The sequence below is a fragment of the Actinophytocola glycyrrhizae genome, assembly GCF_042653545.1.
Lineage (GTDB): Bacteria > Actinomycetota > Actinomycetes > Mycobacteriales > Pseudonocardiaceae > Actinophytocola > Actinophytocola glycyrrhizae.
In genome coordinates this window covers 56,632-109,633 of the sequence record NZ_JBHSIS010000004.1, presented here as the reverse complement: position 1 = coordinate 109,633, position 53,002 = coordinate 56,632, and the positions used below count along the sequence as shown (strand labels likewise).

At 70.4% G+C, this 53,002-nt stretch carries 71 protein-coding genes (2 of these 71 running past the window's edge); 14 read left to right on the top strand and 57 right to left on the bottom strand.

The annotated features are described in order from the left end of the window. Positions 1–2,151 carry the 5' portion of an ATP-dependent helicase gene (locus tag ACFPCV_RS10330; RefSeq protein ID WP_378055904.1) on the bottom strand. Its footprint begins 1,092 nt before the window's first position, so the window shows 2,151 of its 3,243 coding nt (coding positions 1–2,151); it begins with the start codon at positions 2,149–2,151; its stop codon lies beyond the left edge, outside the window. Then, positions 2,151–5,363 (bottom strand): ATP-dependent helicase, encoded by a 3,213-nt coding sequence (locus ACFPCV_RS10325; RefSeq protein WP_378055903.1) that lies wholly within the window; start codon positions 5,361–5,363, stop codon positions 2,151–2,153. Before ACFPCV_RS10325 ends, ACFPCV_RS10330 begins: the two co-directional genes overlap by 1 nt. 81 nt (positions 5,364–5,444) lie before the next feature. On the opposite strand from ACFPCV_RS10325, the gene ACFPCV_RS10320 reads away from it, so the two are divergent. Beyond that, entirely contained in the window at positions 5,445–5,732 is a 288-nt protein-coding gene (locus ACFPCV_RS10320; RefSeq protein WP_378055902.1) for an MGMT family protein, read from the top strand. A gap of 10 nt (positions 5,733–5,742) precedes the next feature. Here the strand turns inward: ACFPCV_RS10320 and ACFPCV_RS10315 are convergent, their stop codons facing one another. After that, positions 5,743–6,390 (bottom strand): class I SAM-dependent methyltransferase, encoded by a 648-nt coding sequence (locus ACFPCV_RS10315; protein ID WP_378055858.1) that lies wholly within the window; start codon positions 6,388–6,390, stop codon positions 5,743–5,745. A 96-nt stretch (positions 6,391–6,486) separates the two neighbouring features. Next, positions 6,487–7,476 (bottom strand): pirin family protein, encoded by a 990-nt coding sequence (locus tag ACFPCV_RS10310; protein ID WP_378055857.1) that lies wholly within the window; start codon positions 7,474–7,476, stop codon positions 6,487–6,489. An 84-nt stretch (positions 7,477–7,560) separates the two neighbouring features. Between ACFPCV_RS10310 and ACFPCV_RS10305 the strand changes: the two genes are divergently transcribed. Further along, on the top strand, positions 7,561–8,088 hold the full coding sequence (locus ACFPCV_RS10305; RefSeq protein WP_378055856.1) for a hypothetical protein: 528 nt from the start codon (positions 7,561–7,563) through the stop codon (positions 8,086–8,088). Here ACFPCV_RS10305 and ACFPCV_RS10300 read toward each other — a convergent pair. From ACFPCV_RS10300 to ACFPCV_RS10285, 4 genes are all read right to left on the bottom strand, one after another. Next, complete coding sequence (locus ACFPCV_RS10300) at positions 8,075–8,872, bottom strand: TIGR02569 family protein (RefSeq protein ID WP_378055855.1); 798 nt, start codon at positions 8,870–8,872, stop codon at positions 8,075–8,077. The genes ACFPCV_RS10305 and ACFPCV_RS10300 overlap by 14 nt on opposite strands. Positions 8,873–8,958: 86 nt before the next feature. Further along, on the bottom strand, positions 8,959–10,137 hold the full coding sequence (moeZ, locus tag ACFPCV_RS10295; RefSeq protein ID WP_378055854.1) for an adenylyltransferase/sulfurtransferase MoeZ: 1,179 nt from the start codon (positions 10,135–10,137) through the stop codon (positions 8,959–8,961). A gap of 125 nt (positions 10,138–10,262) precedes the next feature. Next, positions 10,263–11,258, bottom strand: a complete 996-nt coding sequence (locus tag ACFPCV_RS10290; protein WP_378055853.1) for a DUF3152 domain-containing protein — start codon at positions 11,256–11,258, stop codon at positions 10,263–10,265. An 82-nt stretch (positions 11,259–11,340) separates the two neighbouring features. Continuing rightward, the gene (locus ACFPCV_RS10285; protein WP_378055852.1) at positions 11,341–12,324 is read right to left on the bottom strand and encodes an alpha/beta fold hydrolase; all 984 of its coding nucleotides are present in this window, start codon (positions 12,322–12,324) and stop codon (positions 11,341–11,343) included. Between the two features lie 101 nt (positions 12,325–12,425). On the opposite strand from ACFPCV_RS10285, the gene ACFPCV_RS10280 reads away from it, so the two are divergent. Continuing rightward, the gene (locus tag ACFPCV_RS10280; protein WP_378055851.1) at positions 12,426–13,067 is read left to right on the top strand and encodes a TetR/AcrR family transcriptional regulator; all 642 of its coding nucleotides are present in this window, start codon (positions 12,426–12,428) and stop codon (positions 13,065–13,067) included. Between the two features lie 19 nt (positions 13,068–13,086). Beyond that, positions 13,087–13,803 (top strand): TetR/AcrR family transcriptional regulator, encoded by a 717-nt coding sequence (locus tag ACFPCV_RS10275; protein WP_378055850.1) that lies wholly within the window; start codon positions 13,087–13,089, stop codon positions 13,801–13,803. Positions 13,804–13,856: 53 nt separating this feature from the next. Here the strand turns inward: ACFPCV_RS10275 and ACFPCV_RS10270 are convergent, their stop codons facing one another. Together ACFPCV_RS10270 and ACFPCV_RS10265 are read right to left on the bottom strand one after the other, a co-directional pair. After that, entirely contained in the window at positions 13,857–14,084 is a 228-nt protein-coding gene (locus ACFPCV_RS10270; RefSeq protein WP_378055849.1) for a DUF3107 domain-containing protein, read from the bottom strand. A 36-nt stretch (positions 14,085–14,120) separates the two neighbouring features. Then, positions 14,121–14,780 (bottom strand): ferritin-like fold-containing protein, encoded by a 660-nt coding sequence (locus ACFPCV_RS10265; protein ID WP_378055848.1) that lies wholly within the window; start codon positions 14,778–14,780, stop codon positions 14,121–14,123. A gap of 240 nt (positions 14,781–15,020) precedes the next feature. Between ACFPCV_RS10265 and ACFPCV_RS10260 the strand changes: the two genes are divergently transcribed. From ACFPCV_RS10260 to ACFPCV_RS10245, 4 genes are all read left to right on the top strand, one after another. After that, positions 15,021–16,673 carry a DEAD/DEAH box helicase gene (locus tag ACFPCV_RS10260; protein ID WP_378055901.1) on the top strand — a complete coding sequence of 551 codons (1,653 nt, stop codon included), beginning with the start codon at positions 15,021–15,023 and terminating at the stop codon, positions 16,671–16,673. Positions 16,674–16,679: 6 nt separating this feature from the next. Further along, positions 16,680–18,071, top strand: a complete 1,392-nt coding sequence (locus ACFPCV_RS10255) for an Rv3212 family protein (RefSeq protein ID WP_378055847.1) — start codon at positions 16,680–16,682, stop codon at positions 18,069–18,071. 78 nt (positions 18,072–18,149) lie between these two features. Then, a complete protein-coding gene (locus ACFPCV_RS10250; RefSeq protein WP_378055900.1) occupies positions 18,150–19,028 on the top strand; it encodes an alpha/beta fold hydrolase in 879 nt (292 codons plus the stop codon). An 82-nt stretch (positions 19,029–19,110) separates the two neighbouring features. Beyond that, positions 19,111–19,677 (top strand): dihydrofolate reductase family protein, encoded by a 567-nt coding sequence (locus tag ACFPCV_RS10245; protein WP_378055846.1) that lies wholly within the window; start codon positions 19,111–19,113, stop codon positions 19,675–19,677. 53 nt (positions 19,678–19,730) lie between these two features. On the opposite strand, the gene ACFPCV_RS10240 is transcribed toward ACFPCV_RS10245, so the two are convergent. From ACFPCV_RS10240 to ACFPCV_RS10215, 6 genes are read right to left on the bottom strand one after another with little or no spacing between them, the layout of a single operon-like run. Continuing rightward, positions 19,731–20,069: a hypothetical protein gene (locus ACFPCV_RS10240; RefSeq protein WP_378055845.1), complete on the bottom strand. Its 339-nt coding sequence runs from the start codon at positions 20,067–20,069 to the stop codon at positions 19,731–19,733. A 30-nt stretch (positions 20,070–20,099) separates the two neighbouring features. Further along, complete coding sequence (locus tag ACFPCV_RS10235; RefSeq protein ID WP_378055899.1) at positions 20,100–20,906, bottom strand: RecB family exonuclease; 807 nt, start codon at positions 20,904–20,906, stop codon at positions 20,100–20,102. 52 nt (positions 20,907–20,958) lie between these two features. Further along, positions 20,959–21,603, bottom strand: coding sequence for a MarC family protein (locus tag ACFPCV_RS10230; RefSeq protein WP_378055844.1), 645 nt, complete (start codon positions 21,601–21,603; stop codon positions 20,959–20,961). 53 nt (positions 21,604–21,656) lie between these two features. Beyond that, positions 21,657–22,517, bottom strand: coding sequence for a PHP domain-containing protein (locus tag ACFPCV_RS10225; protein WP_378055843.1), 861 nt, complete (start codon positions 22,515–22,517; stop codon positions 21,657–21,659). A 16-nt stretch (positions 22,518–22,533) separates the two neighbouring features. Beyond that, complete coding sequence (locus tag ACFPCV_RS10220; protein ID WP_378055842.1) at positions 22,534–23,094, bottom strand: PH domain-containing protein; 561 nt, start codon at positions 23,092–23,094, stop codon at positions 22,534–22,536. Positions 23,095–23,112: 18 nt separating this feature from the next. Next, positions 23,113–23,277, bottom strand: coding sequence for a hypothetical protein (locus ACFPCV_RS10215; protein ID WP_378055841.1), 165 nt, complete (start codon positions 23,275–23,277; stop codon positions 23,113–23,115). Positions 23,278–23,425: 148 nt separating this feature from the next. Between ACFPCV_RS10215 and ACFPCV_RS10210 the strand changes: the two genes are divergently transcribed. Next, positions 23,426–23,851: an NUDIX hydrolase gene (locus tag ACFPCV_RS10210; protein ID WP_378055840.1), complete on the top strand. Its 426-nt coding sequence runs from the start codon at positions 23,426–23,428 to the stop codon at positions 23,849–23,851. 4 nt (positions 23,852–23,855) lie between these two features. Here ACFPCV_RS10210 and ACFPCV_RS10205 read toward each other — a convergent pair whose 3' ends face one another. Then, positions 23,856–24,938, bottom strand: a complete 1,083-nt coding sequence (locus ACFPCV_RS10205; protein ID WP_378055839.1) for a DUF2332 domain-containing protein — start codon at positions 24,936–24,938, stop codon at positions 23,856–23,858. 5 nt (positions 24,939–24,943) lie between these two features. Then, positions 24,944–25,450: a MaoC family dehydratase gene (locus ACFPCV_RS10200; RefSeq protein ID WP_378055838.1), complete on the bottom strand. Its 507-nt coding sequence runs from the start codon at positions 25,448–25,450 to the stop codon at positions 24,944–24,946. A gap of 271 nt (positions 25,451–25,721) precedes the next feature. Between ACFPCV_RS10200 and corA the strand changes: the two genes are divergently transcribed. Both corA and ACFPCV_RS10190 read left to right on the top strand, forming a co-directional pair. Further along, the gene (corA, locus tag ACFPCV_RS10195) at positions 25,722–26,798 is read left to right on the top strand and encodes a magnesium/cobalt transporter CorA (RefSeq protein ID WP_378055837.1); all 1,077 of its coding nucleotides are present in this window, start codon (positions 25,722–25,724) and stop codon (positions 26,796–26,798) included. A 60-nt stretch (positions 26,799–26,858) separates the two neighbouring features. Then, complete coding sequence (locus tag ACFPCV_RS10190; protein WP_378055836.1) at positions 26,859–26,984, top strand: hypothetical protein; 126 nt, start codon at positions 26,859–26,861, stop codon at positions 26,982–26,984. Positions 26,985–27,024: 40 nt separating this feature from the next. On the opposite strand, the gene ACFPCV_RS10185 is transcribed toward ACFPCV_RS10190, so the two are convergent. The 3 genes from ACFPCV_RS10185 to eccB form a co-directional block, all read right to left on the bottom strand. Next, complete coding sequence (locus tag ACFPCV_RS10185) at positions 27,025–28,077, bottom strand: WXG100 family type VII secretion target (RefSeq protein ID WP_378055835.1); 1,053 nt, start codon at positions 28,075–28,077, stop codon at positions 27,025–27,027. Further along, positions 28,074–28,385, bottom strand: a complete 312-nt coding sequence (locus ACFPCV_RS10180) for a hypothetical protein (protein WP_378055834.1) — start codon at positions 28,383–28,385, stop codon at positions 28,074–28,076. The genes ACFPCV_RS10185 and ACFPCV_RS10180 overlap by 4 nt, the downstream gene beginning before the upstream one ends. Before the next feature lie 105 nt (positions 28,386–28,490). After that, on the bottom strand, positions 28,491–30,113 hold the full coding sequence (gene eccB, locus ACFPCV_RS10175) for a type VII secretion protein EccB (protein ID WP_378055833.1): 1,623 nt from the start codon (positions 30,111–30,113) through the stop codon (positions 28,491–28,493). A 247-nt stretch (positions 30,114–30,360) separates the two neighbouring features. Here eccB and ACFPCV_RS10170 point away from each other — a divergent pair, with 247 nt between their 5' ends. From ACFPCV_RS10170 to ACFPCV_RS10160, 3 genes are read left to right on the top strand one after another with little or no spacing between them, the layout of a single operon-like run. Next, positions 30,361–30,762 (top strand): hypothetical protein, encoded by a 402-nt coding sequence (locus tag ACFPCV_RS10170; protein WP_378055832.1) that lies wholly within the window; start codon positions 30,361–30,363, stop codon positions 30,760–30,762. Beyond that, positions 30,759–32,030: a type VII secretion protein EccE gene (gene eccE, locus ACFPCV_RS10165; protein WP_378055831.1), complete on the top strand. Its 1,272-nt coding sequence runs from the start codon at positions 30,759–30,761 to the stop codon at positions 32,028–32,030. The genes ACFPCV_RS10170 and eccE overlap by 4 nt, the downstream gene beginning before the upstream one ends. A gap of 59 nt (positions 32,031–32,089) precedes the next feature. Beyond that, positions 32,090–32,755: a hypothetical protein gene (locus tag ACFPCV_RS10160; protein WP_378055898.1), complete on the top strand. Its 666-nt coding sequence runs from the start codon at positions 32,090–32,092 to the stop codon at positions 32,753–32,755. Positions 32,756–32,796: 41 nt separating this feature from the next. On the opposite strand, the gene ACFPCV_RS10155 is transcribed toward ACFPCV_RS10160, so the two are convergent. From ACFPCV_RS10155 to tuf, 36 genes are all read right to left on the bottom strand, one after another. Further along, entirely contained in the window at positions 32,797–33,552 is a 756-nt protein-coding gene (locus ACFPCV_RS10155; RefSeq protein WP_378055830.1) for a hypothetical protein, read from the bottom strand. 54 nt (positions 33,553–33,606) lie between these two features. Further along, positions 33,607–34,437, bottom strand: a complete 831-nt coding sequence (truA, locus tag ACFPCV_RS10150; RefSeq protein WP_378055897.1) for a tRNA pseudouridine(38-40) synthase TruA — start codon at positions 34,435–34,437, stop codon at positions 33,607–33,609. After that, positions 34,434–35,156 (bottom strand): 50S ribosomal protein L17, sunset domain variant, encoded by a 723-nt coding sequence (gene rplQ, locus ACFPCV_RS10145; protein ID WP_465251557.1) that lies wholly within the window; start codon positions 35,154–35,156, stop codon positions 34,434–34,436. The genes truA and rplQ overlap by 4 nt, the downstream gene beginning before the upstream one ends. Then, a complete protein-coding gene (locus ACFPCV_RS10140; RefSeq protein WP_378055829.1) occupies positions 35,156–36,214 on the bottom strand; it encodes a DNA-directed RNA polymerase subunit alpha in 1,059 nt (352 codons plus the stop codon). The genes rplQ and ACFPCV_RS10140 overlap by 1 nt, the downstream gene beginning before the upstream one ends. Positions 36,215–36,310: 96 nt before the next feature. Continuing rightward, positions 36,311–36,916, bottom strand: coding sequence for a 30S ribosomal protein S4 (rpsD, locus tag ACFPCV_RS10135; protein ID WP_378055828.1), 606 nt, complete (start codon positions 36,914–36,916; stop codon positions 36,311–36,313). Between the two features lie 22 nt (positions 36,917–36,938). Then, positions 36,939–37,346 (bottom strand): 30S ribosomal protein S11, encoded by a 408-nt coding sequence (rpsK, locus tag ACFPCV_RS10130; RefSeq protein ID WP_378055827.1) that lies wholly within the window; start codon positions 37,344–37,346, stop codon positions 36,939–36,941. An 18-nt stretch (positions 37,347–37,364) separates the two neighbouring features. Further along, positions 37,365–37,502: a hypothetical protein gene (locus tag ACFPCV_RS10125; RefSeq protein WP_378055826.1), complete on the bottom strand. Its 138-nt coding sequence runs from the start codon at positions 37,500–37,502 to the stop codon at positions 37,365–37,367. Positions 37,503–37,549: 47 nt separating this feature from the next. Beyond that, positions 37,550–37,930, bottom strand: a complete 381-nt coding sequence (gene rpsM, locus ACFPCV_RS10120) for a 30S ribosomal protein S13 (protein ID WP_378055825.1) — start codon at positions 37,928–37,930, stop codon at positions 37,550–37,552. A 140-nt stretch (positions 37,931–38,070) separates the two neighbouring features. Further along, the gene (rpmJ, locus tag ACFPCV_RS10115; RefSeq protein ID WP_010148647.1) at positions 38,071–38,184 is read right to left on the bottom strand and encodes a 50S ribosomal protein L36; all 114 of its coding nucleotides are present in this window, start codon (positions 38,182–38,184) and stop codon (positions 38,071–38,073) included. A 27-nt stretch (positions 38,185–38,211) separates the two neighbouring features. After that, complete coding sequence (gene infA / locus ACFPCV_RS10110; protein ID WP_005166804.1) at positions 38,212–38,433, bottom strand: translation initiation factor IF-1; 222 nt, start codon at positions 38,431–38,433, stop codon at positions 38,212–38,214. Positions 38,434–38,721: 288 nt separating this feature from the next. Continuing rightward, positions 38,722–39,489, bottom strand: coding sequence for a type I methionyl aminopeptidase (gene map, locus ACFPCV_RS10105; protein WP_378055824.1), 768 nt, complete (start codon positions 39,487–39,489; stop codon positions 38,722–38,724). Between the two features lie 41 nt (positions 39,490–39,530). After that, positions 39,531–40,085, bottom strand: coding sequence for an adenylate kinase (locus tag ACFPCV_RS10100; RefSeq protein ID WP_378055823.1), 555 nt, complete (start codon positions 40,083–40,085; stop codon positions 39,531–39,533). Then, on the bottom strand, positions 40,082–41,383 hold the full coding sequence (gene secY, locus ACFPCV_RS10095; RefSeq protein WP_378055822.1) for a preprotein translocase subunit SecY: 1,302 nt from the start codon (positions 41,381–41,383) through the stop codon (positions 40,082–40,084). Before secY ends, ACFPCV_RS10100 begins: the two co-directional genes overlap by 4 nt. Before the next feature lie 340 nt (positions 41,384–41,723). Then, positions 41,724–42,683: a hypothetical protein gene (locus ACFPCV_RS10090; RefSeq protein WP_378055821.1), complete on the bottom strand. Its 960-nt coding sequence runs from the start codon at positions 42,681–42,683 to the stop codon at positions 41,724–41,726. A 174-nt stretch (positions 42,684–42,857) separates the two neighbouring features. Further along, the gene (gene rplO / locus ACFPCV_RS10085) at positions 42,858–43,304 is read right to left on the bottom strand and encodes a 50S ribosomal protein L15 (RefSeq protein ID WP_378055896.1); all 447 of its coding nucleotides are present in this window, start codon (positions 43,302–43,304) and stop codon (positions 42,858–42,860) included. After that, positions 43,301–43,486 carry a 50S ribosomal protein L30 gene (gene rpmD / locus ACFPCV_RS10080; RefSeq protein ID WP_378055820.1) on the bottom strand — a complete coding sequence of 62 codons (186 nt, stop codon included), beginning with the start codon at positions 43,484–43,486 and terminating at the stop codon, positions 43,301–43,303. Before rpmD ends, rplO begins: the two co-directional genes overlap by 4 nt. A 1-nt stretch (position 43,487) precedes the next feature. Then, a complete protein-coding gene (rpsE, locus tag ACFPCV_RS10075) occupies positions 43,488–44,141 on the bottom strand; it encodes a 30S ribosomal protein S5 (RefSeq protein WP_184815368.1) in 654 nt (217 codons plus the stop codon). Positions 44,142–44,172: 31 nt separating this feature from the next. Continuing rightward, positions 44,173–44,577 (bottom strand): 50S ribosomal protein L18, encoded by a 405-nt coding sequence (gene rplR, locus ACFPCV_RS10070; protein ID WP_378055819.1) that lies wholly within the window; start codon positions 44,575–44,577, stop codon positions 44,173–44,175. Positions 44,578–44,579: 2 nt separating this feature from the next. Beyond that, complete coding sequence (rplF, locus tag ACFPCV_RS10065) at positions 44,580–45,119, bottom strand: 50S ribosomal protein L6 (protein WP_378055818.1); 540 nt, start codon at positions 45,117–45,119, stop codon at positions 44,580–44,582. 18 nt (positions 45,120–45,137) lie between these two features. Further along, positions 45,138–45,536: a 30S ribosomal protein S8 gene (gene rpsH / locus ACFPCV_RS10060; protein WP_378055817.1), complete on the bottom strand. Its 399-nt coding sequence runs from the start codon at positions 45,534–45,536 to the stop codon at positions 45,138–45,140. Positions 45,537–45,606: 70 nt separating this feature from the next. Then, entirely contained in the window at positions 45,607–45,792 is a 186-nt protein-coding gene (locus tag ACFPCV_RS10055; RefSeq protein WP_378055816.1) for a type Z 30S ribosomal protein S14, read from the bottom strand. A 2-nt stretch (positions 45,793–45,794) separates the two neighbouring features. Further along, positions 45,795–46,367 (bottom strand): 50S ribosomal protein L5, encoded by a 573-nt coding sequence (gene rplE, locus ACFPCV_RS10050; RefSeq protein ID WP_378055815.1) that lies wholly within the window; start codon positions 46,365–46,367, stop codon positions 45,795–45,797. Beyond that, positions 46,367–46,681 (bottom strand): 50S ribosomal protein L24, encoded by a 315-nt coding sequence (rplX, locus tag ACFPCV_RS10045; RefSeq protein ID WP_378055814.1) that lies wholly within the window; start codon positions 46,679–46,681, stop codon positions 46,367–46,369. The genes rplE and rplX overlap by 1 nt, the downstream gene beginning before the upstream one ends. Position 46,682: 1 nt before the next feature. Further along, a complete protein-coding gene (gene rplN / locus ACFPCV_RS10040) occupies positions 46,683–47,051 on the bottom strand; it encodes a 50S ribosomal protein L14 (RefSeq protein ID WP_184815363.1) in 369 nt (122 codons plus the stop codon). After that, complete coding sequence (rpsQ, locus tag ACFPCV_RS10035; protein WP_378055813.1) at positions 47,048–47,329, bottom strand: 30S ribosomal protein S17; 282 nt, start codon at positions 47,327–47,329, stop codon at positions 47,048–47,050. Before rpsQ ends, rplN begins: the two co-directional genes overlap by 4 nt. Next, the gene (gene rpmC / locus ACFPCV_RS10030) at positions 47,326–47,574 is read right to left on the bottom strand and encodes a 50S ribosomal protein L29 (RefSeq protein WP_378055812.1); all 249 of its coding nucleotides are present in this window, start codon (positions 47,572–47,574) and stop codon (positions 47,326–47,328) included. Before rpmC ends, rpsQ begins: the two co-directional genes overlap by 4 nt. After that, positions 47,574–47,993 (bottom strand): 50S ribosomal protein L16, encoded by a 420-nt coding sequence (rplP, locus tag ACFPCV_RS10025; RefSeq protein WP_378055811.1) that lies wholly within the window; start codon positions 47,991–47,993, stop codon positions 47,574–47,576. Before rplP ends, rpmC begins: the two co-directional genes overlap by 1 nt. 3 nt (positions 47,994–47,996) lie before the next feature. After that, positions 47,997–48,854, bottom strand: a complete 858-nt coding sequence (gene rpsC, locus ACFPCV_RS10020; RefSeq protein ID WP_378055810.1) for a 30S ribosomal protein S3 — start codon at positions 48,852–48,854, stop codon at positions 47,997–47,999. Then, the gene (rplV, locus tag ACFPCV_RS10015) at positions 48,854–49,288 is read right to left on the bottom strand and encodes a 50S ribosomal protein L22 (RefSeq protein WP_378055809.1); all 435 of its coding nucleotides are present in this window, start codon (positions 49,286–49,288) and stop codon (positions 48,854–48,856) included. The genes rpsC and rplV overlap by 1 nt, the downstream gene beginning before the upstream one ends. 19 nt (positions 49,289–49,307) lie before the next feature. Then, positions 49,308–49,589, bottom strand: coding sequence for a 30S ribosomal protein S19 (gene rpsS / locus ACFPCV_RS10010; protein WP_184815358.1), 282 nt, complete (start codon positions 49,587–49,589; stop codon positions 49,308–49,310). Positions 49,590–49,608: 19 nt separating this feature from the next. After that, positions 49,609–50,445, bottom strand: a complete 837-nt coding sequence (rplB, locus tag ACFPCV_RS10005; RefSeq protein WP_378055808.1) for a 50S ribosomal protein L2 — start codon at positions 50,443–50,445, stop codon at positions 49,609–49,611. A 33-nt stretch (positions 50,446–50,478) separates the two neighbouring features. Beyond that, positions 50,479–50,775 carry a 50S ribosomal protein L23 gene (gene rplW, locus ACFPCV_RS10000; RefSeq protein ID WP_378055807.1) on the bottom strand — a complete coding sequence of 99 codons (297 nt, stop codon included), beginning with the start codon at positions 50,773–50,775 and terminating at the stop codon, positions 50,479–50,481. Beyond that, the gene (gene rplD / locus ACFPCV_RS09995; protein ID WP_465251556.1) at positions 50,772–51,653 is read right to left on the bottom strand and encodes a 50S ribosomal protein L4, sunset domain variant; all 882 of its coding nucleotides are present in this window, start codon (positions 51,651–51,653) and stop codon (positions 50,772–50,774) included. Before rplD ends, rplW begins: the two co-directional genes overlap by 4 nt. After that, on the bottom strand, positions 51,650–52,303 hold the full coding sequence (gene rplC / locus ACFPCV_RS09990) for a 50S ribosomal protein L3 (RefSeq protein WP_378055806.1): 654 nt from the start codon (positions 52,301–52,303) through the stop codon (positions 51,650–51,652). The genes rplD and rplC overlap by 4 nt, the downstream gene beginning before the upstream one ends. Positions 52,304–52,316: 13 nt before the next feature. After that, positions 52,317–52,622, bottom strand: coding sequence for a 30S ribosomal protein S10 (rpsJ, locus tag ACFPCV_RS09985; RefSeq protein ID WP_003938093.1), 306 nt, complete (start codon positions 52,620–52,622; stop codon positions 52,317–52,319). A gap of 269 nt (positions 52,623–52,891) precedes the next feature. After that, a protein-coding gene (gene tuf, locus ACFPCV_RS09980) for an elongation factor Tu (RefSeq protein ID WP_378055805.1) crosses the window boundary here: on the bottom strand, positions 52,892–53,002 show its 3' portion. 1,083 nt of this gene lie beyond the right edge of the window; 111 of the gene's 1,194 nt are visible here — the last part of the coding sequence; the start codon falls outside the window, past its right edge — the gene reads right to left on this strand; the stop codon is at positions 52,892–52,894.

The following is a 53,002-nucleotide window of genomic DNA, read 5'->3' as shown; positions in this document are numbered from 1 at the left end:
CGCGTTCGACAGGTCCAGCACGGGCAGGTCGGGCGAGTCGCCACGCAGCGCGGCAGGCAGCTCGGTCACGGCACGCAGCCAGCACGACGTCCGCTTCCTGCTGGGGAACACGTCGTTGACCAGGTGCGGCACCGCGACGATCTCCCATTCGAGACCTTTCGCGCTGTGCACGGTCAGGATCTGCACGCGGTCCTCGGCGACCTCCACCTCACCCGGTTCGAGCCCGTCCTCCGCGCTCTCCGCCGCCGCGAGGTAGTCCAGCAGCGCGCCGAGGCTGGCCGACGGACTGGCCTGTGCGTAGTCGGACACCACGTCGGCGAACTTGTTCAGGTGGGCCCGCCGGGCGCCGCCGACCCGCGCGGTCGCCTCGACGTCCAGCAGCATCGCGCGTTCGACGTCCGCGACCAGCTCGGGCAGCGGCTGGTCGAGCCGCCGCCGCAGCATCCGCAGCTCGCCGCCGAGCGACCGGATCCGCCGGTACCCCTCCCTGGAGTACCGCTGCGCGTCACCAGGGTCGTCGATCGCGTCGACCAGCCCGGCCTGCTCGGCGCTCTCCCCCGGCACCACGTCGACAAGTCCGCCGTCGCCGTCGGGCCGGTAGTCCCGGCCCAGTTCCGCTGCCCGCTTCCACAGCGCGGCGAGGTCGGCCGCGCCGAGCCGCCACCGCGCGCCGGTCAGCAACCGGGCCGCCGCCGCGCCCGCGAGCGGGTCGATGAGCACACGCAGCGCCGACACCAGGTCCCGCACCTCGGGTTCGTCGAGCAGACCGCCGATGCCGACGACCTCGACCGGCAACCCCCTGGCGCGCAGGGCGGCCGCGATGTCGGTCATGTCGGCGCGCCGCCGCACGAGCACCGCGGCGGTCGGCGGCCGGTCCCGTTCGTCGCTGATGAACCGCCACCGCTGGGCGATCTCGTCGGCGAGCCACCCGACCTCCGCGTTCGCGTCCGGCAGCAACGCGACACGGACGTCGGCGGAGCCCCGTCCCTGGGGGGCCCGCAGCTCGTCGACGTCGAGGCCCGCGCGGCGCAGCGGGCCGGAGATCGCGTTGGCGAGCGCGAGCACCTCGGGCGGGTTGCGGAAGCTCGTCAGCAGGCCGTAGCGGGTGGCAGGCACGAGCTCGTCGTTGTCCAGCTTGGGAAAGTCGGTGGCGAAGCGGGGCAGGTTCGCGGCACTCGCGCCACGCCAGCCGTAGATCGCCTGCACCGGGTCGCCCACGGCGGTGACCGGCATCGGGTCCCTGCCGCCGAACAGCGACCGCAGCAGGATCCGTTGCGAGTGGCCGGTGTCCTGGTACTCGTCGAGCAGCGCGGTGCCGTACCGTGCCCGCTCCCCGGCCGCCACCTCGGGTTGCGTGCTCGCGAGTTGCGCGGCCAGTGCCATCTGCTCGGCGAAGTCCAGCGCGCCCTCCTTGCGCTTCGCGTCGCCGTAGGCCTTGACCAGCGGCAGCAGCGCGAGTCGGAACCGTTGCGTGGCAACGACTTCTCTCAGGTCCTGGGACAGCTCGGCACGTTGGCGCGGGCCGCGCGGCGCGTTCTCGACGGTCGCCGCGAGGTCCTCGCTGTACTCGCGCAGCCGGTCGGTGTCGACGAGGTGCTCGGCCAGCTCACCGGCGAGCTCCAGGAGGTACCTGGTCACCGTGACCGGCACCCGCTCGGTCTCCAGGTCCTGGGTCCACGTCGACACGACGCGGTGCGCGAGCTGCCAGCACGCGGTCTCGGTCAGCAGCCGCGCGCCGGGTTCGACCGGCAGCCGCAGCCCGTGCTCGGCGACGAGCCTGCCCGCGTAGGCGTGGTAGGTCAGCACGGTCGGCTCACCCGCGTACAGGTCGGCGAGCAGTTGCCCGCCCGGGTCGAGCCGGTAGGGCACCCGCGACCCGGCGAGCCTGCGCAGCCGCGAGCGGACCCGGTCGGCGAGCTGGCGCGCGGCCTTGCGGGTGAAGGTCAGGCCCAGCACGCGGTCCGGGGCGACGATGCCGTTGGCGACGAGCCACACCACCCGTGCGGCCATGGTCTCGGTCTTGCCCGCACCCGCACCCGCGACGACCAGCGCCGGGTCGGTGGGTGCGGCGATCACCTCGGCCTGCTCGGCGGTCGGAGCGGGCAGGCCGAGTTCCTTCGCGAGTTCCCGGGGGGAGATCACCGCGGAGATCACTCGGTGACCTGCCGCCCGCTGGTGTGCATGGGGCAGCTCACGCGCACCGGGCAGCGCGGGCAGTCCGGGTTCTGCTTCGCCAGGTAGCCGGGGCCGGTGCCGGCGGCGGCCGCGTCGGCGACGACACCGGTCCAGTGCTTCACGCCGTCCTCGCCGACCGGGGCCTGGTTGCGTTCGGTCGCGGCCTTCTTGCGGTTGGCCTTCGCGACGTACAACAGCCGCGCGCCACCGGGTTCGGTGTCCAGGCCCAGCTCGACGAACGCGCCGTAGGCCGCCGCGAGCTGGTACACGGCGAGCTGCGGGTGCTCGCGGGCGTCGGCCTCGGTGACCGCGTTCCTGCCGGTCTTCACGTCGACCACGACGGGGTGGCCCTCGTTGTCGGCCTCCAGCCGGTCGACTCGGCCCCGGACCCGCACCGGCGGTTCGGTCTCCGGGAGGTCGACGGTGAAGTCGTGCTCGACCGCGACCTGCGTCAGCTCACCCCGGGTCGCCGCGACCCAGGCGAGGAACGTGTCCAGCATGGCGTGCACCCGTTGCCGCTCCCTGCGGGAGAACCACGGCGCACCCGCGTCCACGGCGTCCCACGCGCGGTCCAGCTCGGCCCGCAGGTGTACCTCGTCGGCGCCGGTCGCGGCGGCCTGCGCGAGCGCGTGCACGAGCACACCGGTGATCGACGCCAGCTCGGCGGGGTCGGTGCCGCCGTGCCGCTCGACCACCCAGCGCAGCGGGCACTTGGCCAGCATCTCGACGTTCGACGGTGAGACGGTGACGAGGTCTTCCTTGGCGCGCAGGGGATCGGCGGTGGACAGGCCGGCCAGCCCGTACCAGGTCTCGGGGCTCGCGCCGGGCACGCCGGCGTCGGCGAGGCGGGCGAGCTGGCGCGCGGCGGCGCGTCTGCGTTCCTCGGTCCCGCCGGGGTCGCAGACCGCGCGGCGCAGGTCGCCGACGAGGTCCGCGAGCACGAGCGCGCGCCGGGTGCCGCCGAGCGAGGTGGGCCTGCCCGCGTCCGCCAGTTCCTCGATGTCCACCCCGGACAGCTCGGCGAGGAACCGGGACGGCTGCTCGTCCTCGCCCCGGATGGCCGAAACCAGCAGCTTGCGGCGGGCGCGGCTCGCGGCGACGAGCAGGAGCCTGCGTTCCTCGGCGAGCAGCGGCGCGGTCGCCGACATCTGCGCCCCCGCGGTGTCGTCGAGGCCGGACAGCCGGTCGACGAGCCGTTCGACACCGAGCAGCGAGCCACGCAGCCGCAGGTCCGGCCAGGTGCCCTCCTGGACACCGAGCACCGCCACGACTGTCCATTCGCGACCGACGGCGCCGTGCGCGGTGAGCACGGACACGACGTTGTCGCGCTGCGCGGACGGGGCGAGCGTGTCCCCCACGATCCGTTGCGCGGCAAGGAAGTCGGCGAAGCCGGTGACCCCGGCACCGGGCAGCCGGTCGGCGTAGCGGGCAGCGGCGTGGAACAGGCCGACGACCGCGTCGAGGTCGCGGTCCGCCTGCGCGCCAAGGGTGCCGCCGCGCTGCGACTGCGCGACCCAGCGCTGCTCGAGCCCGCTCTGCTGCCACACCAGCCAGAGCACCTGCTCGATGCCGACGTTCTCGGCGATGGCCTTGCGTGCGGTGGCGAGCAGCCCGGCGACGCGGCGGACGCTGGTGGCCTCGACGTCGTCGAGCGCGGCGAGCAGGTCGCCGGACCTGAGCACCTCGACGATCAGCTCGTCGGACGGCCGGTCCTGCCCGGCGGCGAGGTCGAGCCTGCGCAGCCCGCGGCGCAGCCTGCGCACCGCGAGCGGGTCGGCGCCGCCGAACTGGCTCGTCAGCAGCATCTCCGCGCGTTCGGGGTCGAGCAGGCGCGGGTGGGTGGCCACGCGCAGCAGCTCCAGCAACGGCCGCACCGCTGGCTGTCTGGCCAGCGGCAGCTCGTCGGCGTCGGTGGCGACCGGCACGCCCGCGGTGGTCAGCGCGCGGTACAGCACCGGCGCGGACCGGGTGACGGACCGGCACAACACCGCCATCTCCGACCACGGCACCCCGTCGATGAGGTGCGCGCGCCGGAACTGGTCGGCGATCCACGCCGCCTCCGCGGCCTCCGTCGTGTGGAGGTGGACCTCGACGCTCCCGTTCGCGTGGGAGTTCTCGGCCTCCTCGCCCGCCACCGGCCGCTGCGGCGCGGCCCCCGGCAGCCGCGCGGCGAGCCTGCCGACGGCCGCGCGGACCGCGGGCGCCATGCGGTGCGACTCCCGCAGGACGACGGTGCCGCCCTGGGGTTCGGTGTCGGCGAGCAGCCGGGGATCGGCGCCGCGGAAGGAGAACACGGCCTGGTCGGGGTCCCCGGTGAGCACGAACTCCTTGGCGGCGAGCCCGAGCCTGGCCAGCAGCCGGTACTGGAGCGGGTCGAGGTGCTGGGCGTCGTCGACGAGCAGGTACCGCACCCGGTCCCGCTCGGAAGCGAGCAGCGCGGCGTCGGTCTCGAACGCGAGCACCGCGCCGGCGACCAGCTCGGCGGCGTCGAGCGCGGGTGCCGACTCCTGCGCGACGGCGCTGTCCGCGGCCCCGGCGAGCAGCGTGACCTGCTCGTACTGCAACGCGAACCGCCCGGCGGCGACCCATTCCGGTTGTCTGGTCTCCCGCCCGAGCCTGATCAGGTCCTCCGGCCCGAGGCCGCGCTCGGCGGCCCGGAGCATGAGGTCCCGGAGTTCCTCGGCGAACCCGGGCACGGTGAGCGCGGCCCGGAGCCGGTCGGGCCAGTAGGGCGCGTCGTCCTCGACGTCCCCGGCGAGCAGCTCACGGACGACGGCGTCCTGCTCTGGCCCGGACAGCAGCCGCGGCCCCGGCACGTCCCGCAGCTGCGCGTGCAGCCGGAGCACGGAGAACGCGTAGGAGTGGACGGTGCGCACGAGCGGTTCACGGACCGTGCGTGGCACGTCGCCGGTGTCGTCGTGCTCGGTGATCAGCCGCGCGACCGCGGCCCGCACCTCGATCGCGGCCCGCCTGCTGGCGGTGATGACGAGCAGTTGCTCTGGGTCGACCCCACCACGCAGGATGCGGTCGGCCGCGATCTCGGTGAGCAGGGTCGTCTTGCCGGTGCCGGGCCCGCCGAGCACGCGGACGAACCCGTCGGCGCCGTCGAGCACGCGCCGCACGGCCGGTTCCCACCGGGTCTCGACGCGGGGTGCAACCGGCCGGCGAACGAGCCGGGGAGCCGGCATGCTCGTGACGACCACGCCGACGATGGAACCACGCCGGGCCCGCGGGGTCGCGAGCGGCACGCCGTCATACTGACTCCCGTGGTGTCCGAGGAGCTGCACGAGCGGGTACGAGAGATCATCAGGTCGATTCCACGTGGCCGGGTCGCGTCGTACGGTGACATCGCGGCGCTGGCTTCGGCGCCGACACCGCGCCTGGTGGGCCGCATCCTGTCCGAGGACGGCCACGACCTGCCATGGCACCGGGTGCTGCGTGCGAACGGCACCCCGGCGGCGGGCCTGGCCAGGAGGCAGCTGGAACTGCTGCGCGCGGAAGGCGTTCTGGCCGACGGCGAGAAGGTCAGCATGCGCGAGTACCGCTGGCAGCCGTAGACCGCACCGGTCAGGAAAGGCGCCGCGCACGGATCACGGCGTCGACCCCGGTCCCCGCCACCGCCCGCGGCCGGTCCTCGGCGACCGCGAACTCCCAGTGCGCGGGGTCGAGCGCGGCGACCGCGGCGGCAACGGAAACCTGCACCTGCCCGGCCGCCGCGGTCTCGGCCCCGGTGGCCGGATCGACGGGCCGGTGACCGACGAGGAACAACGTGCCGCCGGGCGCGACCCCGGAAGCCATCCGCCGGACCATCTCCGTGACCGGCCCGGCCACGTGCACGTACAGCGAGACCACGAGGTCGTAGTGCGCGGGCGGCGGGGTCCAGACCGCGAGGTCCCCCTCGACCCACCCGATGCGCCCGGCGAGGTCCGCCCCCACGGCCGCCGCCGTCGTCCGCGCGTGCGCCAACGCGGCCGGGGAGAAGTCGACCGCGGTCACCCGCCACCCACGGGCGGCGAGCCAGAGCGACTCGGCCCCGTGCCCGCACCCCGCGTCGAGGGCGACCCCGGGCCGCAGGTCGGCGGCCGCGGCGGTCAGGTGCGCGTTGGGCGGGCGCCGCGCGACCTGGTCCGCGTGCTCACGCAGCACCTGCGACCAACGCTGCTCCCAGAACCCCCGGCCGAACCCCGGCGCGACGTCTCCCGCTCCGGCTGCCATTCGTCGATCACCTCCGGCCACATCGTGCGCGCCCCACGACGAAATGGCACAACCCCGTTGCCGTTCCGGCAACACGCGCGCCCGAGGACCGGCCCCTCACCGCGACAGCGGGTCGTCCGCGGTCGAACGGTGCGCCAGGTGTTCCGCGGGGATCTGACCGAGGCGGCCAGCCTGGAAGTCCTCGAAGGCCTGCACGATCTCCTCGCGGGTGTTCATCACGAACGGGCCGTACCTCGCCACCGGCTCGTTGATCGGCGCACCGCCCAGCACGAGGATCTCCCACCCCGTCGGCGAGTTCGACGGCTGGGTGTCCACCGCCCGCATCGACAGCGCGTCGCCGGGGCCGAGGACGGCCAGCTGACCTTCGGCCAGCGGGCGACCGGCGGCGCCGACCGTGCCGCGGCCGGACAGCACGTACACCAGCGCGTTGTAGTCGGCGGGCCACGGCATCGCCAGCCGTGCGCCGGGGCTGACCGTCGCGTGCAGGTACGTGATCGGCGAGTGCGTGACGCCGGGACCGTCGTGCCCGGCGAGCGAACCCGCGATGACGCGGACGAGCGCGCCGCCGTCGTCGCTGGACAGCAATGCCGCGTCGGTCGCGCGGATGTCCTGGTAGCGGGGCGTGGTCATCTTCAGCGCACGCGGCAGGTTCACCCACAGCTGCACGCCGTGGAACAGGCCACCCCGGGCGACCATCTCCTGCGGGGGCACCTCGTTGTGCAGGATCCCGGCGCCCGCGGTCATCCACTGCGTCGCGCCGTCGGTGATGAGGCCGCCGCCACCGATCGAGTCGGTGTGCTGGAACGCGCCGTCGATCATGTAGGTCACGGTCTCGAAGCCGCGGTGCGGGTGCCACGGCGCGCCTTTGGCCTCACCGGGGCCGTACTCGACGGCACCCATGTGGTCCAGCAGCAGGAACGGGTCCGCGAGCGCCAGGTCGGTGCCGGGGAACGGACGGCGCACCTGGAACCCCTCGCCCTCGATGAACTTCTGCGCCGTCACCACCTTGTACGGCTCGCGCCACGCCGGGTCGGCAGGCACGGAGAGTCTTGGCAGGGTCAGTGTGTCCGCGGTGATCGCAGGCATGTCGCGCCTCCTGGGAGGGAACGGTACGCCAGCCACAAGGTAGTTGCGGGTTCAATTATTCCCGGCGCCGGTACAGTGCGTCCCATGTGGCGGCAGCTCGGGCTGACCTGGCTGGCGGGCTCCGCGGTCACGGGCACCCTCGCGATCCTGTTCACCACCGGCACCGGCGGGCTGCCGTTCATCCCGCTCTGGTTGCTGTCGGCCACGTCGGTGTTCACGCTCGCCGTGCTGCTGTTCGCACTGGGCGTCGCCACCCTCGCGATCGGCTGGCGCACCCAGCACGCGAGCTGGCTCCCGAACGGCGGGCGCGGCGTGCTGCTCTGGACCGTCCTCGTCGCGGGCGGCGGGCTCGCGGGCTGGGGGTACGCGGCCGCGGTCACCTTTCACGCCGAGTTCGCGCACACCGCGCAACTGGTCCTCGCCTACACCTGCGGCGGGCTGCCGTTCGCGCTCGTCGCGGGTCTGCTGGCGAAACCGAAGCGGATGAACCTGGCCGCCGCCGGACTCGCCGCCATCGCGTTGCCGTCCGGGTACGTGCTGCTCGACGGACGGCTCTCGCTGCTGGTCATGTACCTGCAGATGATGTTCGGTCCGGCCGCTACAACGTGGTGATGTGCCGCGCGGCCCGCTCGAGGCCACGCATCGAACGGTCGGTCGAGTGCGGGTGCAGCGCGTGCACCGCGAGCCGGAACAGCAACGCGTGCAACAGCGCCTGCGACCACTCCGCCAGGTGCGACCACCGTTTCGGCAGTCCCTCGTCCGCGCCGCCCCACGCCAGCGCGTCCACGACCACGACCGCGGCGGCCCACTCGGCGGGGCGGTGGAACGCGGTGAAGTCGACGATGCCCGGTGCGGCGTTCCCGGCGAAGAGCACGTTGCCGAACAGGTCCCCGTGCACCACCTGGGCGCGCAGGTTCATCGGCTTGCGGGCACCGGAGATCACGTCGAACAACCGCCCGCCCAGCGACGGGTTCAGCGGCGCCTCCTCCTCACCGGCGGCGGCGCGGTCGGCCATCGCGAACACGTCGGCCCGCAACGCGAGGAACCGCGGCGGGGGCAGGTCCGCGGTCGCCTTGTGCAGCCGCAGCGACGCGGCGACGACCTCGTCGTAGCGCGGCTCCGGGCGGCCCTCGATGTGCCGGAACGCGATCCAGCCACCGACGACGTACCGCCCGTCGCTCGACCGCACCGGGCGGCCGATGCGCAGGTCCGGCACCTGCAGCTCGGTCAGCGTCTGCGCTACCCAGGACGCCTCGGCGGGGTTGGTCACCGGCCGCAGCGCGATGACGTCACAACGCCACAGCGGGCCGTTGCCGACCAGTTCCGGCACGCTGTCCTTCGCGCCGAAGGCAGCACGTACGTGCTGAGGCGGCGGGGCAGGTGGGGACGCAGTCACGTCCAGGCACGCTACCCCGCCGCACCGTTTCACGTCGTGCAGGTCACGCCGCAGAGCACATCGCTGACCCGAATGGACCAGCTGCGTCAGTAGGTCGGCAGGCTCGGGTCGATGTCCCGCGCCCAGCCGAGCACCCCGCCACCGACGTGCACGGCGTCGGCGAACCCCGCCTTGTGCAGAGCGGCGAGCGCCTCCGCGGACCGGGCACCGGACTTGCAGTGCAGGACGATCGGCTTGTCCTGGGGCAGCGTCGCGAGCGCGGTGCCGGAGAGGATCTCGTCCTTCGGGACCAGCACCGAGCCGGGGATCTTCACGATCTCGTACTCGTGCGGCTCGCGGACGTCGATCAGCGCGAACTCCTCGCCCCGGTCGAACTTGTCCTTGAGCTCACGCGGCGTGATCGTGCTGCCCGCGGCGGCCTGCTGGGCGTCGTCGGAGACGACACCGCAGAACGCGTCGTAGTCGATGAGGCCCTCGATCGGCTTGGACTCGGGGTCCTTGCGGATCCTGATGGTCCGGTAGCTCATCTCCAGCGCGTCGTACACCATCAGCCGTCCGAGCAGCGGTTCACCTATTCCGGTGATCAGCTTGATCGCCTCGGTGACCATGACCGAGCCGATCGACGCGCACAGCACGCCGAGCACGCCACCCTCGGCGCACGACGGCACCATGCCGGGCGGCGGCGGCTCGGGGTAGAGGTCGCGGTAGTTCAGGCCCTGGCCGCCCGGCGCGTCCTCCCAGAACACGCTGACCTGGCCCTCGAACCGGAAGATCGAGCCCCAGACGTACGGCTTGCCGAGCAGCACCGCGGCGTCGTTCACGAGGTAGCGGGTGGCGAAGTTGTCCGTGCCGTCCAGGATCAGGTCGTAGCCGCGGAACACGTCCAGCGCGTTGTCGCTGGTCAGCTGCTCCTGGTGCAGGACGACGTCGATCAGCGGGTTGATCTCCGCGATCGACTCCTTGGCCGACTGTGCCTTCGGCTTCCCGATGTCCGAGACGCCGTGGATGACCTGACGCTGCAGGTTCGACTCGTCCACCACGTCGAAGTCGATCACGCCGAGCGTGCCGACACCGGCCGCGGCCAGGTACAGCAGCGCTGGGCTGCCCAGTCCGCCCGCACCGACGACGAGGACTTTCGCGTTCTTCAGCCGTTTCTGCCCGTCGACCCCGACGTCCGGGATGATCAGGTGACGGCTGTAGCGGGCGACCTCGTCCTTGGTGAGCTCGGCGGCCGGCTCCACCAGCGGTGGCAAACCGCTTGCCATGGGTTCCTCCTCGACGCGTGACTGGATGACTCCAAGTCTCTCCACGTACAACGCGATCGTCCCACGCGCTCTTCCGCGTGTCCCACATCGCGGGAAGCATGCCATGGAAGATGCGCTCTGGGAGTTCAGCCCGGTGGCTGGGCCTGCGGGTTGGGCCACTGGTTGACGCGGCACGTCTTGCCGTCGGGCTGCACCGGGTCCGCGTTGCCGACCTGGTCGTTCAGGCGGGCCACGAAGTCGTTGTTCACGCCGAAGGTCTGCTGCATCATCACCGGCGCGAGACCGCCCTCCTCCGCGCAGCCGACGTGGCCGTTGCCGAAGGCGTGCCCGATCTCGTGGTTGATGGCGTACTCGCGGTAGGAGCCGATGTCGCCGCTGAACGCGAGCGCGCCGCGCACCCAGCGGGCCAGGTTGATCATCACCCGCTTCTCGCTGCGCCGCCAGCACGACGACTCGTACTTGATCGAGTAGCCGCAGAAGTCCGGCCGGTGGACGGTTTCCGGAGTGCTCAGGCTGACCCGGATGTCCGGGTCGGCGTCGCCGTCGACGCGCTGCACCGACACCTGGCCGGTCGACACCCAGCCGCGCGGGTCGGCGAGCGTGGTGTCCACGAGCTTGCCGAACGAGTCGATGCCGCCGTAGGGGGCCAGGTCGATGCCCTTCTCGATCTCGATCGTGTATGTGTACAGCTCGCCCGCGCTGCCCACCCTGGGCGTGGTGCCGGGGACGACCGTCCACTCGCCCTGCCCCGCCTGCGGGAACGCGGCGCCGGGCGGCAGGTCGGCGGTCGGGATCTTGAGGTCCTGCGGCTTCACGGGCTTCTCGCTGACCCCGGGGCCCTCCTGCACGTCGCCGGAGTCCTGGGGGTCCGGGAGCTGCGTGGTGCCGTCCTGCGCGGACTGCCCGGAGCTGTCCTCGTCCGCGGTCTGGACCAGCACGAGCGCGGTGATCGCCACCAGCACCGGCACCGCGTACACGCGCCAGCCGTAGGTCGCGAGCACGCCCTTCTTCCTGGGCGTCTTCTTCCCCGGCGGCGTCTCGGGTCGCCACGACGCCGCGAGAGGCTCCGCAGACGTGCGGCGCTCACCTGCGCGGTAACGGTCGTGGACCCGCTTGGTCACGGTCCCAGGGTGCCACACACGGGCCACGGCGCTGATTCACACGGCACGTCCGAGTGACGTTTCCCACCGACGTGAACCATGGTCACCAGTTTCCCGTCTCGACCTGCTCCCACATGCCGAGCACGGCGCGGGCGACCGTGCCGGGCCGTTCCATCTGCGCGACGTGCCCGGTCCTCGGCAGCACCAGCAGCCGCGCCCTCGGGATGAGCCTGGCGGTCCTCGGCGCCTTGCGGACGGTCACCAGCTTGTCGTCGGTGCCCCACACGACCAGCGTCGGCGCCTTGATCTTCGGCGCCAGCGTCCACATCGACCTCGACCGGGGCACCAGCCACGACCGGAACAACCCGATCGTGCTGCGGGCCAGCGCCGGGTTGGCCCACACCATCCGCGCGCGCTCCTCGAACTCCGCGGCCGCCTCCTCCTTGCGGGACCGCGGCACCCGCTCCACGTCCGCGAACACCAGCTTCAGCAGCTGCACCACCCGCTGCTCCACGGGCATCGTCGCGAGCCTGCGGCGCACGGACGCGCCGACCAGCGGCAGGTAGGCGATGGCGAGGCGCGGGTCGGACATCCGCGAGACGAGCGGCCGCAGGTCGGGCACGGCGGGTGACACCAGCGTCAGCGTGCGGACCAGGTCGGGGTGGTCGGCGGCGATGTTCATCGAGATCGCGCCGCCCATCGAGTTCCCGAACAGGTGCACCGGGCCGACGCCGAGACCGCGGATGAACCGCGCGGCCGCGTCGGCGTGCGCCGGGATCGAGTAGTCGAAGTCCTTCTCCGGTTCCGACCGGCCGAACCCCGGCAGGTCCACCGAGATGCCGGGCACCCTGGTGGACAGCTGGGCCGCGAGGTCGGTCCAGTTCGTCGCCGAGCCGCCGAGTCCGTGCACGTAGACGGCGGTGGGGGCGTCCTCGGGACCCGGCGTGACGCGGACGTGCATGCGGACCCCGCCCGCGGTCCGGTCCTCGCCCGGCCACGGCGGGATCGACATGTCGACGGCGGGCAGGACCGCGTCGGACAGCGGGACGTACGTGATCGGAGGGCGGGATTCGGTACCGGTGCTCACCCGTCCAGTGTCCATGACTCTCCCGGACTCGCATTACCGGCGAGTAAGGTCAGGGGCCACGGGTCGGCAAGCCCGACCCGGGATGGACGTGGAGGGCGCGCATGTCGGAGACGATTCAGCACGGACTGGCCGGCCAGGCGAACCGGGCCGCGCGGCTGCCGCGCACCGCTCGGCGCGCCCAGCTGCTGGCCGCCGCACAGGACGTCTTCGCGGCGAACGGCTACCACGCGGCCGCCATGGACGAGATCGCCGAGCGCGCCGGTGTCTCCAAGCCGGTGCTCTACCAGCACTTCCCCGGCAAGCTGGAGCTCTACCTCGCGCTGCTCGAGATCCACGTCGACGAGCTGATCACGCGGGTGACCGACGCGATGGAGTCGACCACGGACAACAAGGTCCGGGTGCAGAACGCGGTGAGCGCGTACTTCGACTTCGTCGACGGCGAGAGCCAGGCCTACCGGCTGGTCTTCGAGTCCGACCTGCGCGGCGAGCCGGTGGTGCAGGCGGCCATCGACCGCGGCACCGACGCGTGCGTGCAGGCCATCACCAGGACCATCACCGCCGACGCCGGCCTGGCCGAGGAGCCCGCGCGGCTGCTCGCGGTCGGGCTCGTCGGGATCAGCCAGGTCGCGGCCCGTTCGTGGCTCGCGGACGGCCGCTCGATGGCCAAGGACGAGGCCGTCGGGCTGATCAGCACACTCGCGTGGAAAGGCATCGGCGGCGGTTACCCGCTGCACCAGTCGTAGTAGGAGTAGATTCGGCCAAATGCCAGAAACTACCGGCAGTTCGACCGGTGACGCGAGACGCGACCGCTGGCGCTCCCACCGGGCGGCACGGCGGACGGAGTTCGTCGAGGCGGCGATGCGTGCGCTCGCCGAACACGGCCCGGACGTGGGCATGGACCACATCGCGGCCGAGGCGGGCGTCACGAAACCCGTCCTGTACCGGCACTTCGCCGACAAGGCCGACCTGTTCGTCGCACTGGGGCACCGCGGCACCGAGATCCTGTTCGACCGGCTCATCCCCGCGCTCAACAACGAGGAAGCGCCGATCCCGCGCATCCGCAAGAGCCTCGACGCGTTCTTCACCACCGTCGAGGAGTACCCGCACCTGTACCGCCTGCTGGTCCGCCGCTCGCTCGCGAACCGGCCGGTCGAGCAGGACATCGTCGCGGAGGACAAGGAGCTGATCGCGCAGGCCCTCTCCGCCCTGCTCGGCGACTACCTGCGGGCGATGAACCTGGACTCCGGCGCCGCGGAGCCGTGGGCGCACGGCATCGTCGGGATGGTCCAGAACGTCAGCGAGTGGTGGCTGGAACGCCGCACCATGAGCCGCGACGCGGTGGTCGAGTACCTGACCCAGATCATCTGGGCCGCCATCGACGGCTTCACCCGAGCGAACGGCGTCACGCTCGACCCGCACAAGCCGCTGGAGCTGAACCGGGTCGTGAAGCTGTCGGAAGCGCACCCGAGCGCGGGCTGAACAACCGAAAGGGCAGGACCCTCTCGGGATCCTGCCCTTTCGCCCAAGCTCACTCAGGTGGTGACGAAACCCACCTTCCTGGAGTCGGCCGAGCCGATCTCCACGTACGCCACGCGAGCGGACGGCACCAGGAAACGGCGCCCCTTGTTGTCGACGAGCGACAAGGTCCCCGAGGAGTCCTTCAACGCGTCGGTCACCAACGACTCCACCTCTTCCGGAGTCTGCGAGCTGTCGATCAGCAGCTCTCGCGCGGTGTCCGCGACTCCGACCTTGACCTCCATCTGACCTCCAAAACCGCGATGTACGACGTGGCAAGGCTAGCCGAGACCGAGCGCGGACATCCGCTTGCCATGCTGCTGCTGCAACCGCCGGAACAGCGCGGCGATTCCGGCGAGGTCGCCGGTGCCGGTCACGATCAGCTCCGCCAGGCCGTCCCGCTCCGCCACCACGTACTGGGCCTGCGTGAGTGCCTCGCCGAGCAGCCGCCGTCCCCACAGCGTGAGCCGGTCGCGCACCGTGCGGTCGCGTTCGATGGCCGCCTTCACTTCGCGCTGGGCGAACGCGGAGTGACCCGTGTCACCCAGGACCTCCGTCACCAGCGCGGCGGTCTCCGCGTCCAGCCACGACGCGATCTCGCGGTACAGGTCGGCGGCGAGCCCGTCGCCGACGTACGCCTTGACCAGCGACTCCAGCCACGACCTCGGCGCCGTGGACGCGTGCCAGGTGTCGAAGTGCCCGATGAACGGGCGCATCGCGTCCTGCACGTCGATGTGGTGTGCCGCGAGGTACTGCTCGATCCGGCCGTAGTGGCCCATCTCGGCCGCCGCCATGGCCGACAACGCGGCCCTGCCCGCGATGGACGGCGCCGTCCGCGCGTCCTCGGCGAGCCGGTCGAAGGCCGACAACTCCCCGTAGGCGAGCACTCCGAGCAGGTCGACGACCCCGGGACCGATGGCACTGTCGTGCGAATCACTCACCGCCGCTCCCCGCAAGCTCGAAGCGGCCGTTGTCCCGGTATCCATGGTTCGCTCCGCAGGCTCCGCGCACGCCCAAAGCCTATCCGCCGACCCTCGCGGGTAGACTGGAGAGGACGCAGGCTTGTCAAATGAGCTGCGTACAGAGGGTGTGCGCGCCTCGCCGGCCCTCCCGCACCTACCGAAACGGTGCGGTCGAGCGGCCCGTCCAGGGCGGAGCGCGCTGGACAAGGGAGAGATCACATCACTGAACAGAACACACAGGACCTGGATCCGGTCACGCTGGAGCACAGCGAGGCAGGGGTCCCGGACACCGACACGTCGCATCCGCTGAAGGCCGACGCGCCCGTCCGCAACGACTCCCCCACGTTCGCCGAGTTCGGCGTGAAGGCGGAGATCGTCAAGGCCCTCTCCGAGGCCGGCATCGAGCGGACGTTCGCGATCCAGGAGCTGACGCTGCCGCTGGCGCTCGCCGGCGAGGACGTCATCGGCCAGGCACGCACCGGCACCGGCAAGACGCTGGGCTTCGGCGTTCCGCTGCTCAACCGGATCGAGCTGCCCGGCGACGGCACCCCGCAGGTGCTGATCGTGGTGCCGACCCGTGAGCTGTGCCTTCAGGTCAACCACGACCTGTCCGACGCGGGCAAGCACCTCGGCATCCGCGTCGAGGCCATCTACGGCGGCCGCCCGTACGAGCCGCAGATCGCGGCGCTGCGCAAGGGCGTCGACGTCGTCGTCGGCACCCCCGGCCGCCTGCTGGACCTCGCGGAGCAGCGCCACCTGGTGCTCGGCAAGGTCCGGGCGCTGGTGCTCGACGAGGCCGACCGCATGCTCGACCTGGGCTTCCTGCCCGACATCGAGCGGATCCTGCGCATGGTGCCCGACGAGCGGCAGACCATGCTGTTCTCCGCGACCATGCCGGGCCCGATCATCACGCTGGCCCGCACGTTCCTCACCCGGCCGACGCACATCCGCGCCGAGGAGAACGACGCCGGCGCGATCCACGAGCGCACCCGCCAGTTCGTCTACCGCGCGCACTCGCTCGACAAGATCGAGATCGTCGCGCGGGCGCTGCAGGCGGAGGGCCGCGGCCTGACGATGATCTTCAGCCGCACCAAGCGCACCGCGCAGAAGGTCGCCGACGACCTGGAGGAGCGCGGTTTCGCGGTCGCGGCCGTGCACGGTGACCTCGGCCAGGGCGCGCGTGAGCAGGCGCTGCGCGCGTTCCGCGCAGGCAAGGTCGACGTCCTGATCTCCACGGACGTCGCGGCCCGCGGCATCGACATCGACGACGTCACGCACGTCATCAACTTCCAGTGCCCCGAGGACGACGGCACCTACGTGCACCGCATCGGCCGCACCGGCCGCGCGGGTCGCGAAGGGGTGGCGGTCACGCTCGTCGACTGGGACGAGGAACCGCGCTGGAAGCTGATCAGCGACACGCTGGGCCTGGACATGCCGGAGCCGGTCGAGACGTACTCGACCTCCGACCACCTGTTCTCCGACCTGGGCATCCCGGCGGGTTCGACCGGCAGGCTGCCGCTGGCCAAGCGGACCCGCGCGGGCCTCTCGGCCGAGCCGGAGGAGGACCTGGGCGGCGCGAAGAAGGGCCGCAACCGCAAGCGTGCGCGCAGGACGGCGGGCCCGGCCGCCGACGCGCCCCGCACCACCACCGAGCCCGGCGAGGGCAGTGGTGAGCCGAGGCAGCGCCGTCGTCGCCGCCGCGGCGGCAGCGGCGGTGGCGGCGGTGAGGGTGAGCAGCCCGCGGAGACGCAGGAGGCCACCAGTTCGCCCAAGTCGGAGCGCCCGGCCCGCACGCGGCGCCGCCGCAGCCGGGGCGGGGTGCCCATGAGCGAGACGCCGAACACCGGCGAAACAAACAACTCGGCAGACTAGGTCACCATGATCGGTGACGAGGACGTGCTCGACGGGACGGACGAGCCCGTCGAGCGCTGGGAGCGAACCAGGTTTCATCGCAAGCGCGACGTCCTCGTCGTGGCGGTCATCGGCGTGGCCGCCCTGGTCGGCGGGCTGCTGCTGTGGCAGTCCAGCGACCTGCGCGCGACCACGTCGCAGACCGCGAGCAGCCCGCTCGAGTCACCCGCGCGGCCCGCCGTGTTCCCGCCCTCGCTCGCCGAGGTGTGGCGGGCGGACTCGTCCGCGACGCCGGAGCCGGTGACGGTCGGCCCTGCGCTGGTGACCGGCAACAACACCGAGGCGGGCGGCGAGGTCGCGGGCCGGGACCCGCTGACCGGCGAGGTCCGCTGGCGCTACGCCCGTGACCTGCCGCTGTGCACGGTGTCGTCGGCGTGGCAGCTGGCGCTCGCCGTGTACGCGAGGACGGACAACCTGCTGCGCGCGGACGACCCCCGCAAGGCGGGCGGCTGCAGCGAGGTCACCGCGCTGTGGCCGGAAACCGGCCAGCGCGGCCGCCCGGCGCGGCCCGACGAGCAGCGCGACAACCCCTACCTCGGCACCCGCAACTCCGACGCGGAGCTGGGCACCCGGCTGCTGTCCGACGGCACGTACGTCACCGCCACCGGCGACAGCCTGCTCACCACGTGGCGCTCCGACCTGGTGCAGACCATGGAGTACGGCCGGATCGGCGCGCTCCAGAACCCGGGCAAGCAGCCGAGGAACGGCTGCGAGTACGGCACGGTCGCCGTGGTCACCGGCAAGATCGCGGTCGTCGAGCGCTGCCCGACCGACCCCGGCGACCGGCTCACCGTCTACAAGGCGACCGGCGAGGACGACTCCGAGAAGCCGGTGGAGGTGGCCAGTGTCGTGGTCGGCAACGACGCCAAGGTCGTCGCGATGAGCGAGCAGTGCAGGCTCGACCCGGAGGCGCCCGACGACGTGCAGCAGTGCACGGCGGTCGCGCTGCCCAACCCGAACCGCCTGGTCCTGCTGGACGAGCAGGGCGAACAGGTCCGGACCTACCCGCTGGAGCTGGCGCCCGACGACCTGCGCGGCGAACCGGAGGGCCACACGATGTCGGTGAACCGCGTGACCGGCGCCGTCTACTGGTACACCGGCTCCCGCACGATCGCGCTGTCGCTCGACGACCTGCGCCCGCTGTGGACCGTCGAGAACGCGATGGGCCCGGGCACCGCGTTCGCGGGCAAGATCCTCGTCCCGGTCACCGGCGGCATCGCGGTGCTGGACCCGGCCACCGGCGAGGTCGTGGCGAACACCCCGATCGACCGGGGCGGCCACGACGGCGAGATCACCATGTCGGCGCTCGGCCCGATGGTGTTCGAGCAGCGCGGTGACACGCTGGTCGCGCTGCGCTGAGGTTTCGCGGTGTGAGCGAACTCCGGGTCCGGCTCCACACGTTCACGAGGGCCGTTGAGGCACACTCGGAGAGTGAACATTCCGTCGCAGCTGTCCCCGCACGGGGCGGACCGGGTGGACCTGCATAGCCGGTACGGCCATCTCGCCGCGCTGGTCAGGCGCGCGGTCGACGCGAAGGAACCCAGGCCGACCGCCCTGCTGCTGCCCGGCTACACCGGGTCCAAGGAGGACTTCGCGCCGCTGCTCGACCCGATCGCGGCCGCGGGCTTCGACGCGATCGCCGTCGACCTGCCCGGCCAGTACGAGTCCGGCGGCCCGGACGACGAGGCGGCCTACCAGCCCGCCGCGCTCGGCGGGGTCATCGCCGAGCTGGTCGGCAAGCTCGCTGCCGACGGCGGGCAGGTCATGCTGCTCGGCCACTCGTTCGGCGGGCTGGTCGCGCGGGGCGCCGTGCTGGCGGGTGCCCCGGTCACCGGCCTGACGCTGATGGACTCCGGTCCTTCGGAGCTGCCGGAGGGCGTGCGCCGCCAGATACTGGACTTCGGTGAGCCCGCCATGCGCGAGCACGGCATCGAGGCCGCGTACAAGCTGCGCGAACAGCTCGACGCGATGACGCCGCCGCAGCCGGGGCGATCCCCGGAGCTGGTGGCGTTCTTCCGCGACCGGTTCCTGCGGTCGCGCCCGGCGGCACTGCTCGGCAAGGCACGCGCGCTGCGGACCGAGCCGGACCTGGTCAGCTCGCTCGCCCGCGTGCTCCACACGTCGGGCACACCGTGCCTGGTGTGCTGCGGCGAGCTCGACGACGCGTGGCCGGTGTCGGCACAGCGCGACATGGCCGACCGCCTCGACGCGGACTTCGCCGTGATCCCCGCGGCCCGCCACTCGCCGAACACCGAGAACCCGGAGGAGCTGCTCGCCGCGCTCGTGCCGACGTGGCGGTCCTGGCTTTCCTCCTGAGCGCTGTCGATCCGCCGCGACGCCGTTCGTGTAGAGGACGAGACACCGGCGACCGGCCGGTGCCCGACCCGGGGAGGACACGATGGCGGAGCTGGCGGTCACCGAGAGCGTGACGCTCGACGGTGTGATGCAGGCGCCGGGCAGGCCCGACGAGGACACCCGCGACGGCTTCACGGCGGGCGGCTGGGCCGCGCCGTACATGGACCAGGTCGCGATGGAGCAGGCGGGCAAGGGCATGGCCACGACGTCGGCGCTGCTGTTCGGCAGACGGACCTACCTGGACTTCCACGGCTTCTGGCCGAAGCAGACCGACGGCAACCCGTTCACGGCGATGCTGGACGAGACACCCAAGTACGTGCTGTCCAGGACGCTGACCGGCCTGCCGTGGCGGAACTCGACGCTGCTGACCTCGGTCGACGAGGTGGCCGCGCTGAAGGAGCGGCTGAGCGGCAGCATCGCGGTGCTGGGCAGCGGTGCGCTGGTGGCCTCGCTCGGCGCGCTCGTCGACAGCTACACGCTGCTGATCCACCCGCTCGCGCTCGGCACCGGCCGCCGCCTCACGCTGCCCGCCGGGGCGTTCGAGCTGGTCTCGTCGGTCCCGACCGGCACCGGCGTGCTCATCGCGACCTACGTTCGCACCACGCCTTGAGCGACGCCGCCTCGCGGTGCACGAGTTCGCCGACCTGCTGTGGCCCGCCTGACTCAGGCCCACCAGAACAGCCAGAGCGCGGCCCCGGACACGGCGACCACACCCAGCACGGACAACACGGCCATCCACCCGGCGTGCCGGTCGGCGTACCGCTGCACGAACACGGCGAGCACGGCGGCCGCGATGTGGCCCAGCACGGTCAGCGCACCGGGCCCGGGCATGTCCCGGGCGAACGCGAGCACCTGGAACACGACGACGACCACGGCGAGCACGGACATGCCCACCGCGAGCGCGCCGGACAGCTCACGCCACGGCCCACCACGGTGCCGGGACGCCGGGCCGGGTCGTGGGGCCACCGGCAGTTCCGCCGTGACCGCGTTCGAGTAGTCCACACGACCTCCACAAGTCGGGGGCACTGTAACTCACGGCACGAGCATCGCCCAGGGCTCCGCGGCGGGTCCGGCGGCCTGGCCTTCCTGGCAGCTGCGGCGGAAGTCACACCACGAGCACTGGCGGCCGACCTGTGCGGGGAACAGCACGTCGGGGTCACCGCCCGCCTTGAGGGTGTCGGTGGCGAGGTGGTACTCCTCGGCCGCCTCCTCGGCGCGCGTGCGGTGCCGCGCAAGGGACTCCTCGGTGTGCTCCCACGCCGCGACGGTCCCGGTCGGCAGGTGGTGCAGCTCGACCCTGGTGCACGGCCGCCGCAGGGTGCGCCGCGCGGCCAGCACGTACAGCGCCAGCGCCTGGGAGCCACGCGCGTCGTCGGTGGTCAACGCGGACCGCCCGGTCTTGTAGTCGATGACGACGACCTCGCCGTCCCGCTCGTCGATCCGGTCGACCCGCCCCTCGGCGACGATGGTCCCGACGGGCGCGGAAACCCACCGCTCCAGGCCGACGGGCTCGATCGAGACGTCGATCTCGGCGACGTAGTCGGACACCCACCCGGCGGCACGGTTGCGGTACTCGGCGGCCTGCGCCGGCCCGGCGAACCCCTCGTCGCTCCAGTGCTGCCCGACCAGAGCGGCCGCGGCCTCCGGCGTGCGCCGGGCAAGGGGCAGGTCGAAGAACGCGCGCAAAGCGTTGTGCACCACCGCGCCCAGCGTGCTGTGCGCCCACGCCCCACCCCGCGGCGGTGTCGGCCGGTCGAGGTAGGCCATGCGAAACCGGCGCGGACAGTCCACCCAGGTCGCGAGCCGGGACGGGGTGACCTTGATGAGCCTGCGCGGCATGGCGTCGAACCCGAGTTGCACGGTGCCACGGTAGAGGACAGCACCGACAGGACTACGCCCCGCTCACGAACCCCTGCACCGAGTCCGCGATCAACTGCACCGCGATCGCCGCGAGCAGCAGACCGGCGATCTTCGCGAGCAACGTGATGCCACTGTCCTTGAACACGCGGATCAGCAGCCCGGAGAAGCGCAGGCACAGCCACAGGATGAAGTGGACGGCGACGATGGCGAGCGCCAACGCGATGTACGACCCGGCCTGTCCTTCCGCGTGCCGCACGAAGACGATCGTCGCCGCGATCGCACCGGGCCCGGCGAGCAGCGGGGTACCGAGCGGCACAAGCGCGACGTTGACGTCGTCGACCTCCTGGGGCTGGGTGGTGTCCCGCCCGGTGAGCAGGTCGAGCGCGATCAGCAGGAGCAGCAACCCGCCCGCGCCCTGCACGGCGGGGATCCCGATGCCGAGGTAGGAGAGAATCGCCTCTCCGCCGACGGCGAACATGCTGATCACCGCGAGCGCGACGAGCACGGCCTGCCGCGCGGCACGCACCCGCGCCGCCCGCGTCCTCCGCCCGACCAGACTGAGGAAGACAGGCACGGTCCCGGGCGGGTCCATGATCACGACGAGGGTGATCGTCGCCTCGGCGAACAGACGGGCATCGAACGGCACCGCGCCAGCCTGCCATGCCACAGAGGACATTCGCGCACCAGCCATCAGGCGCCGCCGCGCCAGGGGCGCCGCGAAAGGCGCGTTCAGCCGTCGACGACAGGCACGCCGGTGCCCCGGCGCGTGATCTCCTCCAGCATCTCCGGTGCGGTGGTCTCCTGCCCGAGCCGGATCGTCTTGTTGGTCCCGTGGTAGTCGCTGGACCCGGTCACGATCAGCCCCATCTCGTCGGCGAGCACGCGCAAACGCTTGCGTGCCGCCGGGTCGTGGTCGGGGTGATCGACCTCCACGCCACCGAGCCCGACCCCGGCCAGCTCCTTGATCACCTCGCCGGTCACCGTCGGCCCCCGGTGCGTGGCGAAGGCGTGCGCGAGCACGGTCACCCCGCCTGCCCGCTCGATCATCTCGATCGACTCGAAGATCGGCGTCCGGGAGCTGGGCAGGTAGTACCGCCCCCGGTCGTTCAGGAACCGGGCGAACGCCTCGTCGACCGACGACACGACCCCGGCGCGCATCAACGCCATCGCCAGGTGCGGCCGTCCCGCGGTCGCCGTCTCCGGCACCGACGCCAGCAACGACCCGGCGGAGATGGGGAACCCGTCCGCCGCCATCAGGTCGGCGATCCTGGCGAGACGTTCGCGCCGCTCGGCCCGCGCCCGCGCGTACTCCTCGACCACCGCGGGCGCGTTCGGGTCGAACAGGTACGCGAGCAGGTGGACGGTGCAGTGACCACCGCGCCCGTCCGGGCTCACGCACGACAGCTCCGCCCCCCGGACGAGCCGGAGGCCGGGCGGGAGCGCGCTCCGCGCCTCGTCCCACCCGGCCGTCGTGTCGTGGTCGGTGATCGCCAGTGCGGTCAACCCGGTCGCGGCGGCGTTCGCGATCAGCTGTGCCGGGGTGTCGGTGCCGTCCGACGCGGTCGAGTGGGTGTGCAGATCAATCCTCACACCCCTATTGAACGCTCTAGCCCACCATCGGCTTGCGCCTGGCCAGCCGCTGCGCCTTGATCATCGAGAAGCGGGTCTTCTGCGCTTCCTTGTCGCCGAAGACCAGCTCCGAGATCGCGTCGTAGACCTGCTCGGCCTTGGGCAGGTACTCGAGGCGGTTCAGCGCCTGGATCTGACCGGCCGACTCGACGATCATCGTGCCGTAGCCCAGTACGCGGCCCAGGAGCGGTCGTTCGTAGGTGAGGTCGGTGACCTTGCCGATCGGCATCATCAGCACCTTCGTGGTGATGATGCCGGTCGTCATCATCATGCGTTTGTCGGTCACCACGATCCGCTCCACCCACCAGGACACGACCTGGTAGGCGAAGCGGAGCAGTACGAACAGCGCCGCGTACCACAGGACGTTCTGGACGAGCCACATCGACGGCGGTAGCAGGTAGGACACCATCACCGCGACCGCGAGCAGCGCGATCGTCTCGAAGATGTCCCAGGCGAGGCATGCCCAGTGCAGGCGCACCCGGATGACCCGGCGTTCAGAGTCAAGCAGGTACTCGTCTGAATCCCGTGGGGCGAACATGGTTCGACGTTACTCGGCTCAGGTCTGGAAGACCGAGCGTACGAACGTGATGACCGCTTCTGCCGCGTCCTTCAGGGTGTTCAGGATGGACGTCACGAGTGCTGCGGACTGCACGGGTTGGGTGACCAGGAAGAACACCAACAACGCCGCGCCAGAGATTATGAGGACCTTCTTGGCTTTCACCGGGTGTTACTCCGTGTCCATGGGTGGGTTGCTGACCTTTGCGTTCTTGAAAACCGTTGTACAGCACGGTGCGGCCAAACGGGAGACTAGTACTGCTCTTGGGGCAAGGGTCGGGTAACTCGCCTCCCAGCCGCTACTCTGCGTGTCCATGAACGACTCCGACGGTCCGATGATCCGGTGTGTCGGCGCGGTCGTGCACGACGCGGAGGGGCGGTTGCTGCTGGTCCAGCGAGCCAACGACCCCGGCCGTGGGCAGTGGTCCCTGCCAGGTGGCCGCGTGGAGCCCGGGGAGAGCGACGCGTGCGCCGTCGCCCGCGAACTCCGCGAGGAGACCGGCCTCGAGGTGCTGGCCGGATCCTTGGTCGGGAGCGTATCGCGACCCGCTCCGAAGGGTGTCTTCATGATCTTCGACTACGCCGCACAGGTCGTCGGCGGCCGGCTTTCCGCAGGTGACGACGCCTCCGCTGTCGCGTGGGTGGACCTCGTCACATTCACCGACCTCGACCGGCGCGGTCTGCTGGTCGACCGGCTGGCGGCGACACTGACCGGCTGGCGGGTGCTCCCCCGCCATTAGCGGCTCACACCAGCCAGTGCATGCGTTCGCCGTGCCACGAGGTCTGCGCGAGCACGGTCGTCTCCTCCGCGCCGTCGACCCACCGGGTGCTCGCGAGCACCGCCTGTCCGGTGTCCAGGTCGGGCCGGTCCGGGCACAGGCCGGTCGCGTACGCCTCCAGGCTCACCCAGTGGGCCGGTCGTCCGGCGGCCAACTCAGCGACCGCCGACCGGAAGGCCGTCACCCGTTCGGCCGAAAGTGATCGCAATGCGTTGCTGGTGAGCAGGATCACGGGCAGTTCGAGGGGGATCCGGGCCGCCGCGGCGGCGAGGTCCCCGACGGGGTCGCCCTTGATCAGCGTCGGTGCCTTCTTCCTGCGTGCCGTCGCCGCGGCGCCCAGCTGCCGCAGCCGGTCCGGCTGGTCCGGCCAGACGCAGGCCTCCAGCCACGCGTACTCGTCCTCGTCGTCGAGGTCCACCGGATCGGGGTCGAGCCCGATCTTCGCCGACACCAGGAGCCGCTTCGGGATCGTCGGGCCCTTCCGCCCCGGTTCGAGCCGCAGCGCGCAGTGCAGCCCCAGCGCGGCCCGCCCCGGCCCGGCGACGATCTGGCCGGACTGCTCCGACTGGTACCGGTACGAGTACAGGTCCATGCCCAGCAGCAGACCGGCGCACGCACCGACCTCGAGCAGCCCCACCGGTCCGCCGCCCGCCTGCCGCGCCGCGTATGCGACGGCCGGGTAGAACAGGGCGGCCCTGCCGACCTCGTTGCCGCGCGGCACCCGGCTCGCGACCAGCGCCCGCACCCGGTCGGCCCGGTCCAGCACGAACGTGCGGAACATCGGCCACAGGCCCGGGTCCGGCCCGTAGGAGCCGCCCAGTGCCGGGTAGTAGTTCGTCAGCTCGTGGAACGGTTCCGCCTGCAGCACGCGCTGGACCGCGGCGAGCAACAGTGCCGGATCGGGCGTGGTCGCATCGCTCAGCAGACCCGCCACCTCGTCGTCATCCGCCGCGTGCGCGGCGAGATGGCTGTACAGGGGCGAAACTTCCGCTGCTTCGTCGGCGAACCGCCGCAACCGATCCCGAACCTCATCCAGCGCGGCGCTCATGCCCCCTAGTTTGCCGCAGGCTCGGGCCGGCCGGGCTGTTCGCCTCCCCGGGCCTGTCCGTAAGAGCGCTTCGGGACCATCACCTTGCGCCGGAAGACGCAGACCACGGTGCCGTCCTGCTTGTAGCCGCGGGTCTCGACGTACACCACACCGCGGTCGTCCTTCGACTTCGACGGCGTCTTGTCGAGGACCTCGGTCTCGCCGTAGACGGTGTCGCCGTGGAAGGTCGGCCTGACGTGCCGCAGCGACTCGATCTCCAGGTTCGCGATCGCCTTGCCGGAGACGTCGGGCACGGACATGCCGAGCAGCAGCGAGTAGATGTAGTTGCCGACCACCACGTTCCTGCCGAAGTCGGTGGTGTTCTCCGCGTAGTTCGCGTCCAGGTGCAGCGGGTGGTGGTTCATCGTGAGCAGGCAGAACAGGTGGTCGTCGTACTCGGTCACGGTCTTGCCGGGCCAGTGCTTGTAGACAGCCCCGACCTCGAACTCCTCGTAGTAGCGACCGAACTGCACGGCGAACCTCCCTGTCATGACCGGACGCGAGCAGTCTGTCAGGTGGAGTACCCTCGACAACTGGTGTGTGAGTGAGCCCGCACCAACACGACCCGAGGAGGTGAGGACGCGTGAGCGACCCGCATAACCATGCCGGCGTGACAAGTCGCAGTAGCACCCGCGTCCTCGCTGGAAGGGTCACCCGCTAAGGCAGCAGGTCCCCGCTGGTTCCGGCCGGACGCTCCGGCGCCTTTCTGGCGCGTGCCGTCCTGTCTCCCAGCTGGAGGTCACCATGCCCGCCATCCCCTCGCTCGGCAACCTGCGGGGCCGGAACAACCGGCGCCACCAGCATCCCGTGCCCGCGACGGCGCAGGCACACGTCGTCGACTGCGGCGTGTACGTCGACGGTGAGCGCCTTCCCGGCCAGTGGTCGCCGGTGGACGCGATCACCGAGGTCCGGCGCAGGCGCGAGGGGTTCGTGTGGATCGGGCTGTACGAGCCGGGTGAGGAGCAGCTGCAGGGCATCGCCGAGGTGTTCGGGCTGCACGAGCTCGCCGTGGAGGACGCGGTCACCGCGCACCAGCGGCCCAAGCTCGACCGGTACGAAGAGACGCTGTTCATGGTGCTCAAGACCGTCCGGTACATCGAGCACGAGTCGCCCACCACCGCCAACGAGATCGTCGAGACCGGCGAGATCATGGCGTTCCTCGGCAGGCAGTTCATCGTGACCGTGCGCCACGGCAAGCACTCCGGCCTGCAGCAGCTGCGGGAGGAGCTGGAGGCCGCACCCGACCGCCTGACCATCGGGCCCGCCGCGGTGCTGCACGGGATCGCGGACCGGATCGTCGACTCCTACCTCGCCGTGAGCGAGTCGTTCGAGAACGACATCGACGTGATCGAGACCAGCGTGTTCGCGCCCCGCAGCACGATCGGCGCCGAGCAGATGTACCTGATGAAGCGGGAGATCCTGGAGCTGCGCCGCGCGGTCATGCCGCTCGCGGTGCCGCTGCGGCGGCTCGCGGAGGGCTACACACCGCTGGTGCCCGAGCAGGTCCGGTCGTACTTCCGGGACGTCGACGACCATCTCACCACGGTCTCCGACCGGGTGGCGAGCTTCGACGAGCTGCTGAACACACTGGTCGACGCGACGCTCGCGAAGATCTCGCTGCAGCAGAACACCGACATGCGCAAGATCACCGCGTGGGCGGCGATCATCGCCGTGCCGACGATGGTGGTCGGCGTGTACGGCATGAACTTCGACTACATGCCGGAGACGCACTGGCGGTTCGGCTACCCCCTCGTGATGCTCGTGATCCTGGGGGCCTGTCTGATCCTCTACCGCATCTTCCGCCGGAACCGATGGCTGTAGCTGGGTCGCACCCAGCAGTCCGGTTGATCACCCGTCCATGTGTGTCGAGGGAGGTTCCCCATGTCGAAGCTGCTCACCAACCCGCGTTTCTGGGTGCTGACGTTCGTCGTCACCTGGCTTGTCGTCGTCACGGTGCTGATCGCCATGGGGCCGGACATCGCCCCGGACACCGCGGGCGGCCGCTGACGACCCGGCCGCGCGGACAGCGCCCCGGACACGGCCCGGCTCAGTCGTCGTCGGCGCCGATCACCGGGGTGCTGGCCTTCTCCGGTTTGCCGAAGATGTCCAGCGGGTTGCCGACGACGCGGCTGTGGGACTTGTGGTCGGCGTCGCCGCCCTTGCCACCCGCACCCATCATCGGGGCCATCGGCATCATGCCCATGCCGCCCATGCGGCCGCCGCTCCTCGGTTCGTTCGCCGCTGCCGCCGCGACCGGGGCCGGGGCCTCCGGCCTGGGGACCTGTTCCCCCGCCACCGTGTAGTTGCCGGGGGCCAACGGCGGGGCCGACGGGCCACCGCCGACACCACCACCGCCCCCACCGAAGCCGCCGCCGCCACCGCCGACAGCACCCGCCTTGTCCGTGCTCGTGTCCAGCGCCTCGGCGGGCGGCGGCGCCGACGGCGCGGCGGGCGGCTCGGGCATCGACCAGTTGTCCTGCGGGAACGTGTGCGCCATCGTGACGCCCTGGAAGGCGGCCGAGCCGTCGACACCCTCGCAGAGCTGCACGAAACCCTCGAGGATCTGCCGCACCGCCTCGAAAAGCTCCTTGGTGGGCCTGCGCATGAGGTCGAGGTACTCGCGCGTCCGGTCGTCCCCCTGGACCGGGATCGCCATGGCCTCCGACGCGGTCTCCGCGGTCTCCGCCATGACGCTCGCCAGCTGCACGACGATCTCGCGGATGCCGTCCGCGGTCTTGTCGAGCACGTCGGCCATCGCGATCATCGCGTCGGACAGGTCGTTGCCCGCCAGGCCCACCTTCTGCATGTACGCGATGAACGACTGCGCCGCCTCGCCGTCCCACGCGGCGTCCAGCTTGCCCAGCGGTGTGGTCAGCGCCGCGGTCACCTGCTCGGTGCCCTCGCCGACGAGCCGCCAGCGGCCCGCCTCGGCGTGCAGGTCGCTCCACCGGCCCACGACCGGGGCGAAGTACTCCTCCACCGGGTCGTCGACGCCCAGGTGGCGCGCGAGCCTGGACAGGTAACCGAGCTGGACCGCGACCTGGTTCTCGACGTCCCTGCCATCCGGCGCGGCCGTGACGTCGGCGACCTCGTGGCTCACCGCTCCTCCCGGCGGATCGTCACGCCACCCTCGTCGTCGGTGTCGACGTACCCGGCGGTGACCTTCGCCAGCCCGTCGGACGCGGCCCCGAGCGCCTCGACGGCACGCGCCAGCTGCTCACGCAACAGCTGTGCGGCCTTGCCGTAGGCCTGGGTGGTGTGGACGGTCCGCCCCAGCTGACCGAACGACTCCTGGTCGAGCGGCTCGATGGCCATCGTCCTGACGCCCTCGGCAAGCGCCTCCGCGCTGTTGCCCGCGAGCTGCGCGTACCCGCCGACCCACGTCGCGTCGAACTTGATCCCCGTCACAAGTCCACCCTTCGTCAGGCCTCCGACGATAGGTGACCACGCGTGGTTCCCACCGGTGCTTGTGCAACGAGGTACCCACGCGGGGACAGGACTTTGCGAACAGAATCAGCCGCCACCCTGCGCTTCCGCGTCCTCCGACGGGTACTGCCCCGGCCCGAACGGGATCGAGTCGTAGCTCTGTTCCACGTCCTTCACGCTCAGCGAGGCCCCGTCGGGCAACAGCTGGATGATGCTTCTGGGCGCCGGTTTCTGGTCGCCGAGCCCGAGCCCGGCCGCGGTCCGCGCGTCGGGCACGCCGTACTTCACGCCGCGGTCGGAGACCAGCGTGATCTGCCCGCGGGTGAAGTCCTCCGGCGACGTCGCCTGCCGCACCACGGCACCCCGGCCGGGCGGCATGTAGAAGTGGTCGATCCGGATCCCGTCCGCGTTGGGGCTGGAGATCGCGACCGTCTGCGGCTCGTTGTTCTGGTTCGTCTTGATGCCCGGCAGCTTCTTGCCGACGTGCACCGCCGTGAACTCCTCCGCGTTGTCGCCCTCGCCGGAGTAGCTCCAGCCGAGGCAGGCGACGGGGAAGTTCTTCGGGTCGAGCACCTCGGTGTCCCGCTCGGGGAACGTCGAGTCGTCGATCTCGCGGCGCTGCTCGACGTTCGCGATCAGCGCCGGGCTGACCGCGGCGATCCGCTCCCCGCCGAGGTTGCGGTAGTACCGGATGAGGTTGGCGGTCGACCGCTTGATCTCCTCGATGCCGTCCTTGAGCAACACGTAGGTCCTGGTCACGTCGCCTGCCCGCTCGACCTCGAACACCGAACCGACCTTCCGCAGCTCCGGGTTGTCGAGGTCGACGTCGGAGTCGGTGTCGCGGCCCGCGATGCCCGGCGACTTCAGCGGCGCCTTCTCCGGGATGGCGTTGAGCATGCCGGTGGTGATCGTGCGCGGCTCGACGCCGTTGAGCTCCAGCGCGGTCCGCACCCGGTCGTCCTCGAGGTCGACCTCCGCGCGCACCGCGCTGGTGTTGGGCAGGTTCGCCGTGCCGGGGGTGCGGTAGACGAGGTAGGTCTTCCCGTTCGGGGCCCGCACCAGCAGCGACTCGTTCTGCTTCAGCTCGGGACCGAGCTCCTTGACCCCGGCGATCACCGTGGTCTCGACCTTGTTCTCCTTCGCCGGGTCCGGCAGGCCGTCGTCGAGGATGTACTGGTCGCACACGGTCCACAGCGACTCGATGCGCTGGTCCGCGCTCGGCAGCAGGTCCGGCCCGTCGGCGATGCCCGCCTTGCGGCCCTTCGGGATGTCCCGGAGCTCGTTGTCGTCGACCACGGTCGGCGCGACGACCTGCGGCACGGCCCCACCCTGCTGGTCGGCCTGCGCGTCACCGCCGTCCGAGGAATTCTGCTGCTGCGCCATGAGCAGCAGCCGCGCCGACGCCATGTTGAACACGGGCACCAGCTTCTTGTCCGGCTTGGCGATGAGCACGTAGACCTGGCCAGACGGCTTGCCGATGACGATGCCGTCCTCGTCGGGCGCCTTGGGCTTGGGCGACAGGATCCCCCAGATGAGGAAGCCCAGCAGGCCGATCGCGGCGATGCACACCCCGACGACGGTCGCGCGGCTGTGCGTCCGCATCGGGTCGTGCAGCATCACCGCGTCCTTGCGGACGAGGGCCGACTGCATCCTGCGCAGCACGAACCGATACGCCTGAACCTGTGACTTGGTAGTCGGTGTAGATGGCATTTCCGCCTCTGCAGCTCCCCGATCGCGGTACGGTTCCGCAGGATAGCCCCATCGGCGTCGGTTGCACGGCGGTTCCGGGCAGGCGGCAGAATCGGGAGCCTGCGGGGCACACAGGTGACGAGGGGAAAGATCGAGCGGATGTCGGTGAGCACTCCTCCACGGCGCGGGAACGGCGGCACGCCCCCTCCGGCCCAGCCGCCGAGACCGCCGGGGTCCGGGGCCCCCGTCGGTCGGCACGGAGGACAAGGTGCCCCCGCACACCCGGCAGGCCCCGGCGGCCCCGCCGGACCGGGCGCGACACCGGGGCGGGCGACACCGCCGGGTGGCGTGCCGGGCATGCCCGCCGCTCCCGTTCGGCCCGCCCCCGGCGGACCGGGCGGGCCCGGTGGTCCCGGACCTGGTGGCCGCGGCGGTCCTGGTGGCCCCGGCAGGCCTGGTGCCGCCGGTCCTGGTGGTCCCGCCGGTCCTGGTGGTCCCGGTGGGCCTGGTGGGCCCGGTGGGCCTGGTGGGCCTGGTGGTCCGGGCGGCTCGGGTCCTGGCGGACCCGGTGGGTCCGGTCCCGGTGGGCCAGGTGGACCTGGTGGTCCCGGCGGCAACGGTGGATCGTCCGGTGCACGACCGCCGGCAGGCCCGCCCCCGCCCCCGATGACCGCGCGGCGGCGCACCAGGGGTGCCAGCCTCGGCGCGCTGCCCGTCACGAACCTGGTGGTCCTCGAGATCGCCGTCGCGATCGGGTTGGTCCTGCTCGCGATCGACATCGACCTGGTGTACGTCGCGATCGGCATCGCCGTCGCCGGTCTGCTGATCGCCGCCATCCGCTGGCGCGGCCGCTGGTTCACGCAGTGGATCGGGCTCACCGCCCGCTACGCGATGCGCTCACACTCCCGCCTTTCCAAGCCGACCAAACCGGTCAGCATCGAGGGCATCGCCGACTCCGACGTCACCCCGGTCACCGGTCCCGACGACCCGCGCGTCAGCCTGCTGCGCCTGGCCGTGCCCGACCTGGTCGTCGCGCACGGCCAGGACCACGAGCGCAGGCCGCTCGGCCTCGCCTGGCACGACGGCACGTGGACCGCGGTCCTGCTCGTCGACCCCGCCCCCGGCCTGGTCACGCAGCTCGGCGGCGCACCGAACCTGCCGCTCGGCGCGCTCGCGCCGTGCCTGGAGGACCGCGGTGTGGTGCTCGACGCCATCCAGGTCATCTGGCACTGCTACCCGGGCAGCGCCGCGCTGCCCCCGAACTCCCCCGCCCTTGCCTCATACATGGAGCTGCTCGGCCCGCTGCCCGCGGCCGCGCGCCGCACCACGTGGGTCGCCGTCCGGCTCGACCCGCGCCGCTGCCCGGCCGCGGTCCGCGAACGGGGCGGCGGCGTGCTCGGTGCGCACCGCGCGCTGATCGGTGCGCTGTCCCGCGTCCGCAACGCACTCGAGTCGCGTGGTGTGCCGACCCGTCCGCTCGACCCGGACGAGCTGCTCAAGGCCGGTATCTCGGCCGCGGAGCTGACCGGCGCGCTGCACGTGCCCGCGCCGGGCCCCGGCCAGCCGCAGCAGCTGCCGCAGACCCCGAGGGCCCGGCTCACCGAGCGGTGGACCGGGGTGACGGTCGCGGGCATCGGCCACGCCAGCTACGCGATCACCGGCTGGTCCAAGGGCAAGCCCGCGACCAGCCTCAACGCGCTGACCGGGGTGCGCGCGCTGTCGTCGACGGTCGCGGTGTCCATCTCGCCGGGCGCCGAGGACGACCAGGTCGGCATGCGCGGGCTCGTGCGGGTCAGTGCCCGCACCCCCGGCGAGCTGGAGTACGCCGACGAGCGGCTGACCACGATCTCCGACCGGCTCGGCATCACCCTGACCCCGCTGCGCGGGCTGCAGGTGGCCGGGCTCGCCGCGACGCTGCCGCTGGGAGGCCGAGCGTGAGTGAGTCGTCGAGGCTGCTCGAAGTACAGACCGGCAACGGGCTGACACAGGAGTTCCTGATGTCGCCCTCGATGCTCGACGCGGTCAGCCCGACCGGCGACCGGGGCGGCATGATGCTCGGCTCGTCGATGCAGGGCGAGCCGATGACGATCTCCGCGCTGCGGCCCGCCCCGACCCGTCTCGTGCTGGTCGGCGGGCTGTACCTGGCGCGGCAGGTCGCGCTGCGCGCCATGGCGGTCGGCGCGTGGGTGGTCGTCGCGACCGGGCGGCCCGCGGCGTGGCAGGTGCTGCAGAAGGCCGCGGGCACCGGACCGGACGGGCGGCCCGCGCCGCTCGTGCAGATCCGGCGCCTGAGCCCGGTCGAGCTGCCCCGCCCCTCCGAGGACGGCCCGCTGCTCGTCGTGCACGACGGTGGCCCGACGCCGCAGGAGCTGTTCCCGCCCCGCTCGCCGTGGCAGACGACGGTGTACGTGCTGCCGTACATGCACCCGCAGGCCGGGGCGACCGCGAACGCGGCGGACCTGGTGCTGCTGCAGCGGCTGCCGGTCGGTCAGGCCCAGCTCGCGGCGCGGGTGTGGCGGCTGCCGCCGCCGATGGTGCACGAGCTGACCACGCTCGCCGACGACGAGGTCGTCGCGCTCGGGCACATGCTGTGGAAGCGGATGAAGCTGATCACCAACACCAAGGAACAGCAGATCCTGGGCCCGGTGCGGCGCGGCGACTGAGAACGGCGGGCCGGGACGCGGCACCCGGGGCGACTCCGGCGTCAGTGATGACCGGAAGCGCGTAGATGCGGTGTCTGCCCGGCGAGCATGTCGAGCTGGGCGCGCACCCGTACGAAGTCCGACTCGTCGCGCAGCTCCAGAGCGATGGCCGCGGCGCGTTCGGTGGTCTCGGCGAACGACCTCTCCGCCGCGTGCAGCCGGTCGAGCACCCGCAGAGCGGTCCCGGCCGGCCTGCCGTCCCCCAGCTCCAGGTTCTCCCCGAGCCGCGCCAGCCGAAGGGACTCGGCCAGTTCGTCGTCCAGCGTCTGGCCGATCCCGGCGAGCCAGTCACGGCCCGCGCCGTCCGGCAATGTGGTGACGACGTGGTGGTACGCGGCGACCGAACGTGCGCACGTCTCGTAGGAGCGTGCCCAGCGCCCCGAAGCACGCAGGCCGTGCGCCGGAATCTGCGTCACCGCGGCCATCTCGGCCGCACGTGCGACCCGCCGTTCGGCCTCGGTCGGGTTGCGCAGCCACGTCCGTGCGGCGGTCTGGGCGGCCAGTCCGAGCAGCGCCCCGATCGCCGCGCCGATCGGCACCATCACGATCATGCCACCCACGAAGTTGGCGGCCACGCTGTTGTCCGCGCCCCGCTCGCCCGGACTCGCCGCGTACAACACCGCGACACCGACCATCGCCAGGGCGCCCAGTATCGCGCACACGAGCCACCCCGCACGCGCGATCGCATGCGAGAGCGGCCCGCCACGCAGAGCCATCCGCGCGCGCCAGTCGTCGCGCCTTTCCGTGCCGCGTCCCACCGCTCACCTCCGACGCCACTGTATGTCCTCTGTGACCTCGGCGTCAGGAGCATGTCAGAGACGTTCGCGCACGTTGCGGGTCTGTTCTGCGCGGGCGGTCAGTTGGTCCGGGGGCGGGTAGTCCACTCCGACCAGGGTCAGGCCGTGCGCGGGGGCGACCGTGATCGTGCTCGGGCGGGTTCGTGCCGTCAGCAGCGAACCCGGCCACTCGACCGGTTTGCGGCCCTCGCCCACCGCGAGCAGTGCGCCGACCAGGCTGCGGACCATCGAGTGGCAGAACGCGTCCGCCGACACCGCCGCGGTCACCACGTCCCCGTCGCGGGCCCACGTGAGCCGTTGCAGGTCGCGGATCGTCGTCGCGCCTTCGCGGCGGCGGCAGAACGCGACGAAGTCGTTCAGGCCCACCAGAAGCCGGGACGCCTCGTTCATCGCCGACACGTCCAGGCGGCGGGGCCACGTCACGGTGTCGTTTCGGCGCAACGGGTCCGCGGCCCACTGGCGGTCGCACAGCCGGTAGCGGTAGTGCCTGCGCACAGCGGAGAAACGGGCGTCGAAACCCGGCGGGGCCACCGAGACCGAGTGCACACGCACGTCCGGGGGCAGCGCGCGGGCCAGGCGGTTCAGGTCCGGCGCCGTCGGCAGGTCCGTGTGCGCCACCTGACCGGACGCGTGCACGCCCGCGTCGGTGCGGCCCGCGACGGTCAGCCGGACGTCGTGGCGCAGGACCATCGACAGGGTGTCCTCGATGACCGCGCACACCGTGCGGCGGCCCGGCTGGCGGGCCCAGCCGGAGAACTCCGTGCCGTCGTAGGCGATGCCGAGCTGGAACCGGACGAGCCCGCCACCCCTGGGGGCGGCGGGCTCGTCGGATGCGAAACCGGTCAGGACTCGTCGTCCTGCTGCGACGGCGGCTTGCTGAAGCCGGCCTGCTCCGCGTCCTCGGCGGTGGTGAACCACACCTCGGCGACGGTCCGGTCGTAGTGCGACGTGCCCGGCTCGTGGTACAGCATCGAGTCGGCGTTGCCCTTGATCGGGAAGCCCTCGGGCTCCGAGCCGTCCTCCAGCGCGACATGGCTGCCCGCGCCGTAGGGGTGCTCGTCGTCCGACGTGCTCTCCTCGACCTCGACGTCCGCCGCGGGGGTCTCGACGGCCGTGTCCTCTGCCGGGGTCTCCTCGGCGGGGGTGGCGGCCTTCTCGTCCTTGGCGAACTTCGTCTTGCGTGCGGCCTCGGCCTCCGCGGTGACGGTCTTCTCGGCCACCAGCTCGATGATCGCCATGGGGGCGTTGTCGCCCTTGCGCGGGATCGTCTTCAGGATGCGGGTGTAGCCGCCGTTGCGGTCCGCGAAGAACGGGCCGATCTCCGTGACGAGACGGTGCACGACCTCCTGGTCCCTGATCACCTTCATGATCAGGCGCCGGTTGTGGAGGTCACCCCGCTTCGCCTTGGTGATCAGGCGCTCCGCGTACGGCCGCAGCTTCTTGGCCTTGGCCTGGGTGGTGGTGATCCGGCCGTGCTGGAACAGCGATGTGGCGAGGTTTGCCAGCATCAGCCGCTCGTGGGCCGGCGAGCCGCCCAGGCGGGCGCCCTTGGTTGGCGTGGGCATTACAGCTGCTCCGTCTCCGCGTAGTCCTGGCCATCGTCACTGCCGGCGTCCGCGCCAACGCCACTGTCCGACCAGCCCTCGCTCGAGTAGTCCGAGGCGGCGGTGGTCGGGTCGAACCCGGGCGGGCTGTCCTTCAGCGCGAGGCCGAGCCCGACGAGCTTCATCTTGACCTCGTCGATCGACTTCGCACCGAAGTTGCGGATGTCCAGCAGGTCGGCCTCGCTGCGCGAGACAAGCTCACCCACGGTGTGGATGCCCTCGCGCTTGAGGCAGTTGTACGAACGCACGGTGAGGTCGAGGTCCTCGATCGGCATCGCGTAGGCGGCGATGGTGTCCGCCTCCTGCGGCGACGGACCGATCTCGATCCCCTCGGCGTCCACGTTGAGCTCGCGGGCGAGACCGAACAGCTCGACCAGCGTCTTGCCGGCCGACGCGACGGCGTCCCGCGGGGTGATCGACGGCTTCGTCTCGACGTCGAGGATCAGCCGGTCGAAGTCGGTGCGCTGCTCGACACGCGTCGCCTCGACCTTGTAGGTGACCCGCAGCACCGGCGAGTAGATCGAGTCGACCGGGATCCGGCCGATCTCAGCGCCCGCCTGCTTGTTCTGCACCGCGGGCACGTAGCCGCGGCCGCGCTCGACGACGAGCTCGATCTCCAGCTTGCCCTTGCCGTTCAGCGTGGCGATGTGGAGATCGGGGTTGTGCACGGTGACGCCGGCCGGCGGCACGATGTCCCCCGCGCTGACCTCACCGGGTCCCTGCTTGCGCAGGTACATGGTGACCGGCTCGTCCTCCTCGGAGCTGACGACGAGCTCCTTGAGGTTGAGGATGATGTCGGTGACGTCTTCCTTCACACCCGGCACCGTGGTGAACTCGTGCAGCACACCGTCGATGCGGATGCTCGTGACGGACGCGCCAGGGATCGACGACAGCAGGGTCCGCCGCAGCGAGTTGCCCAGCGTGTAGCCGAAACCCGGCTCCAGCGGCTCGATGGTGAACCGGGAACGCGTCTCGTTGACCGGCTCCTCGCCGAGCGAGGGCCGCTGAGAAATCAGCACTTTCTTGTTTCCTTTACCTCAGGGGCGACCGCTATTTGACGCCCACCGGAGATGAACCCGGCGGCGGCCCGCAGGACGGGCCACCGCCGGGATGGATCACTTCGAGTAGAACTCGACGATCAGCTGCTCCTGCACGGGCACGTCGATCTGCGCGCGCTCGGGCAGCTGGTGCACGAGGATCCGCAGGTTGGACTGCACGACCTGCAGCCAGCCCGGGATCGGCCGGTCGCCGAAGGACTCCTTGGCGGCCACGAACGGCAGGGTGTTGACCGACTTCGGCTTCACGTCGATGATGTCGAACTTCGACACCTGGAAGCTCGGGACGTTGACCTTCTTGCCGTTCACGATGAAGTGGCCGTGCGACACGAGCTGACGGGCCTGGCGGCGCGTGCGGGCGAGACCCGCGCGGTACACCACGTTGTCCAGTCGCGACTCGAGCAGCTGCAGCAGCGCCTCACCGGTCTTGCCCTTGGTGCGCGCGGCCTGCTCGTAGTAGCGGCGGAACTGCCGCTCCAGCACGCCGTAGGTGTAGCGAGCCTTCTGCTTCTCCTGCAGCTGCAGGAGGTACTCGCTCTCCTTGATGCGGCCGCGGCCGTGCTGGCCGGGCGGGTACGGGCGACGCTCGAACGAGCGGTCGCCGCCGACCAGGTCGACCTTGAAACGACGTGACTTGCGAGTCACGGGTCCGGTGTAACGAGCCATTTCTCTCTAGTCCCCCGTTCCCTTAGACCCGGCGCCGCTTGGGCGGGCGGCACCCGTTGTGCGGCTGCGGCGTGACGTCCTGGATGGTGCCGACCTCGAGGCCCGCCGCCTGCAGCGAACGGATCGCGGTCTCCCGGCCGGAGCCGGGGCCCTTCACGAAGACGTCGACCTTGCGCATGCCGTGCTCGGCCGCCTTGCGGGCCGCGTTCTCGGCGGCCATCTGCGCGGCGAACGGCGTCGACTTGCGCGAGCCCTTGAAGCCGACGTGGCCGCTGGACGCCCAGCTGATCACGTTGCCGGTCGGGTCGGTGATGGACACGATCGTGTTGTTGAACGTGCTCTTGATGTGCGCGTGGCCGTGAGCGACGTTCTTCTTTTCCTTGCGCCGGACCTTCTTGACGCCGGCGCCCTGACGGGACTTGGGTGGCATGTCTTTCTGGAGCTCCTGTTAACGCGAAGTCTGGGTGGTGTCGGACTCGGACTCGTTGCTCGAGTCGCGGTCCGCGTGGCGGATGACCGTGCCGTAGTCCCGGTACAGGTCGCGAAGTGCCTGCGGGCGGGCCTTGGGAGCCACCTGCAGAGCCACGAACTGGCGGTTGCGTCGTCGCTGTGGGACGACCGATACGACCGAGCTCACTTCTTCCCAGCCTTCTTCTTGCCGGCGACCGTCTTCTTCGGGCCCTTACGGGTACGGGCGTTCGTCTTGGTGCGCTGGCCCCGGACGGGCAGGCCGCGACGCCAGCGAAGGCCCTCGTAACAGCCGATCTCGATCTTCCGGCGGATGTCCGCGTTCACCTCGCGGCGGAGGTCACCCTCGACCTTGTAGTTGGTCTCGATGTGCTCACGGAGCTTCGCCACGTCCTCGTCGGACAGGTCCTTGGCGCGCAGGTCCGGGCTGATGCCGGTCGCGACCAGCAACTCCTTGGAACGGGTACGGCCGACGCCGTAGATGTAGGTCAGCGCGATCTCCATCCGCTTTTCGCGGGGGAGGTCGACGCCAGCAACGCGTGCCATATCTCCTCTTGAAGGGTTCTTCCAGGTCTGCTCCCCGACCGCCCCGTGCTGGCGGGCCCCGGCCTGGTCCGGGGGTGAACCGAGCCCGTGTGGCTCGGCAGGTCTGGGGAGGGCCTCTTCTGTCTGCTGTCGTGCTGTGATCAGCCCTGGCGCTGTTTGTGGCGCAGGTTCTCGCAGATCACCATGACCCGGCCGTGACGGCGGATCACCTTGCACTTGTCACAGATCTTCTTGACGCTCGGCTGGACCTTCACGTCCCTGTCTCTCTATCGGTGGCTCTGCTACTTGTAGCGGTAGACGATTCGGCCGCGGGACAGGTCGTAGGGCGACAGCTCCACGACCACTCGGTCCTCGGGCAGAATGCGGATGTAGTGCTGCCGCATCTTGCCGCTGATGTGTGCGAGAACCTTGTGTCCGTTCTCCAACTCGACACGGAACATCGCGTTGGGGAGCGGCTCCACCACACGGCCTTCGACCTCGATGGCCCCGTCCTTCTTGCCCATGTCCTCCGCGCTTCGTTTTGTCTACACAGCGTTCTATGGTCTACGCAGCCCGCCGCGCGCGTACTCAACTACTGACACGCATGACGGAGAAGGCGCAACGAGTGCGCCACCGAACTAGTGTACGCGCGCTGCTGACGGTGCGGCATTCCGGGGGGTTGTGTACGGGTGAAGACGGGGCCTCACCCGCCATGGTAACCGCCGTGGCCGACCCGCTGGGGTGACACTTTCTCACCCTCTGTCACCGTCGAACGGTCTGCGGTCAGCCGATCGCCTGACCCAGCCGCGCCGTTACGGCGCGGTCAGCACCCACGGGCCGTCTTCGGTGATGGCCACCGTGTGTTCCCAGTGGGCTGCCCTGGAGCCGTCCGCGGTGACCACGGTCCAACCGTCGTCGAGTTCCTGGGTCTGCTCGCCGCCGATGGTCAGCATCGGTTCGATGGCGATCGCCATACCGACCCGGAGGCGCGGACCCTTGCCCGGCTTGCCGTAGTTCGGCAGGAACGGGTCCATGTGCATGGCCCTGCCGATGCCGTGGCCGCCGTACTCGCGGACGATGCCGTAGGTCGTACCCGACGCGCGTTCGGTCCTGTGGACCGACTCCTCGATGGCGTGGGAGATGTCCGTGAGCCGCCCGTCCGGGCGGACCGCCTCGATGCCGGCCTCCATCGCCGCCCTGGTCGCGTCGGACAGCGCCTGGTCGGCCGCCGACACCGTGCCCACCCCCAGCGTCACGGCGGAGTCGCCGTGCCAGCCGTCGAGGATGGCGCCGCAGTCGACGGAGATCAGGTCGCCCTCGGCCAGCACCTGGTCGCGGGACGGGATGCCGTGCACGATCTGCTGGTTCACCGAGGCGCAGATCGTGGCCGGGTAGTCGTGGTAGCCGAGGAACGACGGGACGGCACCCGCGTCGCGGATGACCTCGAACGCCACCTCGTCCAGCTCGCCCGTGCTGACGCCGGGCCGGACCGCGGCCGCGACCGCGGCGAGTGCCTTCGCCACCACGAGACCGGCCGCACGCATGGCCTCCAGCTCGGCTGGGGTCTTCAGCTCGATCATGCTGTCACGCCGCCGGAGCAACGCGCCGAACAGGCCACCGGTCACGTCCGGTCGCGCAGCGCGGCAAGCACCCGGTCGGTGATCTCGTCGACGGCACCGACACCGTCGACGGTGACCAGCACGTCCCGGTAGTAGTCCAGCAGCGGCGCCGTCTCCGACCGGTACACGTGCTGCCGGTGCCGGATGACGTCCTCGTTGTCGTCGTTGCGGCCGCGGGACAGCAGTCGCTTCACCACGACCTCCTCGTCGACCTGTAGCTGCACCACCGCGTCGAGCTTCTGTGCGGCGTCCGCCAGCACCTTCGCCAGGACGTCCGCCTGGCCGATGTTGCGCGGGAAACCGTCCAGCAGGAAGCCGTTCGCCGTGTCGGACTGCTCGAGGCGCTCGATCAGCATCTGGTTGGTGACCTCGTCCGGGACGAGGCCACCGCTGTCGAGGATGTCCTTGACCTGCTTGCCGAGCTCGGTCTCCTCGGCGATGTTCTTGCGGAACAGGTCGCCGGTGGAGATGTGCGGAATGCCCAGCTTCTCGCTCAGCGCGGTCGCCTGAGTGCCTTTGCCCGCACCCGGCGGACCGACGAGAACGAGACGTGTCACTTGAGGAACCCTTCGTAGTTGCGCTGCATGAGCTGGCTTTCGATCTGCTTGACGGTGTCGAGACCCACGCCAACCATGATCAAGACAGCGGTACCGCCGAAGGGGAAGTTCTGGTTCTGGCCGTCACCGGTGATGTCCAGGAAGAAGTTGGGCAGCACGGCGATGATGCCGAGGTAGATCGAACCGGGCAGGGTGATCCTGCTCAGCACGAACTGCAGGTACTCGGCGGTCGGCCGACCAGGGCGGATGCCGGGAATGAAGCCGCCGTACTTCTTCATGTCGTCAGCACGCTCGTTCGGGTTGAACTGGATGCTGATGTAGAAGTACGTGAAGAAGATGATCATCGCGAAGTAGACCAGGATGTGCACCCAGTCGGACTGCCGCGTGAGGTGATCGGCGACGAACCGCGTCCACCAGTTGTTCTCGTTGCCCGCGAGCCTGGTGATCAGGTCCGGCAGGTACAGCAGCGACGATGCGAAGATGATCGGGATGACGCCCGCCTGGTTGACCTTCATCGGCAGGTAGGTCGAGGTGCCGCCGTACATGCGGCGACCGACCATGCGCTTCGCGTACTGCACCGGGATGCGGCGCTGCCCCTGCTCGAGGAACACCACACCGACGATGATCGCGAGGCCGAACAGGCAGACGATCGTGAAGACCAGCGGGCCGTTGTTCTCGAGGATGTTGCCACCCTCGGCCGGGATGCGCGCCGCGATGTTGACGAACATCAGCAGCGACATGCCGTTGCCGATACCGCGTTCGGTGATCAGCTCGCCGAACCACATGATCACGGCGGTGCCCGCGGTCATCGTGAGGATGATCAGGGCCAGGTCGAAGACCCCGTTCTGCGGGATGATCGGGTCCTGGCAGTCACCGAACAGGCCGCCCCGGTTGGCCATGGCGATGATGCCGGTGGCCTGCAGCACCGCGAGACCGATGGTCAGGTAGCGGGTGTACTGCGTGAGCTTGCCCTGGCCGGACTGGCCTTCCTTCTTCAGCTGCTCGAACCGCGGGATGACCACGGTCAGCAGCTGGATGATGATGCTCGCCGTGATGTAGGGCATGATCCCGAGCGCGAACACCGACAACTGCAGTAGCGCACCACCGCTGAACAGGTTCAGCAGCTGGTAGATGCTCTGGTTGTCGACGTCGGCCATGCATTTCTGCACGTTCGGGTACGAGACACCCGGGGAGGGCAGCATGGCGCCGACCCGATAGACCCCGATGATCATCAGGGTGAAAAGGATCTTGCGGCGCAGATCCGGCGTCGCGAGAGCCGAGCGGAAGGCGCTGAGCACGCAAGGACCTCCTCGGCGTCGCCGGCGATCTTCGCCGGCGATCGGCTTTGCCGGTTGGTTACCGGCCGGGAACACGCATCCTGTCGCCAGGTAGCTGGCAAGCCAGGAACGCTTCGGGGGGCACTCCACCCGAAGCGTCCCACGACTTTAACAGGACCCCCGGGGGCTCCTGCACCCCCTGGCCACTAAGCATCCCGAGCCATCCGTTCGGCCTAGCACGGGCCGACCAAACGGAACCCGTGTGGACAGCCTGTTCGCCGGGACGTGCGTTCCAGGTGTGACGGGAGGCACATGCCGACCACCTGGTCGTGGTCGTGCGGGTCTTCGCCGGGCGGTCGGCTCAGGGCCGTTGTTCCGCCGCCGGGCCGGGTTCCTGCCCCGGGGGCCGGCCGGCAACCGGTGGTGTCACCGGCTGCGCGGGCACCGGCTCGGCGGTGGGCGCCTGCCGGGGCGGCACGTCGACAGCGGGTGGCAGCGGCACCGCTGGTCCGGCGTTCGGCTGCGTGGTGGGCTGTGGCGGCGCAGAGCCGGTGAACGGTTGATGGGCCACGGGCACGCCGGTCGGCGGACTGGGCGGCAGTGGCTGCCCGGTCAGCGGATCCACCTGGAAGGCGGGCTGCGGTGGGCCCGTGGGCCGGACGGGCTGGACCGGCTGGACGGGCAGGGCGACGCCGTACGGCCGCGGCACGAAGTCCGGGTTGATCTGGGCCCACGTCGGCTGACGGACCGGGATCAGGGCCAGCACGGCCGCGACCAGACTGGACAGGGCCGCCACCAACAACAGCCAGTAGCCCACCAGGTACGTCGCTTCCGTTTCCAGGCCGGGGGCCACCGTGCCGATGAGCAGCACGCTGTCGACACCGTTCATCACCATCAGGGCCGTCGTCCACACGGTGCCGATGAGGAAGGCGGAGCCGATCACCGTGGTGAGCGCCGACACCCGGCCCACACCAGGTGGGGTGGCGGGAACCGCCGCGTACCAGCACATGGCGGCGGCGCACGCCAGGACGATCGCGGCGAAGACCAACGGGTAGCCGATCGTGGGAACGTCACCCGGTTCGATGGTGCCGGTGACGTCCGCGCTCCACGGGGAGATCGTCACCTCGATGTTCTCGGCGCCGATGCTCAGGACGCCCGAGTACAGCGGGAGGAACGAGCCCACGATCACCAGGACCACCGCGCAGAACGCCAGCAGCGCGGCCGTCACCTGGGTCGCGTGCCAGCGTGCCGGGCCCGTCGTGGTGTGCGCGAGCGTCGACATCGCCGCCGGATGGACCGGCCGCTGCTCCCCCATGGTCATGTCTGGAGCGTGGCGTATCGGCAAGCTCGGACACAGCACGAAAATGTCACGATCACGCACCCACGACCAGTCGCGCCACGGTCTGCCAGCGGGTCTGCCCAATGCCCTTCCGGTGGTCAGCACAAACGAAGAACGGCCGGCAGGAAACCCTGCCGGCCGCTTTCGTACCTACGTCTACAGCGTGGTGGCGCTGCCGCCCGCCGCCGAGAGCTTCTCGGCCGCGGACTTCGAGAACTTGTGCGCGGTGATGTCGAGCTTCACCGACAGGTCCCCGTCGCCGAGCACCTTCACCAGCTCGTTCTTGCGGACGAGACCGGCCTGGACCAGCTCGACCACACCCACCGTGCCGCCCTCCGGGAACGCAGCGGCGATGTCGCCGACGTTCACCGGCTGGAACTCGGTGCGGAACCGGTTCTTGAAGCCACGCAGCTTCGGCAGCCGCATGTGGATGGGCATCTGCCCACCCTCGAAACGGGCAGGCACGTTCTTCCGTGCCTTCGTGCCCTTGGTGCCGCGGCCTGCGGTCTTGCCGCCCTTGCCGCCTTCACCACGGCCGACCCGCTGCTTCTCCGTCTTCGCGCCGGGCGCGGGACGGAGGTGGTGGATCTTGATGGCCATCAGTTTTCGACCTCCTCGACCGTCACGAGGTGACGGACGGTGTGGATCAGGCCGCGAACCTGCGGGGTGTCCTCACGCACGGTGGACTGGCGGATCTTCCGCAGGCCCAGCGTGCGCAGCGACTCCCGGTGGTTGCGCTTGGTCCCGATGACACTGCGGACCTGGGTCACCTTGAGCTGTGCCATGTCACTTCCCCTGACCAGCCTGCGCGCGCGCCCGGAGCATGCCTGCCGGGGCCACGTCCTCGAGCGGCAGACCGCGACGGGCCGCCACCTCCTCCGGACGCTGCAGACCCTTCAGCGCGGCCACCGTCGCGTGCACGATGTTGATCGCGTTGTCGCTGCCGAGCGACTTCGACAGCACGTCGTGGACACCGGCGCACTCCAGCACGGCACGCACCGGGCCACCGGCGATGACGCCGGTACCGGCGGAGGCCGGACGCAGGAGCACGACACCGGCGGCACGCTCGCCCTGGATCGGGTGCGGGATGGTGCCCGCGATCCTCGGGACCTTGAAGAAGTTCTTCTTCGCCTCCTCAATACCCTTGGCGATCGCGGCCGGCACCTCCTTCGCCTTGCCGTAGCCGACGCCGACCATCCCGTCGCCGTCGCCCACCACGACCAGCGCGGTGAAGCTGAACCGGCGACCACCCTTCACGACCTTGGCGACCCGGTTGATGGCCACCACGCGTTCGATGTGCGCGGTCTTGTCCTGGGCCGCCCCGCCACGGCCCCCATCGCGACGGTCCCTGCGGTCCCGACGGTCACCGCGATCTCCGCGGTTGTCACCGCCCTGGCCGCCCTGCTGGCCGCCGCCGAATTGCCGTGAACGTCCCGGCATCAGGCGATCCTTCCCGTGTACTCGTACATGATCAGAACTCCAACCCGGCTTCCCGGGCAGCGTCGGCGAGAGACGCGATCCGGCCGTGGTAGTCGTTGCCACCGCGGTCGAACACGATCTTCGTGACGCCGGCGTTCTTGGCGCGGTCGGCAACCAGCTGGCCGACCTTGGCCGCGCGGGCCTTCTTGTCGCCGTCCAGTGCCCGCACGTCCGCCTCGAGGGTGGACGCCGACGCGATCGTCTTGCCCGCCAGGTCGTCGACCAGCTGCGCGACGATGTGTCGCGACGACTTCGTGACCGACAGCCGCGGCCGCTCCGCCGTCCCGCTGACCTTCCGGCGCACCCGGAAGTGGCGGCGGGCCTTGGACACCCGACGACGCGTCGAGATGTCCTTGCCCAACGGCTTCCTGCGCTTGGTAACAGTCGCTTCGCTCATGATCACTTACCCGTCTTTCCGACCTTGCGGCGGATCTTCTCGCCCGCGTACCGCACGCCCTTGCCCTTGTACGGGTCGGGCTTGCGCAGCTTGCGGATGTTCGCGGCGATCTCGCCGACCCGCTGCTTGTCGATCCCCTGGACGGAGAACCGGGTCGGGCTCTCGACCGCGAAGGTGATGCCCTCCGGCGGCGAGACCTTGACCGGGTGGCTGTAGCCAAGCGAGAACTCCAGGTCCGAGCCCTTGAGCTGGACCCGGTAACCGACGCCGTGGATCTCGAGCTTCTTCTCGTAACCCTCGGTGACACCGACCACCAGGTTGTTCACCAGGGACCGGGTCAGACCGTGCAGGGCACGGTTGCGTCGCTCGTCGTCGGGGCGGCGGACCTCGAGGACGCCGTCCTCGCCGCGCTCCACGATGATCGGCTCGGCGATCGTGTGTGCCAGGGTGCCCTTCGGGCCCTTGACGCTGATGCTCTGGCCGTCGATCTTCACGTCCACGTTGGCCGGGACGGGGATCGGCAGCTTACCGATGCGAGACATCTACTACTCCCCTTCCCGCTACCAGACGTAGGCGAGGACTTCCCCGCCCATCCTCTGCTTGCTGGCCTGCCGGTCCGTCAGGAGACCCGCGGACGTGGAGATGATCGCCACGCCGAGGCCACCGAGCACCTTGGGCAAACTGGTCGACTTCGCGTACACCCGGAGACCGGGCTTGGAAACCCGGCGCAGACCGGCGATGCTGCGCTCCCGGTTCGGGCCGTACTTCAGCTCGACGACAAGGTTCTTGCCCTTCTCGCCTTCCTCGTCGCGGTAGCCCGAGATGTAGCCCTCGCGCTTGAGGATCTCCGCGATGTTGGCCTTCAGCTTCGAGTGCGGCAGCACGACCTCGTCGTGGTACGCCGAGTTGGCGTTACGCAGACGGGTCAAGAAGTCTGCGATCGGGTCGGTCATCGTCATGGTGACCTGTCAACCTTTCTCGCCATGGTTCCCCTCGGGGCCTTTGGCGGGATGGATGGTTCTCTGGGTGTTACCAGCTGGACTTGTTCACGCCGGGGAGCTCGCCGCGGTGGGCCATCTCCCGCAGGCAGATACGGCAGAGGCCGAACTTGCGGAACACCGCACGCGGCCTGCCGCACCGCTGGCACCGGGTGTAACCCCGCACCTTGAACTTCGGCTTCTGCGCGGCCTTGTGGACAAGGGCTTTCTTGGCCATCGTCAGTTCTCCTTGAACGGGAAGCCCAGGCGCCGCAGCAGCGCCTTGCCCTCCTCGTTGTTGGTCGCGGTGGTGACGACGGTGATGTCCATACCCCGCGGACGGTCGATCGAGTCCGGGTTGATCTCGTGGAACATCGACTGCTCGTTGAGACCGAACGTGTAGTTGCCGTTGCCGTCGAACTGCTTCGGCGACAGACCGCGGAAGTCACGGATACGCGGCAGCGCGATCGTCAGCAGCCGGTCGAGGAACTCCCACATGCGGTCGCCGCGCAGGGTCACCTTCGCACCGATCGGCATGCCCTCACGCAGCTTGAACTGCGCGATGGACTTGGTGGCCCGCCGCACCTGCGGCTTCTGGCCGGTGATCAGCGAGAGGTCGCGCAGCGCGCCCTCGATCAGCTTGCCGTCACGAGCGGCGTCACCGACACCCATGTTCACCACGACCTTCACGACGCGGGGAACCTGCATCGCGTTCTCGTAGGTGAAGTCCTCGCGCAGACCGGCCACGATCTCCTCGCGGTACCGGGTCTTCAACCGGGGGATGGTCTTCTCCTCGGACGTTGCCGTGGTCATCAGATCTCCTTCCCGGTGCGGCGCGAGATCCGGACCTTGCGGCCCTCGTCGTCGAACTTGTAGCCGACCCGGGTGGGCTTGCCGTCGTCACCGACGATCATCACGTTGCTCACGTCGATCGCCGCCTCCTGGGTGACGATCCCGCCCGACTGGGCGCCGCGCTGCGTCTGGCTGATCCGGGTGTGCTTCTTGATGCGGTTGACGCCCTCGACCAGGACCTTGCCGCGCTCGGGGTAGGCCTGGATGACCTTGCCCTTGGCGCCCTTGTCCTTGCCCGCGATGACGACGACCGTGTCACCCTTCTTGACCTTCATGTCAGAGCACCTCCGGAGCCAGCGAGATGATCTTCATGAACTTCTTGTCGCGCAGCTCGCGACCGACCGGACCGAAGATGCGCGTCCCGCGCGGCTCGTTGTCCTGCTTGATCAGCACGGCGGCGTTCTCGTCGAACCGGATGTACGAGCCATCCGGCCGACGGCGCTCCTTCGACGTGCGAACGATGACCGCCTTGACGACGTCACCCTTCTTCACGCCCGCGCCGGGCATCGCGTCCTTGACAGTGGCGACGATGATGTCGCCGATTCCCGCGTAACGCCGACCCGAGCCACCGAGCACACGGATGCAGAGGATCTCCTTCGCGCCCGTGTTGTCGGCGACCCGCAGTCGCGATTCCTGCTGGATCACTTTGCCCTCTCCAAGATCTCCACCAGCCGCCAGCGCTTGGTCGCCGAGAGCGGGCGGGTCTCCATCAGCAGCACGCGGTCGCCGACACCAGCGGTGTTCTCCTCGTCGTGCGCCTTGACCTTGGTCGTGGAGCGCATGACCTTGCCGTAGAGCGGGTGCTTCTTACGGTCCTCGAGCGCGACCACGATCGTCTTGTCCATCTTGTCCGACACGACCAGGCCCTCGCGGACCTTCCTGCGCCCGCGCGGCTTGCTCTGCGTCTCAGTCGTCTCACTCATGCGGCACCCTCATCACTGGAAACCTCGTCGGGGGACACAGAGAGGCCCAGCTCACGCTCTCGCATCACGGTGTAGATCCGGGCGATGTCGTGCCGAACCGTACGGAGCCTGCGGTTGTTGTCCATCTGGCCGGTCGCCATCTGGAACCGGAGGTTGAACAGCTCCTCCTTCGCCTCGCGGAGGCGGAGGACCAGCTCCTCGTCGTTCAGCTCACGGAGCTCGGACGCCTGCGTACCAGCGGCCATCAGAAGTCACCACCTTCACGCGTGACGATGCGGCACTTCATCGGGAGCTTGTGGATCGCCCTCGTGAGCGCCTCGCGCGCGACCGCTTCGTTCGGGAAGCTCAACTCGAACATCACCCGGCCCGGCTTGACGTTCGCGATCCAGTACTCCGGCGAACCCTTACCGGAACCCATGCGGGTCTCGGCGGGCTTCTTGGTCAGCGGGCGGTCGGGGAAGATGTTGATCCACACCTTGCCGCCACGACGGATGTGCCGGTTGATGGCGATACGAGCGGACTCGATCTGCCGGTTGGTCACGTAGGCAGGCTGGAGAGCCTGGATACCAAACTCACCGAAGGTGACCCTGGTGCCGCCCTTCGCGGCGCCGCCCCGCTTGGGGTGGTGCTGCTTGCGGTGCCTGACCTTGCGTGGGATGAGCACTGCTCAGCCCTCCCCGTTGGTCGTCTGGGCTTCGCCGCTCCCGTTCACAGACGGGGTCTGCGGCTCGGCCTGCTCTGCTGGCGCTGGCGCCGACGCCTCTGCCGCTGCGCGGCCGGCCTCGGTGCTGGTCGCGGTGGTGCCCGACGCACCGGAACGGCGTGCCCTGGTGGGCCGCTCCCGGCGCGGCGCGCGCTCCTGCGGGGCCTGGCTGCGTGCCTCGACCTCGCGGCGGCCGCCGACGACGTCACCCTTGTAGATCCACACCTTCACGCCGATCCGGCCGAAGGTGGTGCGGGCCTCGAAGAAGCCGTAGTCGATGTCGGCGCGCAGCGTGTGCAGCGGCACCCGGCCCTCGCGGTAGTGCTCGGAGCGGGACATCTCGGCGCCGCCGAGACGGCCACCGCACTGCACACGAATGCCCTTGACCTGCGGGCTGCGCATGGCCGACTGGATGGCCTTGCGCATCGCGCGGCGGAAGGACACGCGGTTGGACAGCTGCTCGGCGGTCACCTGGGCGACCAGCTGGGCGTCGGCCTCGGGGTTCTTCACCTCGAGGATGTTCAGCTGCACCTGCTTGCCCGACAGCTTCTCGAGTTCGCCGCGGATCCGGTCCGCCTCGGCGCCGCGGCGGCCGATGACGATGCCCGGACGGGCGGTGTGGATGTCGACGCGGACCCGGTCACGGGTGCGCTCGATCTCCACCTTCGAGATCCCGGCGCGCTCCATGCCCTTGGACAGGAGCTTGCGGATCTTCACGTCCTCTGCCACGTACTCCGCGTACTGCTTGTCGGCATACCAGCGGGACTTCCAGTCAGTGGTGATCCCGAGCCGGAAGCCGTGCGGGTTGATCTTCTGACCCACTAGCTGGCACTCCTCTTCGCACTGGACTTACGGCTCGCCTGGGATTTCCGAGCCGCCTTCGGCTCCGGCTTCGGCCGCGACTCCACCTCGACGGTGATGTGGCTGGTCCGCTTCCGGATCCGGTACGCACGGCCCTGGGCCCGTGGGCGGAACCGCTTGAGGGTCGGACCCTCGTCCACGTAGACCTTGCTGACCCAGAGCGTGTCCGGGTCGAGGTCCAGGTTGTTCTCGGCGTTGGCCACGGCGCTCGCGAGCACCTTCGCCACCGGGTCGCTCGCGGACTGCGGCGCGTACCGGAGCACGGCGAGGGCTTCCTCGGCGCTGCGGCCCCTGATCAGCTCGACGACCCGGCGCACCTTCATCGGCGTGGCGCGGACGAAGCGAGCCCGAGCAATCGCGCGCGGAAGCTCTTCCACGGCGGTCTCGTCACTCATCGCTTACTCCCTATGTCCTTTAGCGCCTGCGCGCCTTGCGGTCGTCCTTCACGTGGCCCTTGAAGGTCCGGGTCGGGGCGAACTCGCCCAGCTTGTGCCCGACCATGGCCTCCGAGATGAAGACCGGCACGTGCTTGCGGCCGTCGTGCACCGCGATCGTGTGGCCCAGCATGTCGGGGATGATCGTCGACCGGCGCGACCACGTCTTGATGACGGTCTTCTTGCCGGACTCGTTGAGCGCGTCCACCTTCTTGAGCAGGTGGTCGTCGACGAACGGGCCCTTCTTCAAACTCCTAGGCATCTGTCACTCCCTCCTGCTCTTAGCGCTTCTTGCCGGTCCGGCGACGACGGACGATCATCCGGTCGCTGGCCTTGCCCTTGTGGCGGGTGCGGCCCTCTGGCTTGCCTGCCGGGTTCACCGGGTGGCGACCACCGGAGGTCTTGCCCTCACCACCACCGTGCGGGTGGTCCACCGGGTTCATCGCGACACCGCGGACGGTCGGGCGCTTGCCCTTCCACCGCATGCGGCCCGCCTTGCCCCAGTTGATGTTGGCGTGCTCGGAGTTGCCGACCTCGCCCACCGTCGCGCGGCAGCGCACGTCCACGTTGCGGATCTCGCCGGAGGGCATACGCAGCTGGGCGTAGGGGCCTTCCTTCGCGACCAGCTGGACGCGTGCACCGGCGGAGCGGGCGATCTTGGCGCCACCGCCCGGCCGCAGCTCGATCGCGTGGATCACGGTGCCGACCGGGATGTTGCGCATCGGCAGGGCGTTGCCCGGCTTGATGTCCGCGCCCGGCCCGTTCTCGATCCGGTCGCCCTGCTTGATCTTGTCCGGGGCGAGGATGTAGCGCTTCTCGCCGTCGGCGTAGTGCAGCAGCGCGATGCGCGCGGTCCGGTTCGGGTCGTACTCGATGTGCGCGACCTTGGCCGGCACGCCGTCCTTGTCGTGGCGCCGGAAGTCGATCAGCCGGTACGCCCGCTTGTGACCGCCACCCTTGTGCCGGGTGGTGATCTTGCCGTGCACGTTGCGGCCACCTCGGCCGTGCAGCGGCCGGATCAGCGACTTCTCCGGTTCCGACCGGGTGATCTCGGCGAAGTCGGAGACGCTGGACCCACGACGCCCCGGCGTCGTCGGCTTGTACTTGCGAATGCCCATCTCTACGCAGTCCCTATGTCTCTACTCGCCGGCTCAGGCCGGTCCGCCGAAGATCTCGATCGGCTTGCTCTCGGCGGAGAGCGTCACGATCGCTCGCTTGGTGTCCTTGCGCTTGCCGTACCCGGTGCGGGTCCGCTTGCGCTTGCCCTGCCGGTTCAGCGTGTTCACGCTCACGACCTGCACGCCGAACACCTTCTCGACCGCGATCTTGATCTCGGTCTTGTTCGCGTTCGGTGCGACGACGAACGTGTACTTGTTCTCCTCGAGGAGCCCGTAGGACTTCTCGGAGATCACCGGCGCGAGCAGCACGTCGCGGGGGTCGGGGATCACTTGTCATCCTCCTTCCGCTGCGACGGCGGCAGCTGGAAGCCTGCAGCCTCTGCGGCCTCGTCACTTGCGAACCAGACCTCGGCCACCGTGCGGTTGTAGAACGCGGAGCCGGGCACGTGGTAGAGCTTGCTGCTCTCGTTGCCCTTCACCGGGTAGCCCTCGGGCTCCGAGCCGTCGGCCAGCGGAGCGTGGCTGCCTGCGCCGTACGGCGCATCGGCCACCTCGCCGGAACGGGCGGTCGCCTTGACGGCCTTGCTCGGGCCGGCGAGGAACGTGTCCAGCGCGGCCCTGGTGAACACCACGTCGTCGTTGACCAGCACGTCGTAGGTGTTGAGCTGGTCGGCGACGAGCGCGTGCACGTGCGGCAGGTTGCGCACCGACAGCCAGCTGGCCTCGTCGTCGCGGGTCAGCACGACCAGCACGTTCCTCGCCTCGGAGATCGAGGCCAGAACCTTCCTGGCGGCCTTCGTCGACGGGGTGTCCCCGTCGACCAGCGCGGACACGACGTGCAACTGGCCTGCGCGAGCCCGGTCGGAGAGGGCGCCACGCAGGGCGGCGGCCTTCATCTTCTTGGGGACGCGCTGGGTGTAGTCACGCGGCTGGGGGCCGTGGACCACGCCACCGCCCGCGAACTGCGGCGCACGGGTCGAGCCCTGGCGCGCGCGGCCGGTGCCCTTCTGGCGGTACGGCTTCTTGCCGCCACCGCTGACGTCACCGCGGGTCTTCGTGGAGTGCGTGCCCTGGCGGGCCGCGGCCTGCTGCGCGACGACCACCTGGTGCATCAGCGCGAGGTTGGCCTGCACGTCGAAGATGTCCGCGGGCAGGTCGACCGAACCGTCGGTCTTGCCCGCTGGCGTCTTCACCTCGACGGAAGTCACTTCACTTCCTCCTTCGCGGCGGACTTGAGGAACACCACGCCGCCCTTGGGGCCGGGAACGGCACCCTTGAGGAGGATCAGCCCGTCCTCGGCGTCCACGCGGTGGACGGTGAGGTTCTGGGTGGTCACCTTCACGTGGCCCATGCGGCCGGCCATGCGCAGGCCCTTGAACACGCGGCCCGGGGTGGCACAGCCACCGATGGAGCCGGGCGAACGGTGCTTGCGCTGCGTGCCGTGGGAGGCGCCGAGGCCCTTGAAGCCGTGCCGCTTCATGACACCCGCGGTGCCCTTGCCCTTGGTGGTGCCCGTCGCGTCGATCACGGTGCCGGCCTCGAACACCTCGGCGGTGATCTCCTGGCCGAGCTCGTAGCTGTCGGCGTCGGTGGTGCGCAGCTCGGCGAGGTAGCGGCGCGGCGTCACGCCGGCCTTCGCGAAGTGGCCCTTCTCGGGCTTGTTCACCTTGCGTGGCTTGATCTCGCCGAACGCCAGCTGCACCGCGGTGTACCCGTCGTTGTCCTGGGTACGGATCTGGGTGACGACGTTCGGGCCGGCCTTGACGACGGTCACCGGGACGATCCGGTTGTTCTCGTCGAAGACCTGGGTCATCCCGAGCTTCGTGCCCAGGATCCCTTTCATCTGCCGGGAAGACATTAGTACTCAGGCCTCACTGAATGTTGACGTCGACGCTGGCCGGAAGGTCGATGCGCATCAGAGCGTCAACCGTCTTCGGCGTCGGGTCGAGGATGTCGATCAGACGCTTGTGCGTGCGCATCTCGAAGTGCTCCCGCGAGTCCTTGTACTTGTGCGGAGAGCGGATGACGCAGTACACGTTCTTCTCGGTGGGCAGCGGCACCGGACCGACGACCCGAGCACCCGTGCGGGTAACCGTCTCAACGATCTTGCGCGCCGAAGCGTCGATCGCCTCGTGGTCGTAGGCCTTGAGCCGGATGCGGATCTTCTGTCCCGCCATGGTGGCTTGCCGTCCTTGTCTTAAGACTCGTGCCGCTCCGGTCCACGCGGTCGGGTGTGTCGCGCCCTACGCACAGACCGGCCCCTTGGACTTTCTGTCCTTCGGGAGTGGTCATAAGTGGCTCGGCGGCCAGCAGCCGCGAGCCCGCCCGAACACGGCCGATCGCAAGACCGTCCGCGACGAGCAACCTGTCAAGGATGCCACATGCGTTTCGCGGCACCCAAACCGGGGGGCCCCAGGTGCTTGACCTGGGGCCCCTGCCGGGTTGACTACTTGATGATCTTGGTGACGCGACCCGCGCCGACCGTCCGGCCACCCTCACGGATGGCGAACCGCAGACCCTCGTCCATGGCGATCGGCTGGATCAGCTTCACGAGCAT

Bases quoted from the DNA above. Each gene is read 5' to 3' on its own strand.
- ACFPCV_RS10325 (WP_378055903.1), bottom strand. From the start codon at position 5,363: ATGCCGGCTCCCCGGCTCGTTCGCCGGCCGGTTGCACCCCGCGTCGAG.
- ACFPCV_RS10315 (WP_378055858.1), bottom strand. From the start codon at position 6,390: ATGGCAGCCGGAGCGGGAGACGTCGCGCCGGGGTTCGGCCGGGGGTTC.
- ACFPCV_RS10310 (WP_378055857.1), bottom strand. From the start codon at position 7,476: ATGCCTGCGATCACCGCGGACACACTGACCCTGCCAAGACTCTCCGTG.
- ACFPCV_RS10305 (WP_378055856.1), top strand. From the start codon at position 7,561: ATGTGGCGGCAGCTCGGGCTGACCTGGCTGGCGGGCTCCGCGGTCACG.
- moeZ (WP_378055854.1), bottom strand. From the start codon at position 10,137: ATGGCAAGCGGTTTGCCACCGCTGGTGGAGCCGGCCGCCGAGCTCACC.
- ACFPCV_RS10280 (WP_378055851.1), top strand. From the start codon at position 12,426: ATGTCGGAGACGATTCAGCACGGACTGGCCGGCCAGGCGAACCGGGCC.
- ACFPCV_RS10275 (WP_378055850.1), top strand. From the start codon at position 13,087: ATGCCAGAAACTACCGGCAGTTCGACCGGTGACGCGAGACGCGACCGC.
- ACFPCV_RS10270 (WP_378055849.1), bottom strand. From the start codon at position 14,084: ATGGAGGTCAAGGTCGGAGTCGCGGACACCGCGCGAGAGCTGCTGATC.
- ACFPCV_RS10255 (WP_378055847.1), top strand. From the start codon at position 16,680: ATGATCGGTGACGAGGACGTGCTCGACGGGACGGACGAGCCCGTCGAG.
- ACFPCV_RS10245 (WP_378055846.1), top strand. From the start codon at position 19,111: ATGGCGGAGCTGGCGGTCACCGAGAGCGTGACGCTCGACGGTGTGATG.
- ACFPCV_RS10235 (WP_378055899.1), bottom strand. From the start codon at position 20,906: ATGCCGCGCAGGCTCATCAAGGTCACCCCGTCCCGGCTCGCGACCTGG.
- ACFPCV_RS10230 (WP_378055844.1), bottom strand. From the start codon at position 21,603: ATGTCCTCTGTGGCATGGCAGGCTGGCGCGGTGCCGTTCGATGCCCGT.
- ACFPCV_RS10220 (WP_378055842.1), bottom strand. From the start codon at position 23,094: ATGTTCGCCCCACGGGATTCAGACGAGTACCTGCTTGACTCTGAACGC.
- ACFPCV_RS10210 (WP_378055840.1), top strand. From the start codon at position 23,426: ATGAACGACTCCGACGGTCCGATGATCCGGTGTGTCGGCGCGGTCGTG.
- ACFPCV_RS10205 (WP_378055839.1), bottom strand. From the start codon at position 24,938: ATGAGCGCCGCGCTGGATGAGGTTCGGGATCGGTTGCGGCGGTTCGCC.
- corA (WP_378055837.1), top strand. From the start codon at position 25,722: ATGCCCGCCATCCCCTCGCTCGGCAACCTGCGGGGCCGGAACAACCGG.
- ACFPCV_RS10190 (WP_378055836.1), top strand. From the start codon at position 26,859: ATGTCGAAGCTGCTCACCAACCCGCGTTTCTGGGTGCTGACGTTCGTC.
- eccB (WP_378055833.1), bottom strand. From the start codon at position 30,113: ATGCCATCTACACCGACTACCAAGTCACAGGTTCAGGCGTATCGGTTC.
- eccE (WP_378055831.1), top strand. From the start codon at position 30,759: ATGACCGCGCGGCGGCGCACCAGGGGTGCCAGCCTCGGCGCGCTGCCC.
- ACFPCV_RS10160 (WP_378055898.1), top strand. From the start codon at position 32,090: ATGTCGCCCTCGATGCTCGACGCGGTCAGCCCGACCGGCGACCGGGGC.
- rplQ (WP_465251557.1), bottom strand. From the start codon at position 35,156: ATGCCCACGCCAACCAAGGGCGCCCGCCTGGGCGGCTCGCCGGCCCAC.
- rpsD (WP_378055828.1), bottom strand. From the start codon at position 36,916: ATGGCTCGTTACACCGGACCCGTGACTCGCAAGTCACGTCGTTTCAAG.
- rpsK (WP_378055827.1), bottom strand. From the start codon at position 37,346: ATGCCACCCAAGTCCCGTCAGGGCGCCGGCGTCAAGAAGGTCCGGCGC.
- rpsM (WP_378055825.1), bottom strand. From the start codon at position 37,930: ATGGCACGCGTTGCTGGCGTCGACCTCCCCCGCGAAAAGCGGATGGAG.
- infA (WP_005166804.1), bottom strand. From the start codon at position 38,433: ATGGGCAAGAAGGACGGGGCCATCGAGGTCGAAGGCCGTGTGGTGGAG.
- map (WP_378055824.1), bottom strand. From the start codon at position 39,489: ATGATCGAGCTGAAGACCCCAGCCGAGCTGGAGGCCATGCGTGCGGCC.
- ACFPCV_RS10090 (WP_378055821.1), bottom strand. From the start codon at position 42,683: ATGACCATGGGGGAGCAGCGGCCGGTCCATCCGGCGGCGATGTCGACG.
- rpmD (WP_378055820.1), bottom strand. From the start codon at position 43,486: ATGGCACAGCTCAAGGTGACCCAGGTCCGCAGTGTCATCGGGACCAAG.
- rpsE (WP_184815368.1), bottom strand. From the start codon at position 44,141: ATGCCGGGACGTTCACGGCAATTCGGCGGCGGCCAGCAGGGCGGCCAG.
- rplR (WP_378055819.1), bottom strand. From the start codon at position 44,577: ATGAGCGAAGCGACTGTTACCAAGCGCAGGAAGCCGTTGGGCAAGGAC.
- rplF (WP_378055818.1), bottom strand. From the start codon at position 45,119: ATGTCTCGCATCGGTAAGCTGCCGATCCCCGTCCCGGCCAACGTGGAC.
- rpsH (WP_378055817.1), bottom strand. From the start codon at position 45,536: ATGACGATGACCGACCCGATCGCAGACTTCTTGACCCGTCTGCGTAAC.
- ACFPCV_RS10055 (WP_378055816.1), bottom strand. From the start codon at position 45,792: ATGGCCAAGAAAGCCCTTGTCCACAAGGCCGCGCAGAAGCCGAAGTTC.
- rplE (WP_378055815.1), bottom strand. From the start codon at position 46,367: ATGACCACGGCAACGTCCGAGGAGAAGACCATCCCCCGGTTGAAGACC.
- rplX (WP_378055814.1), bottom strand. From the start codon at position 46,681: ATGAAGGTCAAGAAGGGTGACACGGTCGTCGTCATCGCGGGCAAGGAC.
- rpsQ (WP_378055813.1), bottom strand. From the start codon at position 47,329: ATGAGTGAGACGACTGAGACGCAGAGCAAGCCGCGCGGGCGCAGGAAG.
- rpmC (WP_378055812.1), bottom strand. From the start codon at position 47,574: ATGGCCGCTGGTACGCAGGCGTCCGAGCTCCGTGAGCTGAACGACGAG.
- rplV (WP_378055809.1), bottom strand. From the start codon at position 49,288: ATGAGTGACGAGACCGCCGTGGAAGAGCTTCCGCGCGCGATTGCTCGG.
- rpsS (WP_184815358.1), bottom strand. From the start codon at position 49,589: ATGCCTAGGAGTTTGAAGAAGGGCCCGTTCGTCGACGACCACCTGCTC.
- rplB (WP_378055808.1), bottom strand. From the start codon at position 50,445: ATGGGCATTCGCAAGTACAAGCCGACGACGCCGGGGCGTCGTGGGTCC.
- rplC (WP_378055806.1), bottom strand. From the start codon at position 52,303: ATGTCTTCCCGGCAGATGAAAGGGATCCTGGGCACGAAGCTCGGGATG.
- rpsJ (WP_003938093.1), bottom strand. From the start codon at position 52,622: ATGGCGGGACAGAAGATCCGCATCCGGCTCAAGGCCTACGACCACGAG.